This window comes from Paraburkholderia ferrariae NBRC 106233 (genome assembly GCF_000685035.1).
GTDB classification, from domain to species: Bacteria; Pseudomonadota; Gammaproteobacteria; order Burkholderiales; family Burkholderiaceae; genus Paraburkholderia; species Paraburkholderia ferrariae.
In genome coordinates, this window is sequence record NZ_BAYB01000027.1 from 111,358 (window position 1) to 158,401 (window position 47,044).

Annotated in this window: 34 protein-coding genes and 5 pseudogenes (1 of these 39 cut by a window edge); 24 read left to right on the forward strand and 15 right to left on the reverse strand. The window is 64.2% G+C overall.

The features are described 5' to 3' along the window. Together BFE01S_RS25880 and BFE01S_RS40210 are read right to left on the reverse strand one after the other, a co-directional pair. A protein-coding gene (locus BFE01S_RS25880) for a hypothetical protein (protein ID WP_028228005.1) crosses the window boundary here: on the reverse strand, positions 1 to 118 show its start. 848 nt of this gene lie to the left of the window's left edge; the window shows 118 of its 966 coding nt (coding positions 1-118); it begins with the start codon at positions 116 to 118; its stop codon lies beyond the left edge, outside the window. Between the two features lie 234 nt (positions 119 to 352). Continuing rightward, positions 353 to 769 (reverse strand): transposase, encoded by a 417-nt coding sequence (locus BFE01S_RS40210; RefSeq protein WP_084170162.1) that lies wholly within the window; start codon positions 767 to 769, stop codon positions 353 to 355. 184 nt (positions 770 to 953) lie between these two features. Here BFE01S_RS40210 and BFE01S_RS25890 point away from each other — a divergent pair, with 184 nt between their 5' ends. After that, positions 954 to 1,766 (forward strand): DUF72 domain-containing protein, encoded by an 813-nt coding sequence (locus BFE01S_RS25890; protein ID WP_028228006.1) that lies wholly within the window; start codon positions 954 to 956, stop codon positions 1,764 to 1,766. A gap of 18 nt (positions 1,767 to 1,784) precedes the next feature. Here BFE01S_RS25890 and BFE01S_RS25895 read toward each other — a convergent pair whose 3' ends face one another. After that, positions 1,785 to 2,435, reverse strand: coding sequence for a TetR/AcrR family transcriptional regulator (locus tag BFE01S_RS25895; RefSeq protein ID WP_245621197.1), 651 nt, complete (start codon positions 2,433 to 2,435; stop codon positions 1,785 to 1,787). A gap of 167 nt (positions 2,436 to 2,602) precedes the next feature. Further along, positions 2,603 to 4,096, reverse strand: a complete 1,494-nt coding sequence (locus BFE01S_RS25900; protein WP_028228008.1) for an RNA polymerase factor sigma-54 — start codon at positions 4,094 to 4,096, stop codon at positions 2,603 to 2,605. Between the two features lie 328 nt (positions 4,097 to 4,424). On the opposite strand from BFE01S_RS25900, the gene BFE01S_RS25905 reads away from it, so the two are divergent. Next, entirely contained in the window at positions 4,425 to 4,772 is a 348-nt protein-coding gene (locus tag BFE01S_RS25905) for a BON domain-containing protein (RefSeq protein WP_028228009.1), read from the forward strand. 91 nt (positions 4,773 to 4,863) lie between these two features. Here the strand turns inward: BFE01S_RS25905 and BFE01S_RS43400 are convergent, their stop codons facing one another. Next, a complete protein-coding gene (locus BFE01S_RS43400; RefSeq protein ID WP_084170163.1) occupies positions 4,864 to 5,382 on the reverse strand; it encodes an aldo/keto reductase in 519 nt (172 codons plus the stop codon). Between the two features lie 327 nt (positions 5,383 to 5,709). Between BFE01S_RS43400 and BFE01S_RS45975 the strand changes: the two genes are divergently transcribed. The 5 genes and pseudogenes from BFE01S_RS45975 to BFE01S_RS25925 all read left to right on the forward strand — a co-directional run bounded on the left by BFE01S_RS45975 (position 5,710) and on the right by BFE01S_RS25925 (position 17,598). Next, positions 5,710 to 8,940 carry a two-partner secretion domain-containing protein gene (locus BFE01S_RS45975; protein ID WP_407668248.1) on the forward strand — a complete coding sequence of 1,077 codons (3,231 nt, stop codon included), beginning with the start codon at positions 5,710 to 5,712 and terminating at the stop codon, positions 8,938 to 8,940. A gap of 1,118 nt (positions 8,941 to 10,058) precedes the next feature. Next, positions 10,059 to 14,309: pseudogene (locus tag BFE01S_RS46610) on the forward strand (hemagglutinin repeat-containing protein); the annotation flags it as partial. 587 nt (positions 14,310 to 14,896) lie between these two features. Beyond that, complete coding sequence (locus tag BFE01S_RS42065) at positions 14,897 to 15,232, forward strand: DUF6572 domain-containing protein (RefSeq protein WP_156967154.1); 336 nt, start codon at positions 14,897 to 14,899, stop codon at positions 15,230 to 15,232. Beyond that, positions 15,229 to 15,807: a T6SS immunity protein Tdi1 domain-containing protein gene (locus tag BFE01S_RS43410; RefSeq protein ID WP_084170164.1), complete on the forward strand. Its 579-nt coding sequence runs from the start codon at positions 15,229 to 15,231 to the stop codon at positions 15,805 to 15,807. Before BFE01S_RS42065 ends, BFE01S_RS43410 begins: the two co-directional genes overlap by 4 nt. A gap of 54 nt (positions 15,808 to 15,861) precedes the next feature. Continuing rightward, positions 15,862 to 17,598, forward strand: a complete 1,737-nt coding sequence (locus BFE01S_RS25925) for a ShlB/FhaC/HecB family hemolysin secretion/activation protein (protein WP_028228011.1) — start codon at positions 15,862 to 15,864, stop codon at positions 17,596 to 17,598. A gap of 15 nt (positions 17,599 to 17,613) precedes the next feature. Here BFE01S_RS25925 and BFE01S_RS44590 read toward each other — a convergent pair whose 3' ends face one another. Continuing rightward, positions 17,614 to 17,820 carry a hypothetical protein gene (locus BFE01S_RS44590; protein ID WP_156967155.1) on the reverse strand — a complete coding sequence of 69 codons (207 nt, stop codon included), beginning with the start codon at positions 17,818 to 17,820 and terminating at the stop codon, positions 17,614 to 17,616. On the opposite strand from BFE01S_RS44590, the pseudogene BFE01S_RS45985 reads away from it, so the two are divergent. The 12 genes and pseudogenes from BFE01S_RS45985 to BFE01S_RS40235 all read left to right on the forward strand — a co-directional run. Beyond that, positions 17,725 to 18,576, forward strand: a pseudogene (locus tag BFE01S_RS45985) (hypothetical protein); the annotation flags it as partial. The gene BFE01S_RS44590 and the pseudogene BFE01S_RS45985 sit on opposite strands and share 96 nt — an antisense overlap. A gap of 740 nt (positions 18,577 to 19,316) precedes the next feature. Continuing rightward, positions 19,317 to 19,583 (forward strand): hypothetical protein, encoded by a 267-nt coding sequence (locus BFE01S_RS25940; RefSeq protein ID WP_028228012.1) that lies wholly within the window; start codon positions 19,317 to 19,319, stop codon positions 19,581 to 19,583. Positions 19,584 to 19,585: 2 nt separating this feature from the next. Further along, positions 19,586 to 20,454, forward strand: a pseudogene (locus BFE01S_RS45370) (POTRA domain-containing protein); the annotation flags it as partial. A 350-nt stretch (positions 20,455 to 20,804) separates the two neighbouring features. Beyond that, complete coding sequence (locus BFE01S_RS43420) at positions 20,805 to 21,014, forward strand: CPCC family cysteine-rich protein (protein WP_084170165.1); 210 nt, start codon at positions 20,805 to 20,807, stop codon at positions 21,012 to 21,014. 101 nt (positions 21,015 to 21,115) lie between these two features. Continuing rightward, positions 21,116 to 21,438 (forward strand): annotated as a pseudogene (locus BFE01S_RS43425) (DUF6572 domain-containing protein). Positions 21,439 to 21,621: 183 nt separating this feature from the next. Beyond that, the gene (locus tag BFE01S_RS46740; protein WP_456088837.1) at positions 21,622 to 21,762 is read left to right on the forward strand and encodes an immunity protein Imm33 domain-containing protein; all 141 of its coding nucleotides are present in this window, start codon (positions 21,622 to 21,624) and stop codon (positions 21,760 to 21,762) included. 88 nt (positions 21,763 to 21,850) lie between these two features. Further along, the gene (locus tag BFE01S_RS44600; RefSeq protein ID WP_156967157.1) at positions 21,851 to 22,753 is read left to right on the forward strand and encodes a hypothetical protein; all 903 of its coding nucleotides are present in this window, start codon (positions 21,851 to 21,853) and stop codon (positions 22,751 to 22,753) included. Then, complete coding sequence (locus BFE01S_RS43435) at positions 22,754 to 23,242, forward strand: immunity 42 family protein (RefSeq protein WP_084170166.1); 489 nt, start codon at positions 22,754 to 22,756, stop codon at positions 23,240 to 23,242. Positions 23,243 to 23,917: 675 nt separating this feature from the next. Beyond that, positions 23,918 to 24,220 (forward strand): hypothetical protein, encoded by a 303-nt coding sequence (locus tag BFE01S_RS25950; RefSeq protein WP_028228013.1) that lies wholly within the window; start codon positions 23,918 to 23,920, stop codon positions 24,218 to 24,220. Between the two features lie 269 nt (positions 24,221 to 24,489). After that, entirely contained in the window at positions 24,490 to 24,882 is a 393-nt protein-coding gene (locus tag BFE01S_RS25955) for a hypothetical protein (RefSeq protein WP_156967158.1), read from the forward strand. Between the two features lie 542 nt (positions 24,883 to 25,424). After that, a pseudogene (locus tag BFE01S_RS25965) lies at positions 25,425 to 26,027 on the forward strand (POTRA domain-containing protein); the annotation flags it as partial. 335 nt (positions 26,028 to 26,362) lie between these two features. After that, positions 26,363 to 30,964, forward strand: a complete 4,602-nt coding sequence (locus BFE01S_RS40235; RefSeq protein ID WP_062871687.1) for a DEAD/DEAH box helicase — start codon at positions 26,363 to 26,365, stop codon at positions 30,962 to 30,964. A 57-nt stretch (positions 30,965 to 31,021) separates the two neighbouring features. Here BFE01S_RS40235 and BFE01S_RS40240 read toward each other — a convergent pair whose 3' ends face one another. After that, positions 31,022 to 33,175, reverse strand: a complete 2,154-nt coding sequence (locus BFE01S_RS40240) for a heavy metal translocating P-type ATPase (protein ID WP_322787840.1) — start codon at positions 33,173 to 33,175, stop codon at positions 31,022 to 31,024. 84 nt (positions 33,176 to 33,259) lie between these two features. Here BFE01S_RS40240 and BFE01S_RS45990 point away from each other — a divergent pair, with 84 nt between their 5' ends. Together BFE01S_RS45990 and BFE01S_RS40245 are read left to right on the forward strand one after the other, a co-directional pair. Next, the gene (locus BFE01S_RS45990; protein ID WP_245621202.1) at positions 33,260 to 33,694 is read left to right on the forward strand and encodes a hypothetical protein; all 435 of its coding nucleotides are present in this window, start codon (positions 33,260 to 33,262) and stop codon (positions 33,692 to 33,694) included. A 37-nt stretch (positions 33,695 to 33,731) separates the two neighbouring features. Beyond that, on the forward strand, positions 33,732 to 34,223 hold the full coding sequence (locus BFE01S_RS40245; RefSeq protein WP_042338559.1) for a Cd(II)/Pb(II)-responsive transcriptional regulator: 492 nt from the start codon (positions 33,732 to 33,734) through the stop codon (positions 34,221 to 34,223). A gap of 114 nt (positions 34,224 to 34,337) precedes the next feature. Here BFE01S_RS40245 and BFE01S_RS25990 read toward each other — a convergent pair whose 3' ends face one another. Continuing rightward, positions 34,338 to 35,798, reverse strand: coding sequence for a M20/M25/M40 family metallo-hydrolase (locus tag BFE01S_RS25990; RefSeq protein ID WP_028228018.1), 1,461 nt, complete (start codon positions 35,796 to 35,798; stop codon positions 34,338 to 34,340). A 228-nt stretch (positions 35,799 to 36,026) separates the two neighbouring features. Between BFE01S_RS25990 and BFE01S_RS25995 the strand changes: the two genes are divergently transcribed. Together BFE01S_RS25995 and BFE01S_RS26000 are read left to right on the forward strand one after the other, a co-directional pair. Beyond that, the gene (locus BFE01S_RS25995) at positions 36,027 to 36,356 is read left to right on the forward strand and encodes a superinfection immunity protein (RefSeq protein ID WP_028228019.1); all 330 of its coding nucleotides are present in this window, start codon (positions 36,027 to 36,029) and stop codon (positions 36,354 to 36,356) included. A 62-nt stretch (positions 36,357 to 36,418) separates the two neighbouring features. Beyond that, complete coding sequence (locus BFE01S_RS26000; RefSeq protein ID WP_028228020.1) at positions 36,419 to 37,051, forward strand: LysE family translocator; 633 nt, start codon at positions 36,419 to 36,421, stop codon at positions 37,049 to 37,051. Between the two features lie 116 nt (positions 37,052 to 37,167). Here the strand turns inward: BFE01S_RS26000 and BFE01S_RS26005 are convergent, their stop codons facing one another. The 6 genes from BFE01S_RS26005 to BFE01S_RS26030 form a co-directional block, all read right to left on the reverse strand. Continuing rightward, positions 37,168 to 37,455 (reverse strand): YodC family protein, encoded by a 288-nt coding sequence (locus BFE01S_RS26005; RefSeq protein ID WP_042338562.1) that lies wholly within the window; start codon positions 37,453 to 37,455, stop codon positions 37,168 to 37,170. Between the two features lie 648 nt (positions 37,456 to 38,103). Next, on the reverse strand, positions 38,104 to 38,670 hold the full coding sequence (locus BFE01S_RS26010; RefSeq protein WP_028228022.1) for a carboxymuconolactone decarboxylase family protein: 567 nt from the start codon (positions 38,668 to 38,670) through the stop codon (positions 38,104 to 38,106). 28 nt (positions 38,671 to 38,698) lie between these two features. Continuing rightward, positions 38,699 to 40,045: an aspartate aminotransferase family protein gene (locus BFE01S_RS26015; protein ID WP_028228023.1), complete on the reverse strand. Its 1,347-nt coding sequence runs from the start codon at positions 40,043 to 40,045 to the stop codon at positions 38,699 to 38,701. 46 nt (positions 40,046 to 40,091) lie between these two features. Beyond that, positions 40,092 to 41,138 (reverse strand): C45 family autoproteolytic acyltransferase/hydolase, encoded by a 1,047-nt coding sequence (locus BFE01S_RS26020; RefSeq protein WP_028228024.1) that lies wholly within the window; start codon positions 41,136 to 41,138, stop codon positions 40,092 to 40,094. Between the two features lie 223 nt (positions 41,139 to 41,361). Continuing rightward, positions 41,362 to 42,222, reverse strand: coding sequence for a MurR/RpiR family transcriptional regulator (locus BFE01S_RS26025; protein WP_028228025.1), 861 nt, complete (start codon positions 42,220 to 42,222; stop codon positions 41,362 to 41,364). Positions 42,223 to 42,325: 103 nt separating this feature from the next. Continuing rightward, the gene (locus BFE01S_RS26030) at positions 42,326 to 43,216 is read right to left on the reverse strand and encodes an SDR family oxidoreductase (protein WP_028228026.1); all 891 of its coding nucleotides are present in this window, start codon (positions 43,214 to 43,216) and stop codon (positions 42,326 to 42,328) included. A 182-nt stretch (positions 43,217 to 43,398) separates the two neighbouring features. Here BFE01S_RS26030 and BFE01S_RS26035 point away from each other — a divergent pair, with 182 nt between their 5' ends. Beyond that, the gene (locus BFE01S_RS26035; RefSeq protein ID WP_028228027.1) at positions 43,399 to 44,475 is read left to right on the forward strand and encodes an asparaginase; all 1,077 of its coding nucleotides are present in this window, start codon (positions 43,399 to 43,401) and stop codon (positions 44,473 to 44,475) included. A 72-nt stretch (positions 44,476 to 44,547) separates the two neighbouring features. On the opposite strand, the gene BFE01S_RS26040 is transcribed toward BFE01S_RS26035, so the two are convergent. Beyond that, the gene (locus BFE01S_RS26040; protein WP_028228028.1) at positions 44,548 to 46,818 is read right to left on the reverse strand and encodes an amylo-alpha-1,6-glucosidase; all 2,271 of its coding nucleotides are present in this window, start codon (positions 46,816 to 46,818) and stop codon (positions 44,548 to 44,550) included. Positions 46,819 to 47,044: the final 226 nt, after the last annotated feature.

Consider the following 47,044-nt stretch of genomic DNA (forward strand, 5'->3'; position numbering starts at 1 on the left):
GCGCCGTGTCGCGCTTCACGCCGGTGACGAGCGTCGCCTCGAGCGGGCGCGCGAGACGAAGCTGATGCAGCGCGCAAATGCCATCTGCGTCGCCGTTGAATACGTCGAAATGCGCCATGTCCTGTCTGGTTGTCCGTGCGTCAAACTCGACAGTATCGCGCACGGGAGCCAGCAGGACAAAAAGCGCACGTTGCCGCGCCCGGGGAAATCCCCGGACGCGGCAGGAAATGGACGAGGAGCGACGGACGACAGACGACAGACGGAAGCGTCAGCGCGGATGCGCCGTTGCAAGCCCGGTTTGCAAGGCCGCGCGCCGGGCCGGCGCCACCACCATCCGCCCCCCCCCCCGGTATCAGCGCACGACGATGGGCCGCACCACGGGCCAGCGCAGCGTGGAAGCGACCGGAAAACGCGGCTTCCGACCGGCCGGCGCCCGCCAGGCCTGCATGCGTGCGCTCATGGCAGCGCACAGCGCGCCCCCTTCGGCGCCGTAGAGGATCGCCATGGCCTGCTGGACGAGACCGGCCTCGAACCAGCCCTTGAAGCGCCGGTGGCAGGTGCGGAAATCGGGATACTGGTCGGGCAACCCGGACCAGGCCGAGCCGGTCCACAGCACCCAGTGTATGGCGCCGAACACGGCGCGCGGGCTGTGCGCAGGCCGGCCACGGAGAGGGACGCCAGGACGCCCCGCGCGAAACAGCGATTCGACGCTGCGCCACTGCTCGTCGGTCAAGGTCGGGCTGGGGCGAAAGGAAATTTGATGACTCATGGCACTCTCTCTGGCTTCACCCTCCCAAAGTACCGTGCAGGCCGCAGCAAAAATATCAGACAAGGACTAAAAACGGCCCCCGGCGCCCAAGCCTCCCCATGCGCCCCTACCCCGGACTTCCGTCCGGCGCCGCCCGCGCCGGCGCGCTACACTGCCGCTTTCCCGTTCCCAGGGGCGCACTCCGATGAAGCCCTTCCCCGTTTCCCGCATTCGCGTCGGCATCGGCGGCTGGATCTATCCGGACTGGCGCGGCGCGTTCTATCCCGACGGCCTCGCCCAGCGGCGCGAACTCGAATATGCGAGCCGTCACCTCACGACCATCGAGATCAACAGCACCTACTACGGCGCCCAGCGGCCCGAGAGCTTTGCCCGCTGGCGCGACGAAACCCCCGACGATTTCGTGTTCGCCGTGAAAGCGCCGCGCTTCGCGATGAACCGGCGCGTGCTGGCCGAAGCCGGTCCGACGATCGAGCGGTTTCTCACGGGAGGCGTGCTGCGGCTCGGCGCAAAGCTCGGCCCGATCAACTGGCAGCTCACGCCGGGCAAACGGTTCGATCCCGAGGATTACGCGCGCTTTCTGGAACTGCTGCCCACCGAAGCGGAAGGCGTGCCCTTGCGGCACGCACTGGAGGTGCGCGACGCGAGCTTCTGCGCCCCGGAATTCGTCGAGCTGGCGCGCCATCACGCGGCGGCAATCGTGGTGTCCGGCGATTCGGACTACACCCAGATCGCCGATGCCAGCGCGCCGTTCGTCTACGCGCGCATCATGGGAACCCGCGAAAACGAGCCGCTCGGTTATTCCGCAGGAGAGCTCGACCAATGGGCCGAGCGCGCGCGCATCTGGGCCGGCGGCGGCACGCCCGGCGATCTGGCGACGTTCGGCAAGCCGCTCGCCGCCAAGGCGGGCCGCGATGTCTTCCTGTATGTGATCAGCGGCTACAAGACGCGCAACCCCGCCGCCGCGATGGCGCTGACCGAGCGGCTGAACGCTTCGTAACGGCGCCGCGCCGCGCTTTTAGCGCCGCTGCTCGGTGCGCCACAGATAGCCGATCACCGCGCGCCTGACGCGCGCTTCCAGCGCGTCGGCATCGGTTTCGCCACGCTCGCCGGCGGCATCGACCATGCCGTGAACCATGGCGAACACATCGTGCGCAGCGGTTTCGCGGTCGTCCAGTTGAGGCGCATCGGCAAGCCCCAGCGCGCGGAGCACCGCCGCATGAACGCGTTCGCCCACGCGCGCGTCGCGTTCGTCGAGCGGCAGGCGGCGCTCCTCGAAATCGAGCACGCGGGCGAGCGCCGGGCGGCGCATCTGGTAGATCACCGCCGCGTGCACCATGGCGAGCAGGCCGGCCTCGCAGGTCGGCGCCCCGACCGCCGCTTCGATGTCCTCCAAGAGCGACACGCTCTCGCGCTCGATGAGCGCGGCCGTCAGCGCGTCGCGATTCGGAAAGTACTGGTAGAGGGAACCGACGCTCACCCCGGCGCGTTCGGCGACCGCGTTCGTCGTATAGCCGGGCAGCCCGGACGTTTCGAGGATGCGGGCGGCCGCTTCGAGAATCGCCTCGACGGTGGCCGCCGCGCGGCGCTGCGTGGGTTGCTTGCGCGCGTCGAGCGGAATCGCCTGGCGGCGCGGACTGCGTTTCGTCGTGGTCATGGTCGTGGTCATGGTCGCGGTCGTGGCTTGGGGTTGTGGCCTTGGGTCGTGCCCTTGAATGCCGGCAAGGATATGAGCAATCGCTCGTATTCTACACCGGCATCCGGCCTGGCTATCCCGTGCAACCCTTCAAGACCACCGCGCGCAGGCTCGCGCGCGCCCGGCGCATTCAACCATGCTCAGATCTGCCGGCGCATCTCCGCCGCGGGCAGCTTCATCATCTGGCGATACTTCGTGACCGTGCGGCGTGCCACCTGCACGCCCTGCTTTTCGAGTTCTTGCGTGAGCACCACGTCCGAGAGCGGATCGCGCGGGTTCTCCGCGTCGATCATCTCCTTGATGAGCGCGCGCACCGCCGCCGCCGAGCAGGTGCCGCCCGTGCGCGTCTCCAGCTCGCGCGGGAAGAAGCGCTTGAACTCGAAGATGCCGCGCGGCGTGGCCATGTACTTGTTGCCGGTCGCACGCGAAACCGTGGATTCGTGCAGGCCGAGTTCTTCGGCCACATCGCGCAGCAGCATCGGCCGCAGCGCAATTTCGCCGTACTGAAAGAACGCCTTCTGGCGCGCGACGATGCACTCGCCCACGCGCAGGATGGTCTCGCAGCGCTTGTGCGCGTTGCGGATCAGCCAGCGCGCTTCCTGCAACTGCTGCGCGAGCGGCGAGCGGCTCGTCTCCCCCGAGCGCGCGAACATTTCCGCATAGAGCTGGTGGATGCGCGCGCGCGGTTCGATGGCCGGATTCACGCTCACCACCCACTTGCCGCGCACCTGGCGCACGATCACGTCGGGCACGACGTAGCCGCCGTCCGCGCGGCCATAGTGGTTGCCGGGCTTCGGATCGAGCCGGCGCACGAGCGCACAGGCGCTCTGCAGCGAAGCCGCGTCGCAGCCCAGTTGCCGTTGCAGTTCGCCGTTCTCGCGGCGCGCCAGCCGTTCGAGATGCTGCATGACGATCTGATGCGCGAGATCGCGGTGCGGCGTGTCCTCCGGCATGGCCTCGAGCTGTAGCGCGAGACACTCGGAGAGCGAGCGCGCGCCAATGCCGGGCCGATCGAGCGTCTGGACCACGCGCAGCGCTATGCGCAGCCGGTCTTCGTCGAGCATCCCGTCCATGCCCTCGACATCGGCGAGGTCGGCAAGCTCCTGGCGCAGATAACCGTCGTCGTCGAGGGCTTCGATCACCACCTGGGCAGCGGCGCGGTCGCGGTCGTCGAGCGGCGAAAGGCGCAGCGTTTCGTGCAGTTGCTCGCGCAACGACATCGGCACGCGCACCCAGTCGGCGGCTTCCGATTCGCCGTCGTCGGTGCCGCGATAGCTCGAAGCGCGCAGCGACCCGGAGGCAGGCATGTCGGCGGTGTAGGCCGCCGGTTCGGACGTCATCGCGCCATCGTCCATGGCGCTGTCGCCCATGCTCGCGCCGGCGGGTTCGGCAAGCGATTCGGTCGAGGCATTCGCGGCCACCGAGCCGATGCCCGCCGCCTCGCCCTCGGCCGCTTCGGCGCCCTCGCCGTTTTCCGAGGCGGGCGACGCGTATTCGAGGAACGGATTGGTATCGAGTGCTTCGCGTAGCTCCTGCTGGAACTCCAGCGACGATAGCTGCAGGAGGCGCACCGCCTGCTGCAGGCGCGGCGTCAGGGCAATTTGCTGGCGCGCGTGTAACGCAATGGAAGGCATGGCGGGTCCTGTTCGAGAGATAGGAATGTGGGTGCCATCACGCAACACTCATGCCAGTTTTTACAACTCACTGTTTTGAAACAGGATCGGCGCTTGCTCGGCGCGCGGCGAGACCGGTGGCCACGGCTTCGGCACGGGCGTTTTTACAATCGTCCGGAAAATATGCGCGGCTCTTCTTCACTCGCCGTGCGGACTCGCAAGGCTTGCCAGCGCGCGTTTCGCCGCCCCGGCTACGCCCCTCGCCGCTGCGATCGCCGACGTCTTGCGCACTGCGGCACAGCACTTGCGAGACCGCAGCATCGACACAACCAGAAAAGGAGAAGCCACCATGAAGCGCATCCTGACTCTCAAGACCGCGGCCGGTATTGCCTGCATGACCTTCGCCCTCGCCGCTACGGCGCAGACCGACACGAACGGCTCGACCGCTCCGGCGGCCAGTTCCGAAACCGTGGGCCAGCACGTTGACGACGCAACCATCACGACCAAGGTCAAGGCCGATCTGCTCTCCGCGAACAACGTGAAGTCCACGCACATTCACGTGAAGACGCGCAAGGGCATCGTGTCGCTCACCGGTACGGTGCCGACCGCCGAGGATCGCGACAACGCGAAGCAGGTCGCGGAGAACGTCTCGGGCGTGACCTCGGTGAAGAATCACCTGAAGGTCGTGGCCGAATAACGCTGCTTGAGGTTCGACTCCAGGGCGGGCGAACCTCGCCCGCCCTGGTCAACTACCGCGGCACGCAAATCGTCGCGCAAATGGGCCGCAATCACCCGCGGCTCGAATCGGGCAACGGCTCGCGCCGCCGGTCGCCCTGGCGCGCCAGCATCCCGCCCGGATATTCGGCGGCCAGGCGGCTCGCGTCGTCGAGCACCGCCAGTTCCTCCTCCGAGAGCTTCACCCGCGTAGCCGCCACGTTGTCGTCGAGTTGATCGGCCCGTTTCGCGCCGATGATCACCGACGTCGCCACGTCCTGATGCAGCAGCCACGCCAGCGCGATCTGCGCGACCGACACACCCTTTTTCTCCGCAATCGCGCGCATCGCATCGATGCGGTCCCACGCGCGCGCGGTTCCTCGCGGTTCACCGGCGGGAAGTCGAAGGTCGTGCGGCGGTTGCCGGGCCGGGTCTGGCGGTTTGTATCGTGGACGTCGTCCGTTTTGAGCGACGTAACGATGCGCCGCCCGATCCCGATTTACCTCAAATACAGAAGACTCTTGATAACGGGGATACGGGGAAATAATCCAGCACGCATTAAATGTGTGGCGTAAATCATCAAATATCGTCAGATATACATAAGTTCAGATTTGTCCGATGGTGATTTGAGAATCGATCTGGTAGTCTCGCCCACCAAACGCTTAAAAAATCGCATAGCGGCTCCCAATCTGCCGCTATGGCCGTATGTCGTCGCAAAACAATTGGAAAACGCTCCGCGTCGCGCGGGGCTTCACTCTGCATTACGTGTACAAGCAATGAATAACCGTTGTTACCGGCTTGTTTTTAACAAGCTCAGGGGTATGCTGGTCGCCGTTTCCGAAACGGCCATCGCTCAGAGAAAATCAGGCCACGGAGAAACCGGGCCGTCGTCCGCGTTCCAGCCGATTACGCTTTTCGCCATGCGCCACGTGGTATTTGCCGCGCTCGCGCTTTTCGGGCTGGTTCCTGCACTCTCCGAGGCGCAGATCGTACCGTCCGGCGCGCACGCGCCAAACGTCATTAATACGGCGAACGGACTCCCGCAGGTAAATATCACCAAGCCGTCCGGGGCTGGCGTATCGCTTAACACGTATTCACAATTCGACGTGGGATCGGGCGGTACGGTATTGAACAACTCGCCCGTCATAACGAACAGTCAACTCGCGGGGCAGATCAGTGGCAATCCGAATTTCGGGCCGAATAACGCCGCGAAGATTATCGTCAATCAGGTCAATAGTAACAATCCCTCCCTACTTCGAGGTTACGTCGAGGTCGCAGGTGCAAAAACTGCCGCCGTCGTGATTGCAAATTCCTCCGGACTTGTGGTAGACGGCGGCGGCTTTATCAATACGTCGAAAGGTATTTTAACGACGGGCAATCCGGTTATCGACGGGAGCGGTAATCTCACCGGTTTTAACGTCACCCAGGGCTCCATTACTGTTCAGGGCGCAGGCCTGAACGCCTCGAATATCGACGAGGTGGACCTCCTGTCGCGCGCAGTGCAGGCTAACGCGGCCATTTACGGCAATACGTTGCACGTCGTAACCGGTTCGAACAGCATCGACTACGCGAGCCTCGATCCGACGCCCATAGCGGGTAGTGGCGCGGCTCCGGGAGTCTCTATCGACGTCTCGCAGCTCGGCGGCATGTACGCGAACCGCATCATCCTGGTGGGCAACGAGAACGGCGTGGGGGTCGCGAATGCCGGGACGATCGCGGCCCAGGCGGGAGATTTGACGCTAACGGCCGCGGGCCAGCTTGTGCAGTCGGGCAAGATGACCGCGAATGGAAACGTCAGCATCAACGCGGCAGGTGTCTCGAACTCGGGGACTATCTACGGCGAACACAATAGCACGATCAATTCGTCAGGTTTGCTAACGAATAGCGGGACCGTTGCCTCACTACAAGATACGGCGATAATTGCGGGCAGCGTGGCCTCTACCGGGCTCCTCGGCGCGGGTATCAACGCGGACAGTACGCTCGGCACCAGCGGTAATCTCTCGGTTACGTCGGCGGGGTTGCTCTCGGCGACGGGGCAGACTGTCGCCCCGGGGACCGTGACGCTCTATGGCGTGACGCTTGACCTCTCGGGCGCGCAGCTCTCGGCGGGCAATGCACTCGCCCTTACCGCGACCGGCGGCAATCTCGGCCTCTCGGGCGCGAACGCGACGGCAGGTACCACCTTGACGGCGAACGCCGCCGGTACGTTCGATTCGAGTAACGCGAAGCTCGGCAGCGGCGCGGCGATGCAACTCTCGGGCGCACAGATCACCAACGCGGGCGGTCAGGCCGTCGCGGGGACGACCCTGAACGTCCAGACGGCGGGCGCGCTCGACAACCAGCAGGGCATTCTCCAGGCCGCCGGGCAAGAGACCATCGGGGCCGGTTCCGTCGACAATACTGCGGGCAAGATTCTCTCGCTCAACGCCGACGGGCTGACCGTCAACGCGAGCGGCGCGCTCGTCAATGGCGCGGGCGGTGTCATTGGCGGCAACGGGAACGTCGGACTTTCGGCGGGCTCGATCTCGAACGCGGGCCAGGTTTCGGCGCTCGGTAACGCTGCGCTCACCGCGCAGACCATCAGCAACGACGGCGGCTCGGCGAGCGCTGGCGGAACGCTCTCGGCCCTGGCGAGCGGCGCGCTCTCGAACGTCGGCGGCCAGTTCTCCGCGACCGACGTCTCGGTCTCCGGGGCCTCGATAGACAACGCCTCGGGTCAGATCGACGGGTCGCAGGTCAGCGTTTCGACACCTGGCGATCTTCTCAACCGTAACGGGACGATCCAGCAGTCGGGGACCGCCGACCAGACGATTAGCGCGGGCGGTATGCTTGACGATACCGGCGGCACCATCGCAACGAACGCGCAGAATTTGACTGTTACCGGCGCGAACATCGCGAACGACAACGGCAAGATTCAGCACGCGGGTACGGGTACCCTCGACGTCGCGGCCACGAACGCGATTTCGAACGCAAACGGCTCAATCGGCACGAACGGCGCGCTCAACGAAACCGCCGCGAGCCTCGCAAATCAGGGCAAAATTCTGGCCGTCGGCAATGCGACGCTCAAGAATACGACCCTCGACAATCACGCGGGCTCGGTCCTCTCGGGCGGTGCGCTCAACGCGCAGACGAGCGGCGCGGTGAACAACGAAGGCGGTACGCTTGACGGCGCAACGACCTCGGTTTCCGGTTCATCCATCGACAATAGCAACGGCGGCCAGATCGCCGGTGCGACCGTCGCCGTGTCGACGCCAGGCGACCTGAACAACAACGGCGGGACGATCCAGCAATCGGGCACGACGGACCAGACGATCAGCGCGGGCGGTGCATTCGAAAATGCGGGCGGTACGGTTGCCTCGAACGCGACGAACCTGACGCTCGGCGGGACCCGTATCGACAACGACGGGGGCAACGTCAATCACGCCGGGACCGGTGCGCTCGTTATGAGTACGCCGGGTGCGCTCTCGAACGTCGCGGGCCAGATTGCAACGAATGGCGCGCTGACCTCTCAATCGGCGAGCCTCGACGATACCGGCGGCGCGCTTTCTGCGCAGCAGAGCACAAACATTAGCACGACGAACGGTATCGTCAACGCGAACGGCGGCCAGCTCTACGGCAAGACTGGCCTGACCGCGACGATACAAGGCGATTTCAACAACGCGGACGGCTCCGCACAATCTGGCGGCAATGTCGCCATCACGGCCGGCGGCGCGGTCGGGAACGCGAACGGCGTGATTTCCGCGAACGGCGCGGCGGGCACGCTCGCGGTAACCGCTTCGAGCGTCGACAATACCTCTGGAGTCCTGACGAATTCGGGATCGGGGCAGACCACGGTTTCCGCCGCGACGGAGGTCAGGAATACCGGCGGTGTCATGGGTGGTAACGGCGACGTCGAGGTCGACGCGCAGACGCTTGAGAACAATGCGAACGCGCAGCTCGTCGCCGGAGGCGCGGCGAACCTCAACGTCACGAACCAGGTCGACAACACGAACGGTCTCGCGTATGGCGGTACGGCGCCAACCTCAATCAGGCAGGCGTCGCGCTGGTCAACGATAACGGGAAAATCGAGGGCGGTCAGGACGTCTCGCTTCAGGTCGCGTCCATGTCCAACGCGGGGGGCGCGGTCAATGCAAACCGCGACATCGGCATGAGCGGCTCGCTCTCGGGCGGCGGCTCAATGACGGCGGGTCGTGACCTCTCGGTGACGCTGCCGGGCGACTATACCAACGACGGCACCTCGTCGTTTCACGCCGACAACAACCTGACGTTCACGTTGCCGGGGACACTGACGAACAATGCGCCGCTTGAGGCGGGCAATGCACTGACCGTCAATGCCGGTAACGTCGTCAACGGCGCAAACGCCGACATGAATTCGGCAACGACGACCGTCAACGCGACGAACGATATCAACAACGCGGGCGTCATCGAGGGCGACAACGTCACGACGAAGAGTTCGACGCTCGAAAATACCGGCGCGCTGATCGGCAACAACGTCGTCGTCAATGCGGGCGATGTCACCAACGACGGCGCGCAGGCGCTGATCGCCGGGGCGACGTTCGTCGGTATCTATGCGGTCAATTCGCTGACGAACGCAGACGGCGCGCTCATCTATAGCGGCGGGAACATGGAACTCGCGCGCGACAATGCGCGCGACTCGACGGGGTTGCTCGCGGACCAGACCGGCACGATTACGAACAGCGGGTCGACGATCGAGGCGGCAGGCAATATCGACGCCGCCGCGACGACGCTCAATAACGACCGTACGGGCGTCCAGACCCAGGCGGGTACGCCCGTTACGACGACCGGCTCGACGTTGACGTTGTGGACGGCAGGTATTTCAATTACCGATCTCGGGTACTACGTCAGCGTGGACTATCCGCAGTGGAACATGACAGCCGGTGGCTTTGGTGCCGCATCGGTTCAGGCGCTGTCGAAGCCGATTACGGTTACGCTCCCTGCGTCCCAGGTCACGAATATCAACTCGACGAGCGAGACGTTTTCGCTGACGACGCCGCTGACTGATACGTACTATACGCAGGCGGACCTGTTCTGCGACCCGGCATGCCCGCAGACGCGCACGATTACGAACAACCCGACGCAGTATTACCAGAGCCTGAAGCAGAATGCGGACGGCACAGTAACGATTACGTTTTATCCCGATTACAACCCGAACGTAAACATCAACCCCACCCAGGTCCAGGTACGCACGGACCTCGGAACGGATAGCCACGACTACGTTCAGATGAGCAGTACGGTCACGACGACGACGTCGACGGACCAGCTCCTCAACGCCGGCACCGCGGCGGTCATGCAGGCGCAGGGCGCGATCCGCATCAATTCGGACGGCGGCGCGATCAATAACAACTCGTCGACCATGGCGGCGGGTGGCAACCTCGTTCGCCGCGCGACGGGCGGCTCGGTCAACGACAACGGCATCGTATTGCAGCAGACCGGCTCGGAGACGGATAGCTCGGTTTTCTTCTGGCATCAGAAAACGGGGAACAGCACCGATACGCAGACCGTCAACGAAGCGGCGATTCCGCTGCCGACGACGACCATCGCCGCGCTTCCCGCGATTGCGACCTCGAACCAGACGGTCGAGACCGACGCCGGGAACATCAACATCGGCTCCGTCAATCGCGTCGGCCAGACGGTAACGGGCGCGGGCGTCGCTGGCGGCGACGCCACCGGCATGCAACTCGGCAGCGTCAACCGTAGCGGCAGTGGCCCGCAGGCAAGCGGCAGCGTGAGCAGCGGCGGCAAGCGTCCGCAGACGCTCGGCAGCGCGGGCGTCGCGATTCCGGGCCTCGTTCTCCCGAAAAACGCGCTCTACTCGTACAACACGGCGCCGGGCGCCGAGTACCTCGTCGAGACGAATCCGCGCTTTACGAGCTATACGCAGTTCATTTCCAGCGACTACATGCTGGGCGCCCTGGGGCTCAACCCGCAGAACGTCGAGAAGCGCCTCGGCGACGGTTTGTACGAGGAGCAGCTCGTCATGAACCAGGTGACGCAGCTTACCGGTCGTACGTTCCTCGGTTCGTACACCGACAACCTCGACGAATATACGGCGCTGATGAACAACGGCGTCCAGTACGCGCAGTCGTTCGGCCTGAGCGTTGGCGTAGCGCTTACGCCCGAGCAAATGTCGGAGCTGACCACCGATATGGTCTGGCTCGTCAGCCAGACGGTGACGCTGCCCGATGGCACGCAGCAGACCGTTCTCGTGCCGACGCTCTACCTCGCGCAGTCGAATACGGTCGACCTCCAGGATAGCGGCGCGCTCGTCGCCGGTAAGAACGTCAATCTCAACGCGACGGGCGACGTTACGAATAGCGGCCATGTTGCCGGGGACGTCGCGACGACGGTTATCGGCAACAACGTCGTCAATCGCGGCGTCATCGGTAGCGGCGGCACGACGACCGTCTCCGCCGTGCAGGACGTCTCGAACCTTGGCGGCCGCATTGGCGGCGTCGATACGGTTGTCACGGCGGGCAACGACATCATCAACCAGAGTACGGTCGCGCAGGCGGCGGTCACGACCGGCAATGCAGGCTTTAGCTCGACCGCTACCGGCATGGCAGTCCAGTCGGTCGGGACGATCTCGGCGACCCATAGCGGGACGCTGATCGCGGGACATGACGTCGACCTGAACGGCTCGGCGATTCAGACCGGCGGCGATGCGACCATTGCTGCGGGCCACGATATCAACGTCGGGACGACGACCCTCACGGCCACGCAGGACGCCGGAATGACGAACGGCCAGGCGTTCGGGAATGCGACGGTCACCCATAACGTCGGCAGCACGATTACGACCGGCGGCAACCTGACGACCGTCTCGGGCAACGATACGACGCTGACCGATGCGAAGGTGCAGGCTGGCGGCGATGCGACGATGGTCGCGGCGGGCAACCTGACGGTAACCGCAGCGACGGACACCGCGACGTATAACGGCCAGTCGATGGGCGGCAAGATATCGGAGCACAAGGATTCGACGTACGACGAGAGCGTTCAGGGCAGCAGCATCAATGCGGGCGGTAACGCGACCCTCGCAGCGGGCCAGGGCTCGACGGGTAATCTCTCAGTCCTCGGTTCGTCGGTCACGACCGGCGGCGTCAACGGCGCAACGGGTGGCGCGGTCAGCCTGCAATCGACGGGCGATATCAACGTCGGTGGAGTATCGGAGGAACACGACGCGTCGCACTGGTCGCATACGAACGAGTCGGGTTTCCTGTCGAGCGACAAGACGACCGATTCGTCGACCTCGCAACAATCAATCGCGGTCGGGGCGACCGTCTCGGGCAACACGGTCAACGCGAACGCAAGCCACGACCTGACGATTGCCGGATCGACCGTCGCCTCGACGGGCGACATGAGTCTCGCGGCGGGTCACGACCTGACTATTACGGCGACGCAGGATACGAGCCAGAGCAGCTCGTTCCACGAGGAGCAGAAGTCGGGATTCGGCGCGATGAGTGGCGGCGGCGCGAGTATCAACTACGGGACAAGCGACCAGAAAACGACGACCCACGATAGCAGTGCCACGAATAACGGGAGCCTCGTCGGTAGTACGAACGGTAGCGTTTCGATGACGGCGGGCAACAACCTGACCGTAACGGGTAGCGACGTCATCGCGGCGCAGAACGTTACCGGCACCGCGGCGAACGTCACCATCAACGCCGCGACGGATACCTCGCACCACGACGAAACCCAGGAGATGAAACAGAGCGGCTTTACGCTCGGTCTCGCGGGTAGCGTCGGCGATGCGATCAACGGCGCGGTATCGCAGGGCCAGGCGCTCGCGAGCGGAAATAGCGACGGGCGCGCGACGGCGCTCCATGCGATCGCGGCTGGCGGCGATGCGGCGCTCGCGGGCGTCGGCGCTGCGGGTTTCATGAACGGCGCTACAGGGCCGAACGCACCGAGCATCGGTGTGCAGTTGAGCTTCGGAACGAGCCAGAGCAAGAGCACATTTACGGAGGACCAGACGACGCAGAAAGGCTCGACGGTCCAGGCTGGCGGGACCGCCGCGTTCGTTGCAACCGGCAACGGCACCCCGGGTAGCGGCAACGTAACGATTGCTGGATCGAACGTCAGCGCGAACGACGTCCTGCTCGCTGCGAAAAATCAGGTGAATATCGTCAATACGACGAACACCGATACGACCGCAAGCACGAACAAGTCGAGCAGCGCGAGCGTCGGCGTCTCGTACACCACCCAGGGGTTCGGCGTCTCGGCGTCCATGTCGAACGCGCACGGCGACGCGAACAGCGACGCCGCGATCCAGAACAACTCGCATGTTACGGGCGCGAACAGCGTCACGATTTCGAGCGGCGGCGATACGAACGTTATCGGTTCCGACGTAGCGGGCAAGCAGGTAACCGCGAACGTCGGCGGTAACCTCAACGTCCAGAGCGTCCAGGATACGACGGTTAGCACCGCGCACCAGAGCAGTTCGGGCGGTGGCTTTAGCATCAGCCAGGGCGGCGGTAGCGCGAGCTTTAGCGCGCAGAATGGGCACGCCGATTCGAACTATGCCCAGGTCAACGAGCAGGCCGGTATTCAGGCAGGTAGCGGCGGCTTTGATATCAACGTCAAGGGGAATACGAACCTGACCGGCGCGGTGATTTCGAGTACCGCCGATCCGTCGCAAAACAATCTGACGACCGGCACGCTGACCTATAGCGATATCCAGAACCAGTCGCATTACGACGCGACGAGCAACGGTATTAGCGCGGGCGTCGGTATCGGTAGTACCGGCAAGGCACTCGGGCCGGGCTCGGTCGGCGGAACGGGCGGCGTATCTCCGATGATCTCGCAGGACGCGAACGGCGATTCGAGCACGACCACGCGTAGCGCGATTAGCGCGGGCTCAATCAACGTAACGAACCAGGGAGCGCAGACCCAGGATGTAGCGGGCTTGAGCCGCGATACCAGCAATACGAACGGTACGGTATCGAATACGCCTGATGTGAACAAGCTCCTCTCGCAGCAGGCCGATACGATGCAGGCCGCGCAGGCGGCGGGCCAGGTCGTATCGCAGGGCATCGGTGCGTATGCCGACGCGAAGCGCGACGCCGCGCTCGACGCGGCAGACGCGGCGATCAAGAGTGGTGATCTCGCTACCGCATCAGCAGACATAGCGGAGGCGCAGCAGTGGATGGAGGGTGGCGATTCGAGAGCGATGTTGCAAGCTACTGGTGGCGCGTTGATCGGCGGACTTGGTGGTGGTGGGGCGTTCACCGCAGTAGGTGGGGCACTCGGTGCTGGCCTGTCGTCAAAACTCGCGGATCAGACGAAAGCTGCGTCAGACGCTGTGACGGATGCGACAGGCTCGTCGTTGCTTGGGAACCTGAGCGGTAATGTCCTCGCCGGGGTTGGTGGCGCATTGGTCGGCGGCAGCGCTGGTGCGGCGATGGCGTCGAACGTTGATCTCTACAACCAGAACAACGACCAAGGCAACGCGGCGGCAAAGAAAAAGGCCGATGCTCTCACCGCTTCTCTCCAAGAGGCCCAAGCCAAACAAGATGCGGCCCTTGCTACTTTGCCAGCAGCGACGTGGAATGGCTTAGTCGACTTCGGCGAGGCCGCACTCAATACTGTAATCAACGGCGTCGGCGCCGCGCCAGGCGATCCAGGCTATATTTCGTTAAGCGGGATAAAAGCGTCCTACGGCGCTAACTCTGAGGTTGGTTCTAACCTGGAGTTAGCTGCGATGTTGCTATCGACAAGAGGCGCGAGCGGGCTCTCGGCTGCGGAGCAACTCGCTCTGAACAAGGCGGTGGGGGATGCGTGGGAGGAAACCGTGGTAACTGACGTTCTCCCTCAGACGCAAGTAAACATTCAACAGCAAATCACCATAAAATCAAACGGCCCATCGGGTCTAAAAGTCAGACTGGACGCCTTGGGGCAGAATGTAGACACAGGGGCAACGCAGCTATCTGAGATGAAGGGGTCGCAGACCGCGCCGTTGACTCCGAATCAGACGGTTGTCATTCCAGAACTAGCGACCTACGGTGGTACTGTCGTTGGGAATGGAAAGCCCCCTTACGTGGGTGGAACTGTGATTCCGCCTACCACCGTAGATATCTATCGGAAGCCAGATTAATGAGCCTAGAAAACGTCGATGTAGTAGATGCCGTTGGTATGGAGTCGTCTACGAATACGATTGTTTTGACGATCCTTGATTCTTGGGATTGGCAAGATCAGATGTCGCATCTGAAAAGCCTGCAAGCTAAATTGAATGCCTACTTCGGATTCATTGAATCAGGGCAAATTTACGAGGCGTATCCAGATGCGAGAGGCAAAGCCCTCCGAATCGACATACTCGGTCGATTCCCTGTTCCTGATGCGACGAAGGAGTTCTTTGATATCGCAAACGCGACGGCGGCACAGTTGAATTTGGTAATAAGAAATACTACAGTGCAGCCCCCGAGTAAATGAATATGGCGTCGAGTGGTGAAGCCGCGCCGTCTATGGATTGCGCGGCATCGGAATACTTGGCTAAGTATGCTGGAAAGTCACTGTGCAATGGGTTGTATCGGGTGATGGAGCCTGCTGACGTAGAGCGCTGGGGCAGAAAATTAGGCAAAACTTTCCCGAGCTTTGCAGGTGCAATTACCGCGTTTGCGGTCGATTGGCTTGGGCGCGTTTTTGCACTAGATTCGCGGCGCGAAGTGAATGGAAAACCAGGGGTAACAATTTTTGAACCAGGTACCGGCCATGCTTTAGAGGTTCCGTGTGATATTGAATCTTTTCATAATGAAGAACTCGTTGAATTCCGAGACGCTGCGCTCGCTGAGACGTTCTTTAATGACTGGGCGAGGGCCGGTGGCCTGGCACCCGCATACTCGCAATGCGTAGGTTACAAACAGCCACTATTCCTCGGAGGGGGTGATACAGTTGAAAATCTCGAATTAATTGATATCGACGTTTATTGGATGATTTCGGCTCAGCTTATATTGAAGCTACGAAACGTAGTATCTGGTACGGCCATCAATGTAATCGGGGCTTCATAAATAGAACCACTTGGCACAATAGAAAGCGTAGCGCCCGACAAAAATCATTTCGCAATGGAAAATAAGAAGATACTTACGGGGTTACCGCTCGCGGTTCTCGTCCCTCTCGCCGTCCACGCGCAAGTCCCTCCCGACGCAGCCGCTCGTACGAACGCCGAACAGCAACAGCAGGTTGAACAACGTCGCGACGCTCAGCAGCGCGCGGCGACCGTCGCCGCGCCCGTTGTCCGTTCGACCGCGCCCGCAGCGGGCGAGTATCCGGTACTGCCCGTCGAGACGCCGTGCTTTCAGATCAACACGTTCACGGTTGATGTACCCGATACCCTGCCCGACGTCGTCCGTGCAAAGGGCGCGTCGGCGTTGCCGATGGACCCGTTCGCGTTCCTTCACGACTGGCTCCGGCACTACGAGGGCCAGTGCGTCGGCAAACAGGGCCTCGACCTCCTGACGAAGGGACTGCAAGGCGTCATCCTGAGCCGTGGCTACGTTACGACGCGGGTCCTCCTGCCGGCGCAGGATCTCTCGAAAGGGACGCTCAAGTTCGCCCTTGTCCCGGGCGTTATCCGTAATCTCAAGTTTGCCGAGGCTGATACGCGCGGCACCCTCAAAACCGCATTCCCCACGCGCGACGGCGACGTTCTCCAGTTGCGCGACCTTGAGCAGGGTCTCGAACAAATGAGGCGCGTACCGAACCAGGACGCGGCAATGCAGATCGTCCCCGGTACCTCTCCCGGCGAGAGCGATGTCGTCGTGACCGTCAAGCGCACAAAGCCTTGGTCGCTCGTCGTCTCGGCGGACAACTCGGGAACCGACGCGACGGGGCGATACCTCGGTAACGTCACGCTCGGGCTATACAACCTCCTCGGCCTGAACGACGTCCTCTCGGGCGGCTATAACCAGGATCTCCAGTTCGGCAATCACTCCCTCGGTACGCACGGCTGGAACGCGTCGTATTCGGTACCCTGGGGCTACTGGACCGGTACGCTTTTCGGCTACACGAATACGTATTACCAGCAGATCGCCGGGGTAAATCAGACGTTCGTATCGAGCGGCAACGCGCAGACGGCGGCCCTCAAACTGGAGCGGGTTTTCTACCGCAGCCAGAGCGAAAAGTCGGGCGTCGAGTTCCAGCTTATCAAGCGGTGGGGCGCGAGCTTTATCGAGGATACCGAAATACCCCAGCAGTATCGCGACAATACCTTTATCGAGGCGGGGCTGACGAACCGCCATTACTTCGGCGCGGCGCAGTTCGACGGGACGCTCGCCTATCGCCAGGGTATCGGTGCGCTCGGGGCGATGCCGAACTCGACGAGCGGCCCCACCTATTACTTTCACATGGCTACGCTCGACGCGAACCTCTCGGTCCCGTTCGCGGTCGCCGGGCAGACGCTTCGTTACGTCGGAACGCTCCACGGCCAGTTCACGAATGACGAGCTCAACTATATCGACGACCTGACCATCGGTAGCCGCTATACGGTGCGCGGCTTTAGCGGCGAAACGATGCTCGCGGCGGAAAAGGGTTTCTACTGGCGCAACGAACTCCAGTATCCGTTAGGGAACTCGGGGCAGGTTCTTTACGCGGGTATCGACTACGGCCACCTTTGGGGACCGTCGACCGCCTACCTCGCCGGTACGCAGCTCGCGGGCGCGGCCATCGGCGTTAAGGGTTCTGTGCCGTCGCGCTTCGGCGCGTACAGCTACGATGTGTTCGCCGGTACGCCGATCTATGCGCCGTCCGGCTTTCCCGCGCCGAGCGTAACGCTCGGGTTCCAGGTTACGGCGCAGTTCTAACGCCGCGAGCTTACGTCAGTCGCCGCAGAAGCAGTCGACGAGCGGTTCGTCGACGCCGTCGCCAGGTGCGTCAAAGTCGAGGGGAATCTGCCGCGCGTAGAACAGCGCCTCGCGTTTCAGGTCGCGGTACGGCGGGCGGTCATTGCGAGTACCGCCGATCCGTCGCAAAACAACCTGACGACCGGCACGCTGACCTATAGCGATATCCAGAACCAGTCGCATTACGACGCGACGAGCAACGGTATAAGCGCGGGCGTCGGCGTGAACAATACCGGCAAGGCTGTTGGCCCCGGTTCGGTTAGCGGGACCGGCGGCGTCTCGCCGATGATGTCGAAGAACGATAGCGGCGACCAGAGCTCGACGACGCGCAGCGCCGTTAGCGCGGGTTCGATCAACGTGACAAACGGAGCCGCGCAGACGCAGGATGTATCGGGCCTGAGCCGTGATACGACCAATACGAACGGTACCGTCTCGAATACACCTGACGTGAACAACCTCCTTTCGCAGCAGGCCGATACGATGCAGGCTGCGCAGGCAGCGGGTCAGGTCGTAGCTCAGGGGATTGGAGCGTATGCTGATGCGAAGCGTCAGGCGGCGGTTGACCAAACGAAGGTGGACGCTGCGAATGGAGACTTATCGGCCTTTGCCGCAGACGTGGCCGAAGCGAAGCAATGGGACGAAGGAGGAACCAACCGCGCTCTGTTGCAGTCGGCTGGGGGGGCGCTCATCGGTGGCTTGGGTGGTGGTAGCGTGTTCACCGCAGTCGGCGGTGCTGCAGGCGCGGGACTATCTTCGGCGATGGCGAACCAGTTGGATGATCTTTCGAAGGGGGTCGCGTCGGAAACCGGCTCGAACTTGCTCGGCAATCTTGCTGCGAATATCACGGCGGGTTTGGGCGGCGTATTGGTCGGCGGAACGGCGGGGGCATCGACGGCAACGAGTGTAGACCTCTACAATCGTCAGCTTGACCCCAAGGAAAAGACCTTGGCGAAACAACTATCCGATGCTAGCGGCGCCCAATATACGGAAGCGCAGATCGAAGACCAGATGCGGCTAATGAGCGTAAGTAATAATGGTACGACTACTTCCGGTGCACCAGCTACTCTGGTGGGCCAGATGCCGACCGATTCCGGCGCACGGTGGATGTCCGCAGGGACGACGGCAAACGGTCAGGCGATCCTGACGCAGATTAATCAGCAGTCGAACGCTGCGTTGCAGAGCTATATTTTGGCGAACTACAACAGCGTCTCACCGGGACAGGTGCCGAGCCAATTTACGTATCCGTCGAGCGGAACCGGTAGTTCGATCAACGTAACCGGCCCATTTACCAATTTTGATCAATCGGATCTTGACTACGTACGTAGCACTACTGCGGGAGCGACCTCGATGATATCGACTACTGCTGGACGTGTGTCGTCAATTGCGGCTGCGGCTGGGGCTACAACGCCGTGCTCTATAGTCTGTGACGGCATCGCATTTGGTGGGGCGGTTGTGGGAATTGCTGCCGACGCAGTTGGGCAAGTGGCTAGTCCGAATGCGGGGCAATACCTTTTCAATGGGTTTACTGCAATTACTTCGAATTATCTGTCTGCCGCAACGCCGGGAGCCACACCGATTATTAACGAATTCGTAAATCAAGTTAACGGAAGCGGTGCAGCTTCGAACGCGCAAGATAAGTTGAACGCTATTGTTGGCACAAAATCATCCACTGGGAAATAATGAAAATTAAGTTTATTGACGAAGGGAACCTCTCTTCGTGGTTGCGGTTGACGCTAATCGTTGTCGGAATAGTGCTGGCTGTGGTCGCCGTCGAATGTACGCTCCCGATTCTATGGGCGAGAGTTCTTTTGCTTTCCGGCTTTGCTATCGCGCTGATCGGTGGGATGACAAGTCGAGCCAAATTGCTACACATCAAGCCCTTCGACAATAGTTACAAGAAGGCGCGCAAGAGCTATGAAGAGGACGATGAGAAACATAACAAGTAAAGATGAAAAACAAGAAAAATTGTTTGACTGTGCCGCTTGCGGTTCTCGTTCCACTCGCCGTCCACGCGCAAGTCCCTCCCGACGCAGCCGCTCGTACGAACGCCGAACAGCAGCAGCAAGTTGAGCAACGCCGCGGTGCGCAGCAGCGCGCGGCGACCATCGCAGCGCCCGTTGTCCGTTCGACCGCGCCCGCAGCGGGCGAGTATCCGGTCCTCCCGGTCGAGACGCCGTGCTTTCAGATCAACACGTTCACGGTTGATGTACCCGATACCCTGCCCGACGTCGTCCGCGTAAAAGGCGCGTCGGCGTTGCCGATGGACCCGTTCGCGTTTCTGCATGACTGGCTCCGGCACTACGAGGGACAATGCGTCGGCAAACAGGGCATCGACCTCCTGACGAAGGGCCTGCAAGGCGTTATCCTGAGCCGTGGCTACGTGACGACGCGGGTTCTCCTGCCGGCGCAGGATCTCTCGAAAGGGACGCTCAAGTTCGCCCTCGTACCGGGCGTTATCCGCAATCTGAAGTTTGCGGACGCCGATACGCGCGGCACGCTCAAATCCGCATTCCCCACACGCGACAGCGACGCTCTCCAGTTGCGCGACCTTGAGCAGGGCCTCGAACAAATGAAGCGCGTACCGAACCAGGACGCGGCGATGCAGATCGTACCCGGCACCGCGCCCGGCGAGAGCGACGTCGTCGTGACCGTCAAGCGCAGCTCGGCTTATATAACCTCCTCGGCCTGAACGACGTTCTCTCGGGCGGCTATAACTAGGATCTCCAGTTCGGCAATCACTCCCTCGGCACGCACGGCTGGAACGCGTCGTATTCGGTACCCTGGGGCTACTGGACCGGTACGCTTTTCGGCTACACGCCACCAAATGCAACCCTGTCAAGCAGCGGGGATAATAGCGCGAATAATGGCGACGGGAATAGTAGCTCTTTCTGGTCGGGGACGAGCTCAAAGACCCCGGTCGAAAACGCTTATGACCATTCAGTCAAGCACGGATCGGAGTTTCCTGACACCCAAAATTCGGTACAGTACGTTCAAGCGGCTCAGAATTTCGTCAACAATCCACCTACCGGGACGTTGACTAAGACCAGGCCAAACGGAGACACGCTGTACTACGATCCGTCAACGAATACGTTTGCTGTGCAAAATGCGAACGGTGCCCCGAAAACGATGTTCAAACCGGCCGCTGGTATGGCCTATTGGAATAAGCAATGAAGCAGCACACCAATCCGCGTTTCGCTTGCCCATGCTGCGAAAGCCGAACACTCGTCGATCTCGGCAACTATGAGATTTGCGATATTTGTGGTTGGGAGGATGACCCTGTGCAATCGGATGATCCGACCTTCGAGGGAGGCGCCAATCGTTGGAGCTTGAATGAGGCGCGAGCACACTGGCAGAGGACAAAGACTAAGTTGCCGTAAAGGCGAACGCAGCGAGCCGTGGCTCGCCCCAATTGCCGAGGAGCGGTTCAATGAAATGAAGCGCCGGAAGTGATGGCGGTAAATTTGAGGATAAAAAGGTCGTGTCTATTCTTGATGCAAAGGTCGTCGATATTGTCGGCGTTGATCCAGACAAGGGCATCGCGCGTTTAGTTATTACCGATCATCTCGAATGGACCGATCCCCTTGGGGAGCACCTACTTCTCCTCCAAGAAAAAATTAATGGGTATCTTCGTTTCCTGGAGGGGGAGAGTTGGAGCAACATTATCCGAACTCAAGGGGATGCAAGTGTGAGATCGAAATCGCGATGAAGTACGAGCCATCGTCTGAAGCATTGTGTTTCATCGGAAAAGCACGCCAGATAATTCGAGACGCTGGGTTCGACTTAACCTATCGAGGTGGCTAGTTCGATGAAGCAGGATGACGTCTACTCGCGGTTCGGCGCACCTTTCGCAGGGTGCAATATGGGCCTCAAAGCGGGAGTTTCGAGGAACGTGCGGGACGGGGTACGTCCACTAAACGGTTTTACGGTACTTGTGGCTGGTATATCTGGGCTGGGGAGCAACTCTCGGAAGCGAGTGATTTCTTCGTGCCGGTCCATGCCGCTCATCTTGCCGATTGGGCGCCGTTGGTCTTGCCGTATCTTGGCCTGCCTCCCGGTTGGCGCTTTCTTGTTACGGAGCAGTACGAAGATGTCTGGGAGGACAAACAATTGCTGGAAGACAAGTAGAGGAAGCGGGCTAGTATGAGTGACTTTCGATTGGATTTTCGTGATCGTTACCATCATCCCAACATAGTCGTGGCGGTGGAATCAACTCTTGAGCGATACAGCCACGGACAAGGCGACGGCGGATGCGTGGGACGAAGGCGGTAACAATCGCGCGCTGTTGCAAGCAGCAGGCGGGGCGCTCATTGGCGGCCTTGGTGGCGGTAGCGTACTTACGGCAGCGGGTAGTGCTGCGGGAGCGGGCTTTGCTTCCAAGGCGGCAAAGGGACTGACTGATATCGCGAACGGCGTAGACTCGGCCACCGGGTCGCAACTGATCGGCAACCTGGCTGCGAACGTTGCGGCGGATCTCGGCGGTGCGCTGGTGGGCGGAACGGCTGGCGCGGCATCGGCCTCGAAAGTCCATCTGTATAACCAGTCGATAGACGATGAAGCGCAGCTGACGGGGGACAACGGCAATAGTAGCAACCCGTTCTCGCAGTCGCCTGGGACCCTCATCCTGAAGGGCATTGCAAATGGCTTGGGCGCGGTCTTTGGTGTGTTCGGCGGTGAGCCGCCGACGGCTGGCTCGCAAGCCGTGCTCGTAAACCCGGCGGGACCGAGTACGACCACGACGCCAAGTACGGCATATGCGCAGGATAATGCTACCCTAGCGAGCGGTGGAAATAATAGCCGCCTCCCAATCCCGGATACGGTTACGGCTGACAATGGTTTGCAAGTTGAGTCAAATCCAAAGCATACGGCAGGGATGCCCGGCAACAACCCCAACGCTGGAACTGAGCCGACCAATTCTCTTGATCTATTTAATTCGTCTATTCCCGGCGGCGACGGCGTTCGGTATGCCATTGACTCAAATGGAAATATCAATAGATTCTACTCGGATGGAAATGGGGTCTATCACTGGTCAGGTTCAACGGGCGACAGCTCGGCCCCGCTGAACGTGTCGAAGATTCCGATCAACGTTAAGCGCACTCTTGGTTTCACAGGAAGATAAATGCTCTCGGGAAATCCAAACACTTTCGCTATCTGGTGCGATCCGGTTGATGCTTGGTCAACCGAGAAATTCCAGAATGGATGCTTTGGCTACTTCATTGGTGGGGAGCTGATTTGGTCAATGCGCTCGACACTTGGCGTTGATCTGAGCATGCTTGCGAAGTTGCACTGCATGAGATCCGATGTCGAAGATGTTCGCTTGTTCAATCTGCCGTCGAAGGACGCGTATTGTGAACTTTGTAGGCGCGCTTTTCCTGCGACGGACTCCGATGCCGAGACAAGTGATTTCACACATCTCGTTTCAGCGGAGAGTTTATCCGATGACAGTCGATATGTATTTCTCATCGAATGTGGAGATAAGGCGAAGTTGATTTATGGTACGGGATATGACGCTACCACAATGGGTGATATCACTATACCACGTGGTGAATTCCAAAGCGTTGTGAAAATTGCCGAGCAGAGATTCAGCGAATTGAAGCGTCGGAAGTGATGGTGGTGCACGTTTGATTATTACCGATCATCTCGAATGGACCGATCCACTTCGCAGAATACGTACGGGCACCCGATTGATGACGTAACCCGCTGGGTCGGTCAGGCTGGCGGGATGGCGCAAAACAACGCGCAGACTATCATCAACGAGCCGCACTCGACCCAGGCGCTGCAAGGGACGGCGAACGGCTTGGGCGCTCTGCCTGGAGCAACGGGTGGGGACCCGATGACTCCGAGCGGCGGCGGAGTACTGGTAAACGCTCCGGCGGGGCAGGCCGCCCTCGGGGCGAATGGCAATACGCCGTCTAATGCGATACTCTCAAACGGTAGCGGAGATGACGGTTCCGGCGTAACGAATGGTGCGAGCGGTAACGGCCCCTATTCGAACTTAACTGACTCGCCCAGCGTTGGTCCGGGGAAAAATTTTACCCAAACGCAAAAGGCTAAAATTTATCAGCAGACCTAGACGCCAATGGTGGAGTGTTGCGCTCCGACTTGGACGGTCAAGAGCTCGTACCTCCGAGCAAGAGTCAAGCAGGAGTTACGCCGCCTGATAACGAGGCGCAGATTGACCATATGGTCCCCAAGAATCCGGCAGACCCTAACGCACCTCAAGGCACGAACAGCTTTGGCAATGCACAGGTACTTTCCCGTCAACAAAATCGAATCAATAGCTATGAGTAGTCGTCAAACTTGGCCGTTCAATGATCCGCCTAACGTGGCAGTTATCGCCAATCGAAAGATTGTCAGCGGTACAGACTGGATCGCTTATGTATCTCACGATCTTGACGATGGGGCATGGCAATTTTATACCGCCGATGCTGAGGTCGCGGAAGGCGATGCCGCCTTGGTTAGCTTGGAGAATATCGTTCGGATCGACGCAACTGTCTCGCAACTAGCGGATTTGCCGCTCGGGTGGCACGCGTGGCGTGAGAAGAAGGATCTGCCATGGAAGCGCGCACAGATGGCGAAGCCCTAGAAGTTACGATTCCTTTGTCATGACAGATTTCAAGTTGAATTTGCGTTCGAGCCTTCAGCATCCGAAGTCTACGATAACGCGGGGAATTACTATCGTGTAACAAACGCCGCCGGGCAGTACCTAGACCAAAGTGGGAACCCGATGCCGAACAACGTACCGCTTGTCGGGGCGAACAAGACGACGCAGACGGGCGTACCGTCTGGCATTCGTCAAGCATTAACGCACTACAATAATACCGATCTAAAGAATTGATGGTGATGAATATGCGGATGAGAGAATCGACGTTCGTAGGATTGTCGTCTGAGTTTCAGGTTGCCGAAGGAGCCGAGTTTCGGCTCTCCGGCGTATTGTCTGAATGGCTGTTTGCAACAGGCTTCTGGCGTGACTTCAATGCGGCGCACGGCACGATGTTCGACCAATTCGAAGAGGACGAAGCTGGGCAGGACGTTGTGAAGGAGATCGCTGCGTCGATAAGCGAGAGGATTGGCCAGCTTCGAAGCGGCCACGAGCAACCTGTCGAATTCGTGTATCGACGCCTAGCTGACGGATCTCCGATTACCGCTAAGGTGGCTCCAAGTGACGCGATTGATGAACTTGCTAAGTTACATAGATTCCTGCTCGATCTATCAGAGAAATATGTTCTCGCTTCCGTGAATCTCTGAGCGGGTCTGGCGATTGTCGGAGCAACGTTAACTGGGCTCACTGCCGGAGTCATAGTGATTTTGCAGATTGAAGGGAAGGCCGAACTAGTCCAGCCGAGTGCTACTCGGCTCCGCTCGGCGTTGAAGTCTCTTAGGAGCTACGGTCCATCCTCGTACGCGTCGCTAACGGACAACCAGGGCAACTACATTCAGGTGGCCGGTGGCGGGGTTACTTGTATGGTTGAGCGGTATGAGAAGGGCACGAACACACGTGAGCGTGCCGATCACGACAAGCCGAGTCCTATTAGGCCGGACGGGACCATTCTCGCGTTTAGGGCTGGGAACATTTCAATGCGGTCAGACGAGTGGTTCATGGCTGATCAAGTTGTCGAATTGTTTGCGGCGTTCCTTAACGGAGACGCCTATCCAGATTGCGCGCATTGGCGGCGCTCGCCCGGATTTTAGAAAAAGAGGCTGTAAGGAATCGGCCAGTAGTGCTTACCCTTTCATCCTTAAATAAGGCGCAGCAAGCGGTGCTGGCGCCGGACATAAATCAGTTAGCAATGGAAAATAAAGAGATACTTACGGGGTTACCGCTCGCGGTTCTCGTCCCTCTCGCCGTCCACGCGCAAGTCCCTCCCAACGCAGCCGCTCGTACGAATGCCGAACAGCAACAGCAGGTCGAGCAACGCCGCGACGCGCAGCAGCGCGCGGCGACGATCGCCGCGCCCGTTGTCCGCTCGACCGCGCCCGCTGCGGGCGAGTACCCCGTACTGCCCGTCGAGACGCCGTGCTTTCGTATCGACACGTTTACGGTCGACGTCCCCGACACCCTGCCCGACGTCGTCCGCGTAAAGGGTGCGTCGGCGTTGCCGATGGACCCGTTCGCGTTCCTGCATGACTGGCTACGGCACTACGAGGGGCAATGCGTCGGCAAACAGGGCCTCGACCTCCTGGCCAAGGGGCTGCAAGGCGTTATCCTGAGCCGTGGCTACGTGACGACGCGGGTTCTCCTGCCGGCGCAGGATCTCTCGAAAGGGACGCTCAAGTTCGCCCTCGTACCGGGCGTTATCCGCAATCTGAAGTTTGCGGACGCCGATACGCGCGGCACGCTCAAATCCGCATTTCCCACACGCGACGGCGACGTTCTCCAGTTGCGCGACCTTGGGTAGATAACGCACGGGTTCCGGTGGCCGGGCACGAGTAGCCCCGCCTTTACGAGGTCTGCGAGGACGGCGTCGATATCGTTGGTGACCGTCATCTGCCTGTCGTGCTGGCCGGTATCGGTGGTCACGCAGAGATTGAAGGTCTGCGCCTGGTCGCTCGCGTGGAGGTCTACCTCGCTATCCAAGGATTCGCCGCTCGATTATAGGAAACCGGGCCTTTCGCGAACAGGGAAAGGCCAACCCGGCGAGAACACTGCTCGCCGCGCGCGCGTGCAGCAAATCGTCCCGCGCTTCCTGCCGCATGCAATCGCGTACGAAAACTGCGAGACTGGCGCATGCTCACGCTGGAGAACCGCGTGAGCGCCCTCATCTATGCGCGCATGACATCGCTCACATCCGCAACTGCGAATCCCGAAACCGCTGCTGAAACCGGCCCCGAAGCCGGTGCCGCGGACAACGTGCTCGCGCGGTTCCATCCCGCCGTCGCGGCATGGTTCCGGCGCAGCTTTGCCGGCCCCACCCCGGCGCAATGCGCCGCCTGGCCGCTGATCGCCGCCGGCCAGGCGACGCTCGTGGCCGCGCCCACCGGCTCCGGCAAGACGCTCACGGCCTTTCTCGCCGCGCTCGACGAACTGGTGCGCGAAGGGCTCGAAAACGGCGGCGCGCTGCCGGACGCGACGCTCGTGATCTACGTCTCGCCGCTGAAGGCGCTCTCGAACGACATCCGCCTGAACCTCGAGCGCCCGCTCGAAGGCATTGCGCAAGAGCTGGTCCGGCTCGGCCTGCCGCCCGTGGAAATCCGCAGCGCCGTGCGCACCGGCGACACGCCGCAGCCCGAGCGTGCTGCGCTGCGCAAGCGCGCGCCGCACATTCTCGTGACCACGCCCGAATCGCTCTACGTGCTGCTCGGCTCGGCTTCGGGGCGGCGCATGCTGGCGACGGCGCGCAGCGTGATCGTCGATGAAATCCATGCGCTCGCGGGCAACAAGCGCGGCTGCCATCTCGCGCTGAGCCTCGAGCGGCTCGACGCGCTGTGCGGCCGGCGGCTGCTGCGCATCGGGCTGTCGGCCACGCAAAAGCCGATCGAAAGCGTGGCCCGCTTTCTGGTGGGCATGAGCGGCGATCCGCAGGCGCCGCCCGCCTGCGAGATCGTCGATGTCGGCCACGCCCGCGCGCGCGACCTCGCCATCGAACTGCCGCCCGTGCCGCTCGAAGCGGTGATGGCCAACGACGTGTGGGAGCGCGTCTACGACCGCATGGCCGAACTCGTGGCGCAGCACCGCACGACGCTCGTGTTCGTGAACACCCGCCGCATGGCCGAGCGCGTGGCGCGCCACCTCACGGACCGGCTCGGCGCCGAAGCGGTGGCGGCGCACCACGGCAGCCTCGCGCGCGAGCACCGCTTCGACGCCGAACAGCGCCTGAAGCGCGGCGATCTGCGCGTGCTCGTGGCCACGGCCTCGCTCGAACTCGGCATCGACATCGGCGACGTCGATCTGGTCTGCCAGATCGGCTCGCCGCGCTCGATCGCGGGCTTTCTGCAGCGTGTGGGCCGCTCGGGCCACCAGGTCGGCGGCACGCCCAAGGGGCGGCTTTTTCCGATTTCACGCGACGACCTGATCGAATGCGCCGCGCTGCTGGACTGCGTGCAGCGCGGCGAACTCGACCGGCTTGCCGTGCCGCACGCGCCGCTCGACGTGCTGGCGCAGCAGATCGTCGCCGAAGCGGCCTGCGAAGACTGGGACGAGGACGCCCTGTTCGCGCTCGTGCGGCGCGCCACGCCCTGGGCGACGCTCGAACGTGCCCAGTTCGACGCAGTGCTCCACATGCTGGCCGAGGGCTACACGAGCCGGCACGGACCGCGCGCGGCGTATCTGCATCGCGACGCCGTGCACCGCGTGCTGCGCGGCCGGCGCGGCGCGCAACTCGTGGCGCTGACTTCGGGCGGCACGATTCCCGATAACGCGGACTACGCCGTGCTGCTGGAACCGCAGGCCATACAGATCGGCACGGTCAACGAAGACTTCGCCGTGGAGAGCCTGGCCGGCGACGTGTTCCAGCTCGGCAATGCGTCGTACCGGATCCTGCGCATCGAGGCGGGGCGCGTGCGCGTGGAGGACGCGCAGGGGCAGCCGCCCAACATTCCGTTCTGGCTCGGCGAGGCGCCGGGACGCAGCGACGAACTTTCGTTCGCCATCGGCAGGTTGAGGGCGCATGTCGAGCAGCTTCTTTCAGGCGAGGCGGCCCCTGCTCTTGCCGGCAAAGAGAATTCTGGTGGTCCTACACCGCCCGAAGCTGCGTGCGAGGCTGGATTGGCTGTTAGTTGCGTTTGTGAACCGGGAAGCGCGCCGGCCGCACAACCATCGGCTGGCTCCGCCGCCCCCGGCGTGGAACGCGTCTGCGCCTGGCTTTGCACCACGCCGGGCCTCGGCGAAGCGGCCGCGCGCCAGATCGCCGAATACCTCGCGCGCGCCCACGCCGCACTCACGGCCTTGCCGACCCACGACACGCTGGTGATGGAACGGTTCTTCGACGAATCGGGCGGCACGCAACTCGTGATCCATTCGCCGTACGGCAGCCGCATCAACCGTGCGTGGGGCCTTGCCCTGCGCAAACGCTTTTGCCGCCAGTTCAACTTCGAGTTGCAGGCCGCCGCGACCGAGGACGCCATCATCCTCTCGCTCACCGGCGCGCACAGCTTCGCGCTGGACGAGGTCTGGCGCTATCTGCACTCGAACACGGCCGGGCATCTGCTCGTGCAGGCCCTGCTCGACGCGCCGCTCTTCGGCGTGCGCTGGCGCTGGAACGCCACCACGGCGCTCGCGCTGCCGCGCCAGACCGGCGGGCGCAAGACGCCCCCGCAAATCCAGCGCATGCGCAGCGAAGACCTGCTCGCGGCGGTCTTCCCCGATCAGGTGGCGTGCGTGGAAAACCTCGCCGGCGAGCGCGAGATCCCGCGCCATCCGCTCGTCGACCAGACGCTCGACGACTGCCTGCACGATGCTATGGATACCGAAGGATGGCTCGCGCTGCTCAAGCGCATCGAGGCGCACGAGGTGCGGCTCGTGGCGCGCGACCTGAGCGCGCCTTCCCCGCTCGCCGCCGAAATCCTCACGGCCCGCCCCTACGCGTTCCTCGACGACGCCCCGATCGAAGAGCGCCGCACCCAGGCCGTGCTGAGCCGGCGCCTGCGCGATCCGGATTCGGCGGACGACCTGGGCGCGCTCGACGCCGAAGCCATCGCCGGCGTGCGCGAGGAAGCCTGGCCGCAGGCGCGCGACGCCCATGAGATGCACGACGCGCTCATGACGCTCGACTGCATCGCCGAGAGCGAGGCCCAGCGCGCGCCAGGCTGGCTGGACTGGCTGCACGAACTGGCGCAGGTCGGCCGCGCGACGCGCCTGCCCATTGCGGCCAACGAGACTGAACACGACGCGCTCTGGGTCGCCGCCGAACGGCTGAACTGGGTGCGCGCGGTCTATCCGCAGGCGCGCTGCGAGCCGCCGCTGCAGGCGCCGCCCGGCTACGACGAAAGCTGGACCGAAGACGCCGCGCTGATCGAACTGCTGCGCGCGCGGCTTTCGGGATTCGGGCCGCTTACCGTCGCACAGGTGGCGCGGCCGCTCGCGCTCGAAGCAAGCGTGGCCGCGCAGGCCCTCACGGCGCTGGAGGCACAGGGCTCGGTCATGCGCGGCCGCTTCACGCCGGGCGCGCGCGAAGAGGAGTGGTGCGAGCGCCATCTGCTCGCGCGCATCCATCGCTACACCGTGCGCAAGCTGCGGCGCGAGATCGAACCGGTGGAGCGTCACGACTTCATGCGCTTCCTGTTCGAATGGCAGCACGTCGCGGCGCGCGGTTCGGGGCACGATGCGCTCGCCGGCACGATCGCCCAACTGGAAGGTTGGGAGGCTTCGGCACTGGCATGGGAAGAGGAGATCCTGCCGGCTCGCATCGACGATTTCACGCCGATGCTGCTCGACGACCTGTGCCGCTCGGGGCGCCTCGCGTGGGGGCGTCTGCCCTCGCGCACGGGCGCGGGATCGACGGTGCGCAGCACGCCGGTCGTGCTCCTGCCGCGGCGCGAACTCGCACGCTGGACCGCGCTCGTCGATGCACCCGACCCCGCCGGTTTGCCGCCCCGCACGCAGCGGGTCTACGACGCCCTGCTGCGGCACGGCGCGATGTTCTTCGACGAACTGGCGGCCGACGCGCATCTGCTCGGCGTCGAACTGGAGAACGCGCTGGGCGAGCTCGTGGCCGCGGGCCTCGTGAACGCCGATAGCTTCGCGGGCCTGCGCGCGCTCGTGAAGCCTGCCGCAAAACGCAACGCACACGCGGGGCGCAGGCGGCCGCGCGGCTTTGCACCGCTCGTGGGCGGGATGGCCGACGCGGGACGCTGGGCGGTGTTAAGACGCATCGATACACCCGTTGAAGAAGCTGGCGAAAACGCACCCGCCGCACGCCGTCCTGTCGCCGACCCCGAGTTGCTCGAACACGTCGCCAACGTGCTGCTGCGCCGCTACGGCGTGGTGTGCTGGCAATTGCTGATACGCGAGGCGGCGTGGTTGCCGCCCTGGCGCGATCTGCTGCGCGTGCTGCAACGCATGGAAGCGCGCGGCCACGTGCGCGGCGGGCGCTTCGTCACTGGCCTGTCGGGCGAGCAGTTCGCGCTGCCCGAGGCCGTGGCGCTCCTGCGCGAAGTGCGCCGGCGCGGGCCCGGCGAGGGAACGCTGATATGCGTGTCGGCCACCGACCCGCTCAATCTGGCCGGCACGCTGCTGCCCGGCGAAAAAGTGCCCGCCGTGGCGGGCAACCGCCTCGTATTCCGCGACGGCGTGCCGGTGGCGACGCTCGTCGCCGGACGCTTCGCATTCCTTGGCGATTTCGACGAAACGACGCGAGCCGCGCTGCAGGCGCGGCTCGCACGTCCTTATTGAACCAGCGAACCAGCGAACCAGCGAACCGGCTTCGCCGGGGTAAAAACCCGCCCGCCCTCAGCGGGCCTTCGCGAAATGCCCGCGCACGCGCAAGCCGTTCGCGACGACGAGCAGGCTCGCGCCCATGTCCGCAAACACCGCCATCCAGAGCGTCGCCTCGCCCGCCAGCGCGAGCACGAGAAACACCACCTTGATGCCGAGCGCGAGGGCGATGTTCTGCGTCAGCACGCCCGCCACCTTGCGGCTCAGGCCGATGAACGCGGCGATCTTGCGCGGGTCGTCGTCCATGATCGCGACGTCGGCGGTTTCGAGCGCCGTGGCGGTGCCCGCCGCGCCCATGGCGAAGCCGATGTCGGCACGGGCAAGCGCCGGTGCGTCGTTGACACCGTCGCCGACCATCCCCGTCATGCCGCGCTGCGCCGCCAGCCCGGCCACCGCGTCCTGCTTGTCTTGCGGCAGCAGATCGCCGCGCGCGTCGTCGATGCCGAGCGGGCCCGCAATCGCGCGCGCCGTTGCCGGGTTGTCGCCCGTGAGCATCACGGTCTTCACGCCGAGCGTCTTCAGCGCGCGCACCGCCGCCCCGCTTTCGGGCCGCGCCGCATCCGCCACGGCGAACACCGCAACCGGTGCCTGCGGCGAGCACAGCACGACGGCGGTCTTGCCCGCCCCTTCGAGCGTGGCAAGCGTGGTTTCGAGTTCCACCGAGCACAGGCCCAGCTCTTCCACGAGGCGATGGTTGCCGAGATGCCAGAACGGCCCCGCCCTGTCCGGACCGTCGATGCGGGCCTTCACGCCGCGGCCGTCGAGCACGGCGAAATCGTCGATGCGCACGAGTGCGTCGCCCAGCTGGCGCGCGCGCCAACCCGACACGATCGCGCGGGCCACCGGATGGGTGCTCGGCTCGTCGAGGCTCGCGGCAATGTTGAGCGCTTCTTCGACCGGCAGGCCGTTCAGCGCGATCGCATCGGTGAGCACGGGCGCGCCGCGCGTGAGGGTGCCGGTCTTGTCGAACGCGACGACCTTCAGGAGACGGCCGCGTTCGAGCCACACGCCGCCCTTCACCAGCATGCCGTGGCGCGCGGCGGCCGCGAGACCGCTCACTACCGTCACGGGCGTGGCGACCACGAGCGCGCACGGACACGCGATCACGAGCAGCACGAGCGCCTTGTAGAGCCAGTCGGACCACCCGCCGCCGAAGACGAAAGGGCCGCCCGCGGCGATCAGCACGGCGAGCACGACCACGGCCGGCGTGTAGAAACGCGCGAACTGATCGACGAAACGCTGGGTGGGCGCGCGCTGCGCCTGCGCCTCCTGCACGGCCGCGGCGATGCGCGCGAGCGTGCTGTCGCCGGCCGCGGCGGTCACGACGGCTTCCAGCACGCCATCGACGGCGATGCTGCCCGCGTACAGCGGGTCGCCCGCGGCTTTGTCGACGGGGAGGCTTTCTCCGGTGATAGGCGCCTGGTCGAGCGCCGCGCGGCCGGCCACCACGCGCGCGTCGAGCGGCACGCGCGTGCCGGTGCGCACGCGAATGCGGCTGCCGATCGTCACTTCGCCCACCGCGCGGGTGAGCCACTGACCGGCGCCGCGCGGCGCATCGGCAGCAGCCCGGGCGCCGTCGCCCTGCCAGACTTCCGCCGTATCGGGCGCGAGCGCCGTGAGGGCGCGTATGGCCTGGCGCGCGCGTTCGAGCGAAAGCGCCTCGATCTCCTCCGCCAGCGCGAACAGGAACACCACCATCGCCACTTCGGGCCACTTGCCGATGGCGACGGCACCGACCACCGCCAGCGACATCAGGAAGTAGATGTTGATCGTGAGGTTCCTGAGCGCGATCCAGCCTTTGCGCAGGGTCGGCAGACCGGCGCACAGCAGCGAAACCACCGCGCACGCGAGCACCGGCAGCGCGGCGTCCTGCCCCGTGGTCCAGGCAAGCACCTCGGCCAGCACGGCGGCGACGCCGCTCGCCGCGAGCAGCAGTTTCTGGCGCACGCCGAGACGCGGGGCTTCGGAACTGGAGGCGGCCGGGGCGGAGTCGTCGAGAACGCGTGGCGCCATGTCGAGGGCCTTCAAGGCGACGACGAGCACTTCGGTGTCGTCGAGGCGGTGATGGACCGTCAGCTCGCGCGAGAGCAGGTTGAAGTCGAGACGCACGACGCCGGGCATCGGTTCGATGCGGTTGCGGATCAGCCGCTCCTCGGTCGGGCAGTCCATATTGTCGATGCGATAGCGCGCGCGCCGCGTGCCATCCGGTGCCGGAGGCGGCGGCGCGGCAGGGGCGGTGGCGTGGTCGTGGCCATGACAGCAGGCGTGGGCCAGGGGATCGGTGTGGTCGTGGGCGTGGCGATGGTCGTGATCATGCCCATGCCCGCGCCCATGCCCATGGTCATGCCCGTGGTCGTGGTCCTGCACCTGGCCATGCTCATGATCGTGGTCGTGCCCGCACGCCTGACCACGATCGTGTGCATGATCCCCATCGCGGCCTTTCACCTCCCGGCGATCCGACCGCGAACCCGTTTCATGATCGTGAGCGCAACCGCCAGCGCATTCGCCGTCCACCACCGCAAGTCCGGCCGCGTTCGCCTCGTCCCGCGCCGCCGCGCCCCCGGACGGCTCTCCCGCCTGCCCGTCGAGACGCGCCCGATACCGCTGCCCTGCGGCAAACCGCAACTTGAAGCCCATGACCATGGCCCTTATCTCCCAAAAGTGACACAATCATTGAACAGCCTGTAGCGGCTACAGGGTCAAGCCATTTTTGGGAGCCACGAGCATGAGGATCGGAGAACTGGCGCGCCTCGCTCACTGCGATGTCGAGACGGTGCGCTTTTACGAGCGCGAGGGATTGCTGGAAGAGCCGGCCCGCGAAACCAACGGCTATCGCAGCTATGCGGCCGCGCACGTCGCCCAGCTCAATTTCATCCGCCACTGCCGCTCGCTGGGGATCGGGCTCATGGACATCCGCATGCTGCGGCGTTTCCAGGTGGATCCGAGCCAGCCCTGCGACGAAGTGAACCAGCTCATCGACTGCCAGATCGAGCGCATCCATCTGCAGATCGAGTCGATGCGCACGCTGGAGCAGCAGTTGCGCACGCTGCGCGATACCTGCCACGCGCACGACCGGCGCAGCAGCGAATGCGGAATCATGAAGAATCTGGAGCAGCCGATGGACGAGGAATCCTGCTCCTGCCACGCGGAAGCGCATCCGCACACTGGCGAGGACCTGCCGCAGCAGGCCGGGCAGGCGCCAGCGGCGCATCCGTGAGGATTCCGGCGCCAGCCGGAAGAAGTCTGGCGCAGTGACGCGGCCGCCCCGCCATGGGGCGGCCGTCTGCCAGCAAAAGTCAGCGAAAGTGCAAACCCGACGGTCGCCAGCCCCTCAGGGCGCCGCGGCGATCACTTCGGCCACCGTGGCCGTGAGCTTCTTCGCGTAGGGCACGTGAAGGAACTCGTTCGGGCCATGGGCATTCGACTTCGGCCCGAGCACGCCGCACACCATGAACTGCGACTTCGGGAAGCCCGCCTGCAGCACGTTCATCAGCGGAATCGTGCCGCCCTGCCCCAGATACGCGCAGTCGGCGCCGTAGTGCGTGCGCGAAGCGGCATTGAGCGCATCCGCCAGCCACGGCGCGAGTTCGGGCGCACTCCAGCCGTTGGCCGCACCGGCATCGGGCTTGAACGTGACCTTCGCGTTATAGGGCGGCTCGAACTCCAGCAGCGCCTTCAGTTCGGCGACGGCCTTCGACGCCTCCACGAGCGGCGGCAGCCGCAGCGACAGCTTGAATGCCGTGCGCGGACGCAGCACGTTGCCGGCGTCGGCAATCGCGGGCAGGCCCGCAGCGCCCGTCACCGAAAGCGAGGGCCGCCAGGTCGAATCGAGCAGCGCCTGCGCCGGATCGGTCGTCGTAGGCAATACGCGGCGGCCGTCCTGACCGCACGCCCAGGGCAGGGTCTTCCACACGCTCTCGCCGAGGATCTTCGCGGTTGCCTCGATTTCCGCCAGACGCCGCGGCGGAATCGCGCAATGAAAGCCCTTGGGCAGCAGCGTGCCGCTCGCGGCATCTTCCAGACGCTCGAAGAGCTGGCGCATCACGCGGAAGCTGGACGGCGCGATGCCGCCAAAGGAGCCGGAGTGAATGCCCTCCTCCAACACCTCCACCTCCAGTTCGCCTACGACCGTCCCGCGCAGCGACGTGGTAAGCCAGAGCTGGTCGTAGTTGCCCGCGCCCGAATCGAGGCAGACCACCAGACCGACCGTGCCGAGCCGCTCGCGCAGCGCATCCACGTACGGCAGCAGGTCATAGCTGCCCGATTCCTCGCAGGTTTCGATCAGCCCGACGCAACGCGGCCGCTCGATGCCCTGGGCGTCGAGCGCCGCCAGCGCCGTGATGCTCGCGTAGATCGCGTAGCCGTCGTCGGCGCCGCCGCGGCCGTAGAGCCGTCCGTCTTCGAGCTTGGGCGTCCACGGCCCGAGGTCGTTGCGCCAGCCGGCAAATTCCGGCTGCTTGTCGAGGTGGCCGTACAGCACCACCGTTTCCTCGCTGCCCGAGCGCGTGGCCGGCGCTTCGAAAAAGATCACGGGCGTGCGGCCGGCGAGGCGCACGACTTCCAGCTTCAGGCCGCGCACCGGCTGTTGTTCGACCCATTGCGCCGCGTCGTGCACCACGCGTTCGAGATAGCCGTGCTTCGCCCAGTCGGGATCGAAGGCCGGGCTCTTGGCGGGCACCGCGATGTAGTCGGTCAGCGCGGGAACGATCTCGTCGTTCCATTTGCGCTCGACGAACGCGCCCAGTGCCTCGTGATCGAGCTGCCGGGTGTCCTGGGTCGAATCGGAAATCATGGTGGGAGCCCCCTGCGATGAAAAACCAGATGATAGACCCGTTCCCCGGGTGCCGATATTCCTCTGGCCAATTGGCCAGGGGAATACCGCTGTGCCGCTGTGCCGGTGCGCCGCCGCGTCTGCGAAGCCCGCCGCAAGCGGGGGGTATTCCGCGCGCCGCCCGATTTGGGGCGACAATACGTAATTGCGCTGTCGTACGGCGCCCACTCTTTCCCCGGGAGGAACGACATGGCGAGCCACTCCGTCTTCGAAGTCGTCGTCCTCGTCGTGGCGGTGGCACTCTATTTTCTGCCTGCGCTCGTCGCCGACCGGCGCCGGCGCCGCGATCTCCTGATCATCGCCATGGTCAACGCCGTGCTCGGCTGGACGGTGATCGGCTGGCTGCTCGCGCTCTACTGGGCGTTCCAGCCGAACCCGCCGGTCGATCTCGTCAAGCAGACGAAGGACCGCGAGCGCCGCCTCGGCATGGGCCTCTTTTCGCGCAAGCTCTCCGACCGCATTGCGGCGCGCGCCGCGCGCGGCAGCGGCGGCGGCAACCGCAAAGGCCCGTTGCAATAATTCGAAGTCCCAGGCGAGCGCACGCACCGCCTGGGTAATCCCCCCTCTATGGAGCCCGCCCCATGCATCACGCCGCCCCGCTCTTGGCCTTCGCCGCCGTTTCGCTCGGCATGGCGCTCACGCCTGGACCGAACATGATCTATCTGATCTCGCGCTCGATCTGCCAGGGGCGCAAGGCCGGCCTGATCTCGCTGGGAGGCGTTGCGCTCGGCTTCGTGTTCTACATGCTGTGCGCGGCCTTCGGCATTACCGCGCTCCTGATGACGGTGCCTTTCGCCTACGACGCGCTGCGCCTCGGCGGCGCGCTCTATCTGGTGTGGCTCGCGTGGCAGGCGCTCAAGCCGGGCGGCCGCTCGCCCTTCCAGGTGCGCGAGCTCACGCCGGACAGGCCGCGCAAGCTGTTCCTGATGGGCTTCGTGACGAACCTGCTGAACCCGAAGATCGCGATTCTCTATCTCTCGCTGCTGCCGCAGTTCATCGATCCGCACCAGGGCAGCGTGCTGGGCCAGTCGCTCGTGCTGGGGGCGATCCAGATTGCGTTGTCGATCAGCGTGAATGCCACGGTTGCCGTGACGGCAGGCACCATTGCCGCCTTCCTGGCCGGCCGCCCGACGTGGCTCGTGGTCCAGCGCTATCTGATGGGCACGGTGTTGGCGGGACTCGCCGTCAAGATCGCAGCGGAAGGCCGGCGCTAGGCTGAGAGGTCAACGCCTGGAAGCGAGCGCCAGGGCCCGCCCTCTTTTGCAGCGTTACCGCAGCGTTCCGGGCAGGCCAGCCGGCCGATGCTGCTGCGGCACCCGCGGCACCTGCGTTATACGCGGCTTGCCGACGCGCGCGTAGCGTCCACGCGCAGCTTGACCGAGCCTGCGGGAATGGAGCGCGGCTCGATGCGGATCATGTCCTCGGCGAACATGTCCTGGCGCAATTCGCCGTGTTCGTCGAACCATTGGCAGATCAGCCAGTGACCCGCGGCGAAGCCGACCGGCCCGGCATACATGACGGTCATGCGTGGACCGCCGGATTTGAGGGTGACAACGTCGCCAATGCCGGCCATAGCGGCGCGCGGGCTTTCGGCAACGTCGATGGTCGTATCAAGCATGTGGATCCCCGGAAATTGGGTTGAGGCGATCCCTGGCTGGGCACTGCGTTTTCGCCAGGATCTTTCCCTGCATTTCCCCGTTTTGTGCGCCGGTTCGTCGATAATCCCTGCCCGGCTTTTTATAGGTCTGGCAAGACTAACAACACGAATTACTCAGCGCAAGCGATTTTTAGAAAAAATGCATGAAACCGGATTTTCCCTGATATGCCGGAGTGCGGAAATAATCGCCCCAGCATAAATTACCCTGCGAGCCGGCTCAGCCAGGTAAAAGCTGCTGCCGCAAAAGCGCCGTGGCACCGGCTGTGCGGCCATTTGCGGCCCGGCTTGCGGCACCGCAAAAATCCCGGATTACCCGACGAAAGCTCGCCGTATCGCGTAACATAATTACCCGGATAAGTTTTTCGGCTCGCACTGCTGAAAACGTTTCCTCGTCGCCTTTCCGCCCGGTCGTTTTATTTTATGGAGCGGCTTTTTGAGCACTTCATTAAATCGGGAATCGGAATTAGCCATACTATTTAATCGACGGCGCCGAAATATCGCCGTCACATTTTCCCGGGTCCGCGCCACGCATTGCCCCGCTCCAAAAAGCGAACGCCCCATCCAGACGATCCGGATGGGGCGTTCTTCTGGCGGCAGCAGCCGGGCCGCCTATTCGGGGAACGGCAGCGTCTCCTGGCCCTGCGCGCGCATTCCGAACGCGTTCAGCGTCATCGCCACCAGCGCGTAGTAGCCGAGCAGCCCGACCAAATTCACCGTCACCTCGCGCCCGAAGCGCTCCATCGCGCGCGCATAGGTTGCGTCGGATACGCGTTTCGCATCGTATAACTCGGTCGCGAACGCGTAGATGAGCGCGTCGTCCGGTTCCTCGAACTGCGGTTCGCCCCCGTTGCGGATCTGCTCCGCCAGCGCGGCGGGCACGCCTGCCTCCAGCGCGATCGGATAGTGGATGTACCACTCGGCCTGGGCCTGCCAGCGCGCCGCCGTCACGAGAATCGCGAGTTCGGAAAGACGCAGCGGCAAGCCCGTGCGGTACCGGCAAAACGCGCCCAGCCGCTGGGCATGCTGTGCGAGTTCGGGGCTGTAGATCCAGCCGAGGAACGGCCCGTTCAGGTTGCCGCGCGGCCCGGAGAGGATTTCGTCGAGCACGGCCTTCTGCTCGGGCGACGCCTGTGCGGCGTCGAATGCGGGCAGCCGCGGGTTCTGCGATTGCGTCATAAAGGACTCCGTGAATGTGGGGCCGCGCTTACGCCGCGCGCGTTACGCCGGTAGCAACGAAGGCAGCATCGATCGCGGTGGAAAGGCGCTCCGCGATGGTATCGATATCCTGCGCCGTGCAGATGAAAGGCGGCGCGAGCAGCACGTGATCGCCGTTCCTGCCATCGACGGTGCCGCCCATCGGATAGACCATCAGGCCGCGCGCGAAGGCCTCGCGCTTGATCGCCGCGTGCAGCTTCAGCGCCGGATCGAAGCTGGCCTTGCTTTCGCGGTCCTGCACCAGTTCGACGCCGACGAAAAGACCGCGCCCGCGCACATCGCCCACCCACGGATGTTGTGCGTAGCGTTCGCGCAGATTCGCACGCAGTTGTTCGCCGCGCGCAAGCACGTTGTCGAGCAGTTTCTCTTCGGCAATCACGCGCTGCACTTCGAGCGCCGCCGCGCAGGCGGTAGCGTGGCCGATGTAGGTGTGACCATGCTGGAAATAGCCGCTGCCGCCCGTGATCGTGTCATAGATGCGGCGGCTGACAAGCGTCGCGCCGATCGGCTGATACCCGGCGCCCAGCCCCTTCGCGATCGTCAACAGGTCCGGCGCAACGCCGTCTTCGTCGCACGCATACAGATAGCCGGTGCGGCCCATGCCCGACATGATCTCGTCGAGAATCAGCAGGACACCGTAACGATCGCAAACCGCACGGATCTTGCGAAAGTATTCGCGCACGGGCGGCACCGCGCCGGCCGTGGCGCCCACCACCGTCTCCGCGACGAAGGCGGCCACGGTCTCGGGCCCGAGTTCGAGAATCTTGTGTTCGAGCTCGTCGGCGAGGCGCTGCGCATAGGCTGCGTCGGATTCGCCCGCGAGACGTTCGCGATACGCGTAGCACGGGCTCACGTGATGCGATTCGATCAGGATCGGCAGGAACGGCTCACGGCGCCACGCATTGCCGCCAATCGCCAGCGCGCCGAGCGTATTGCCGTGATAGCTCTGGCGACGCGCGATGAAATGGCGGCGCGCCCGTTCGCCCTTCTCGACGAAGTATTGGCGCGCAAGCTTCAGCGCGGCCTCGATGGCCTCCGAGCCGCCCGAAACGAAATAGACATGCTCGAGCCCCTCGGGCGCGGCGGCGACGAGGTGATCGGCCAGTTGCTCGGCCGCCTCGGTCGTGAAGAACGACGTGTGCGCGTAAGGCAGTTGCTCCGCCTGGCGCCTGATCGCGCCGATCACGCGCGCGTTGCTATGGCCGAGGCACGAAACGGCCGCGCCGCCGCTGGCGTCGATATAGCGCTTGCCGGTGGAATCGATGATTTCGATACCCTCGCCTGCTACCGCAACAGGCAGCGTCTGCTTGGGCATCCGGTGAAAGACCTGGGTCATGGCGTTCTCTCGATGCGATGAAAAGGGTGTCGGCGCAGCAGCGCCTTCAATGCGTGGCGCGGGTGGCGCGGACGAAGCGGTCGAACACGCGCTCGCCCTCCTGCCAGACGCCGAGGCTCACCCCCTCGGCGCCGATGGCAAGGCTTGCGGTGGCGAGCGTGTTCTCGTCGTCGGGATCGTTCGGATCGGCGCGGAAGATCGGCAGGCCGGCGCCCGCCCGATCTTGCAGCACACCAACCAGGGCTTCGGCGTCCGGCTGGGTGCCGAGTGCGGGCAGCAATTCGGCAAGCCGCGCCTGGCGGTCGCGCGACGAATCGGTAACGATCTGCGCCTCGCACTCGCAACCCGCGTGAATCAGATGGTTCGCGTGGCCGGACAGTGCGTTGACCGGCACGATCGAGCAGCGCTGCGCCGTTGCCTCGACGCTGTAGAGGCGCACGCCATCTGCCTGCACGCCGCCGATCGTGTGATGAAAGCCACTCGCGCACGGCGTGTCGCGCAACAGGGCGAGGGCTTCGTCGAGCGTCGCCGCGTCGAGCACGGCGCGCGCGAGGATCATGCGCGGCACGCCGGCATGCGGCTCGCGGATGCGCACATTGTTGATCGCCTGCGCGAGACCGGCCCGCGTGGCGGCGAAGGTGTGGCCGGGCAGCGATCCCGGGTAGTAAAAGCTCACGAAACCGGGCTTGTCCTCCGGCTCCGCCTCGACAACCAGGCAGCGCCCGCGCAGATAAGGGTCGCCATCTTCGTTATGGGCGATCAGGCCGCCGGCGGGCACCGGCGCCGCGAGCGTCGTGCAGCCGTCCGGCACCCGATGGATCAGTTCGCCGCGGCAGTTCCAGAGGAAGAGATCGTCCGCCGGCCAGCCGAGTGCCGCAGCCATGGCGTCGAGTTCGGCGACGTAGGCCGGGAAATGGCGTTGCGCCGCCTCGCGCAACTGTTGCGCGAAGGCGCTGCCGCGCCAGCGGCTCACGGCCTGCCACGCGGCGCTTTGCGCCATATAGGTCGCGAAGATGGGCCGTGCCAGAAGGCCAAGCTCGTGGCCGATCGCCTCGGGTGTGCCGCCGACCCGGAAAGACTTCAGTTCCTGCATCGATGTTCTCGCCTCGATCCGTAATGGGCGATTTATACGCCCCATCAACATATGTTGTCAATTATAACGTATACGCAACATATGGATTTGGATGCGGCGCGAAAATGCAGGCACCCCTTGGGTCATGAGGGCGCCGGCACGGGGGGAAAACCTGCGGAGAAAAAATTGCGGATCGGAAAACGAGAAAACTAACGTGCTTTCGGGGGACGTCATTCAGAGCGCATCACGGCACGTAGGCGCCGCGCGTATTGAGCGTGCGTTCGGCCCGTTCCAGCCGCGTCACGGCGTCCGCGCCTTCCAGCGCGAGCAGATGCGCCACGAGCGCTTCGGAGAGCGCCGTCGCCGCCACCAGAGAAGGAAAAAAAGACGGGCTTTCGTGCGTGAAGATCAGCACCTTCTCGGCATTGAGCGCGATCGGCGAAACCGCGCTATCGGTAATCGCGATCAGGCGGCTGCCCTTTTCCAGCGCGGCTTCGGCCACGCGCACCGCTTCGACCGAGTACGGCGCGAAACTGATGACGATAGTCGCGCTGTCCCGCTCGATACCCAGCAACTGCACTTCGAGCGTGCCGGCCTCGCCGCCCAGGAGCGACACCGAAGGCCGAAAGAGCCGGTAGCCGTACACGAGCCCGAACGCCACCGCGTAGCAGGAGCGAAAGCCCGCCACATGAACGTGCTTCGCCTTGCGCAGCACGCGCGCGGCCTCCACGGTCGCGCGCGCATTGTGCGCGGCGCTCGCTTCGAGGTTGTGCTGCTGCGCGACGAGCAGATCGTGCGCGAGTCCGTTCTTCGCGCTGCCGGCCACGAGCGAACGGGCCCGGCTCGTCAGCGGCTCGGGGCGCGTGCGCACCCGCGCGACGAACAGGTCGCGCAGTTCGTTCCAGCCGGGAAAGCCCAGTTGCTGCGAGAGCCGCACGAGCGAGGCGGGCTGCACGCGGGCGCGCTCGGCCACCTTGCGCATGGACGAGACGGCCACCTCGTCCGGGTGATCGAGCAGGAACGCGGCCCCGGTCTGAAATTGCGGGCTCAGTTCGGAGAAGCGGGTGCGGATGAGCGCGGCGAGCTGGTCGAAGCTGTCTGGCATGCGGGCAACGAATCGGTGGATGACAACAAATGTTACCACCGGTGTTGCGCGATGTTGCGAGACCGATGTCGCGAAGCCGATGTCGCGATACGCAGAGCCGGCGCTATTGCGCGAACCGTGCCTCGTTGAGATCGGAAATGAGCGTCGGTCCCGTGGGGCGCCAGCCCAGGCGATCCTGCGTCCATGCGCTCGAAGCGGGCATGTCGGGAGCCGCGAACATGCCCATCCATCCGAAGTGCGCTGCCGCCTCCTCCGGTGCGATCGACACGACGGGCAGATTCAGGCCCCGGCCCAGCGCCTCGGCAATCTTGCGGCTGATCACCCCTTCTTCGCCCACCGCGTGAAAACGCGCGCCCGGCTCGGCGGCCTCCACGGCCAGCCGGTAGAGCCGCACGACGTCGGAGAGATGCCCCGCCGGCCAGCGGTTCTTGCCCTCGCCCACATAGGCGACAACGCCTTTTTGCCGGGCAATCTCGATGAGCGGCGCGATGAGGCCCTGCTTGAACGGATTGTGCACCTGCGGCAGCCGCACCACCGACACGTTGACGCCCGACTCCAGCAGCGCATTCCCGGCCAGCTCGGACGCAATGCGCGGATTCGGATGGCGGGTGTCGAAGATGTCTTCGGTCGCCGGCTCGCCGTGGTGGCCGCTGCCCATCCCGGTTCCCGAGGTGATGACGAGGGGCCGGTCCGAGCCCGCCAGCGCAAAGCCGAGTGCGGCGATGGCGCGCTTGTCCTTCTCGCAGTTTTCGACGAAGCGCGAAAAGTCGTGGTCGAAAGCCGCGTGGATGACCGCATCCGCCTGCGCGGCGCCGCGGCTCAGGCTTTCGGGGTCCTCCAGCGTGCCCCGGTGCACTTCGGCCCCGGCCGCGGCGAGGGCTTGCGCACCCGCGTCGGAGCGGGTCATGCCGATCACCTCGTGACCGGCGTCGAGAAGTTCGGGAACGAGCGCCGAGCCGATAAAGCCGGTCGCGCCCGTAAGAAAGATACGCATGCTGATGCCTCCTTGTTCGTCGTGCGGCCACTATCCGACGATTCGCACCTGCGTTGAAGTCGTGACCTCATCGTAGTAAACCGACTAACAGGATCAGAAAGGATCGCCAAAGCGGCAAAGGCCGCCGATGGGGCAGACGCGGTACCATCGTGCCCATTCCGGTCCTCTGCTCAGGCGTCACCATGGCAACGCAAACCTTTGAACCCGCGGTCACCGTCCTTCGCGGCGGCATCGTCGAAACGACGCACGCGGCCCACATCGCGGTGGTCGATGCCAGCGGCCGGCTACGCTACGCGTGGGGCGACCCGCACCGGCTCACGCTCGTGCGCTCGGCCGCCAAGCCGGCCCAGGCGCTGGCCGTCATCGAAACGGGCGCGCTCGACCGCTTCGGTTTCGACGACGCCGATCTCGCCCTCATGTGCGGCTCGAACAGCAGCGAAGACCGGCACGTGGCGCGCACGCGGCAGATGCTCGCGAAAGTCTCGGCGCAGGAGTCCGACATGCGCTGCGGCCCTCACCCGCCCATCTCCGACGCGGTCTACCGCGACTGGATCAAGCGCGATTTCACGCCGGGGCCGGCCTGCAGCAACTGCTCGGGCAAGCACGTGGGCATGCTTGCGGCGGCGCGCGCGATGGCCGCGCCGATCGACGACTACCACCTGCCGGACCATCCGTTGCAGGCGCGCGTGCGCCACACCGTCGCCGACGCTTGCGGCCTGCCCGACGAGGCCGTGCAATGGGCCATCGACGGCTGCAACCTGCCCACGCCCGCGTTCCCGCTCGACCGGCTCGCGCGACTTTACGCGAGTCTCGCCGACGCGGCGGATCGAACCGCCGCCACGGGCGGCACCACTCTGCCGGCACGCACAGCGGCGCTCGCGCGCATCTACCGCGCGATGACCTCGCACCCGGAGATGGTGGCGGGCGAAGGCCGCTTCTGCACGGAGTTGATGCAAGCGTTCGGCGGCGCGCTGGTCGGCAAGTTAGGCGCGGACGGCAGCTACGCAGTGGGCGTGCGCGCCTCGGCACAGACGGCGGCGCATGCGGGCAACCGTGCGCTGGGCTTCGCAGTGAAGATGGAAGACGGCAACCAGACCGCGCTCTATGCGGTGGTCGTGGAGATGCTGGCGCAACTGGGTATCGGCACGCCGGCGCAACTGGAGGCGCTGGCGCGGTTTCATGCGCCGCGGATCAGCAATACGAGGGGCGTCGAAACAGGTGGGGTTTCGGCCAGGGTGAGCTTGCGGGCGGCGGAATAGCCACATTGCCAAGCCCGGAAATGACCGGAAACCGGTACCCATCGACCGGTTTCCGGTATCGCCCTATTGCCGTTACAACAACGCGACCACCTTCACATCGCTGCGGTCCGCGGCCGCGACTACCTTCCCGTCCACGCGCCGGAACGTGAGCGTGACCGCCGATTTGCCCACGCGCAGATCGCTCACTTCGAGCCAGTCGATCCCTTCCGGCAGCATCGGCTCTTCCACCCTCACCTCGTGGCGCGCGGCATCGATCGAAATGCCCAGGCACGCCTCCAGCATCATGAACGGCGAGCCGGCCGCCCAGGCCTGCGGCAGGCACGCGACCGGATAGGCCGTGGGCGGTTCGCCGCGGCGGCGCGGGAAGCCGCAGAAGAGTTCCGGCAAGCGCATGTCGAAGGTCACGGCCGCTTCGAAGAGCGCCTGCAGGAGGCGCACCGCGGCGTCCTTGTGGCCGTAGCGCGCGAGCCCGCGCGCGCAGATCGCGTTGTCGTGCGGCCAGACCGAGCCGTTGTGATACGCCATCGGATTGAAGCGCGCCTGGCCCGCCGCGAGCGTGCGCACGCCCCAGCCCGTGTGGAACAGCGCCGATTCGAGCACGCGCGCCACCGTATGGCCGCGCTCGTACTCGGGCAGACCGAACGCGAGCAGGTGCCCGGCGTTCGAAGCCAGCACGCGGCAGAGTTCGCCGTGGCCGTCGAGCGCGATGCCGTAGAAGTCCGACTCGGGCATCCAGAACTTTTCTTCCACGCAGCGGCGAATCTTCGCGGCGCGCGCCGCATAGCGGGCCGCATCGTCGGCAAGGCCGCGCAAGGTGGCAAAGCGCGCCATCGTGTCGAACGCGGCGCTCGCGTAGGCCTGCACTTCCACCAGCGCGATCGGGCCGTCCGGGAAACGGCCGTCGGCATGGAAGACGGAATCGTGGCTGTCCTTCCAGCCCTGGTTGGCGAGACCGCCCTCCGACTCGCGCCGGTAATCGAGCAGGCCGAGCGCGTTGCGCTCGCACACGCCCGCCACCCAGCCTGCCGCGCGTTCGAGCGCGGGCCAGAGTTCGTCGATCAGCGACGTGTCGCCCGTGCGCTCGACATAGGCGCCCGCCAGCACGACGAAAAGCGGTGTCGTGTCCACGCCGCCGTAGTAGAGCGCGAACGGCACCTCGCCGGTCGCGGCCATTTCGCTCTTGCGCATCTCGTGCATGATCTTGCCAGGCGCCGCGTCGCGGAACGCCGAGTTCTCGCGCGCCTGGTGCGCCGCGAGAAAGCGCAGCACGCCGCGCGCCAGCGCCGGCTGCAGCCACAGCGTCTGCAGCGAAGTGATGACGGCGTCGCGCCCGAACGGCGTGGAAAACCACGGAATGCCCGCGTACGGATAGGGGCCCGTCGGCAGATCGGTGGTCAGGAGGCCAAGGTCGGCAATCGAGCGGTTGATCCACGCGTTGAAGAGCGGGTTGCTCGAACGCACGCGCGCCGTGGCCCGGCGCCGCTCGCGCATCACGATGTGCGCATCGACCAGGGCGGCGCGCACCGCGGCGCGGCCCACGCGCTGCTCTTTCCCGTCGGCGAGGCAGTGCGCGGGCTGGATGATGCCCGCGCTCGGCGTGTCGGGCGCGGCGCCCGCGAGCGGCTCGACCTCGATCGCCACGGTCAGATAGACCGACACGCAGGCCTGCGCGGCCAGATCGACCGAAAAGTCCGCACGGTCGGCAAAGAGCTTGTCGGGCGTGGGCGAGAACTCGATGCGCACGCGCCGCGCCACCTTGTCGAGGCCGATGTATTCGAGCCGCACCTCGCCGTCTTCCACGCGCGGCGGCACGATCGTGCCGCGCACTTCGCGCTTGAGGCCGCGCACTTCGAACATGTCGCGAAAGTCGCTCGCAAACGAGATCGAGAGCGGCACCACGGCGTCTTCGGTGCCGTAGTTCGTGAGCTCGATGGCCTCGGTCATCATCGTGCCCGAGAGCACGCGCGAGCGCTGCACGTGGATCACGCCTTCGGGCGTGGTCGAGCCGCCGAGCGGCGGCAGCGGACGATTGGTGAGGTGCGCGGTGAACGCGGTGTTGTCGCTGCTCACGCTGCCCGAGAGCAGCGACGGCACGCGGCCGCCGAAGGTGAGGCGCAGCGAGGACAGCACGCGCGTGTCGTTGACGAACAGACCGTCGTCGATGCCGGTGAGGTCGCCCAGCGGATCGTTGACGATGAACGTGTCGCCCGACTTCAGCACATGCTGGGTCGCGCTCGCGACCTCGGGGGTTTCGGGCGCGATGAACGCGCCGTCCGTATCGTGTTCGGGATGATCCACGCCGCCTGCGTGGGTGACGCCGCCAAGTGCTTCTGGATCCTGCATCGCCTGACTCCTATACCGGCGCACGCCGGTTCACGGTTCGCTTCCGCTCGATTGTAGAGGCTTCTGCGGCGGCGTACGAAACGTTTGGCGGGCCCCGCAAGAAACATGCGCGAAAAAAAAGCCCGCACGCGCGGGCGTGCGGGCTTTTCATCCGTGTTTGCGTCCTTGCTTGCGGCTTGCGGCTTGCGGCTTGCGGCAGGAGCCGGCCGCCTAGCGTTGCGAAACC

Coding starts and splice junctions, on each gene's coding strand:
- BFE01S_RS45990 (WP_245621202.1), top strand. CDS start 33,260: ATGACAGCAGGCGTGGGCCAGGGGATCGGTGTGGTCGTGGGCGTGGCG.
- BFE01S_RS40210 (WP_084170162.1), bottom strand. CDS start 769: ATGAGTCATCAAATTTCCTTTCGCCCCAGCCCGACCTTGACCGACGAG.
- BFE01S_RS25905 (WP_028228009.1), top strand. CDS start 4,425: ATGAAGCGCATCCTGACTCTCAAGACCGCGGCCGGTATTGCCTGCATG.
- BFE01S_RS25950 (WP_028228013.1), top strand. CDS start 23,918: ATGAGTAGTCGTCAAACTTGGCCGTTCAATGATCCGCCTAACGTGGCA.
- BFE01S_RS40240 (WP_322787840.1), bottom strand. CDS start 33,175: ATGGACTGCCCGACCGAGGAGCGGCTGATCCGCAACCGCATCGAACCG.
- BFE01S_RS45975 (WP_407668248.1), top strand. CDS start 5,710: ATGCGCCACGTGGTATTTGCCGCGCTCGCGCTTTTCGGGCTGGTTCCT.
- BFE01S_RS26015 (WP_028228023.1), bottom strand. CDS start 40,045: ATGACCCAGGTCTTTCACCGGATGCCCAAGCAGACGCTGCCTGTTGCG.
- BFE01S_RS26030 (WP_028228026.1), bottom strand. CDS start 43,216: ATGCGTATCTTTCTTACGGGCGCGACCGGCTTTATCGGCTCGGCGCTC.
- BFE01S_RS25940 (WP_028228012.1), top strand. CDS start 19,317: ATGAAAATTAAGTTTATTGACGAAGGGAACCTCTCTTCGTGGTTGCGG.
- BFE01S_RS40245 (WP_042338559.1), top strand. CDS start 33,732: ATGAGGATCGGAGAACTGGCGCGCCTCGCTCACTGCGATGTCGAGACG.
- BFE01S_RS43410 (WP_084170164.1), top strand. CDS start 15,229: ATGAATATGGCGTCGAGTGGTGAAGCCGCGCCGTCTATGGATTGCGCG.
- BFE01S_RS40235 (WP_062871687.1), top strand. CDS start 26,363: ATGCTCACGCTGGAGAACCGCGTGAGCGCCCTCATCTATGCGCGCATG.
- BFE01S_RS25955 (WP_156967158.1), top strand. CDS start 24,490: ATGAGAGAATCGACGTTCGTAGGATTGTCGTCTGAGTTTCAGGTTGCC.
- BFE01S_RS26010 (WP_028228022.1), bottom strand. CDS start 38,670: ATGACGCAATCGCAGAACCCGCGGCTGCCCGCATTCGACGCCGCACAG.
- BFE01S_RS26040 (WP_028228028.1), bottom strand. CDS start 46,818: ATGCAGGATCCAGAAGCACTTGGCGGCGTCACCCACGCAGGCGGCGTG.
- BFE01S_RS25895 (WP_245621197.1), bottom strand. CDS start 2,435: ATGACCACGACCATGACCACGACGAAACGCAGTCCGCGCCGCCAGGCG.
- BFE01S_RS25995 (WP_028228019.1), top strand. CDS start 36,027: ATGGCGAGCCACTCCGTCTTCGAAGTCGTCGTCCTCGTCGTGGCGGTG.
- BFE01S_RS26000 (WP_028228020.1), top strand. CDS start 36,419: ATGCATCACGCCGCCCCGCTCTTGGCCTTCGCCGCCGTTTCGCTCGGC.
- BFE01S_RS26020 (WP_028228024.1), bottom strand. CDS start 41,138: ATGCAGGAACTGAAGTCTTTCCGGGTCGGCGGCACACCCGAGGCGATC.
- BFE01S_RS44590 (WP_156967155.1), bottom strand. CDS start 17,820: ATGCGACTGGTTCTGGATATCGCTATAGGTCAGCGTGCCGGTCGTCAG.
- BFE01S_RS25900 (WP_028228008.1), bottom strand. CDS start 4,096: ATGCCTTCCATTGCGTTACACGCGCGCCAGCAAATTGCCCTGACGCCG.
- BFE01S_RS26005 (WP_042338562.1), bottom strand. CDS start 37,455: ATGCTTGATACGACCATCGACGTTGCCGAAAGCCCGCGCGCCGCTATG.
- BFE01S_RS42065 (WP_156967154.1), top strand. CDS start 14,897: ATGAGCCTAGAAAACGTCGATGTAGTAGATGCCGTTGGTATGGAGTCG.
- BFE01S_RS25990 (WP_028228018.1), bottom strand. CDS start 35,798: ATGATTTCCGATTCGACCCAGGACACCCGGCAGCTCGATCACGAGGCA.
- BFE01S_RS43435 (WP_084170166.1), top strand. CDS start 22,754: ATGCTCTCGGGAAATCCAAACACTTTCGCTATCTGGTGCGATCCGGTT.
- BFE01S_RS25890 (WP_028228006.1), top strand. CDS start 954: ATGAAGCCCTTCCCCGTTTCCCGCATTCGCGTCGGCATCGGCGGCTGG.
- BFE01S_RS43420 (WP_084170165.1), top strand. CDS start 20,805: ATGAAGCAGCACACCAATCCGCGTTTCGCTTGCCCATGCTGCGAAAGC.
- BFE01S_RS26035 (WP_028228027.1), top strand. CDS start 43,399: ATGGCAACGCAAACCTTTGAACCCGCGGTCACCGTCCTTCGCGGCGGC.
- BFE01S_RS25925 (WP_028228011.1), top strand. CDS start 15,862: ATGGAAAATAAGAAGATACTTACGGGGTTACCGCTCGCGGTTCTCGTC.
- BFE01S_RS26025 (WP_028228025.1), bottom strand. CDS start 42,222: ATGCCAGACAGCTTCGACCAGCTCGCCGCGCTCATCCGCACCCGCTTC.